Genomic DNA, 57,127 nt, shown 5'->3' with positions numbered 1-57,127 from the left:
GGCGTCGGCTTCTGGATCACCGGGTCGCCGAACGCGACGACCTGGCGCGCGCGCCGCAGGGCGGGCGCCGCCTCGGCGAGGCACACGGCCGCGGCATCGGCGATGATCACGACGTCGAACTCGGAGTCGTCCGGGATCATCGGCACGTCGTAGGGCGACGCGAGCCACACGGGCGCGAGCGTCCTCAGGAGCGTCGGCGCGACCGATGCCAGTTCGCGCGCGTCGCTCGTGCCGGCCTTCAGGGCGGACTTCAGCGCGGCGGCCTCGCCCGCTTCGTCCACGATCCCGATGCGCCACCACGTCGCCAGCTGGTTCGCCAGCAGCGGGCCGGACGCGGCCGCGTGGGCCTCGTCGACGAGACGGAAGTCGCGCTCGAGCCGGTCGACGACCGACGTGTTCGCACCCAGAAGCGCGCGGTCGCTGTGCAGCAGATGCTCCAGCACCGACTGCCACCACGCGAACTCGAGTTCGTCGCCCACGGCCTCTTCGGGCACATGGCGGACCGAGAGCTCGGTGAGCAGGTGTTCGAGGCCGAGTCCGGCGAGCTCTGTGCGCAGTGCCGCACGCTCGCGCAGGTTCGTGAACACCTCGGAGTCGGCCGCGAGCGCCGCGAGCGTGCGGACGAGCTCGGCGACGGGGAGAGCGGCGAGCCGATCGGGGCCGGAGCGACCCAGCGCGCGATCGAGCTCGGCGAGCTCCGCGTCCACGCGCTGCCACGCCACGTGCACGTCCGCGAGGCCGATCGGCACCTCGGGGGCGACGCCGGCGTCGACGAAGCGCTGCCATTCGGTGCGCTGATGCTGCACACGCAGGAGCGCCTCGTGCATGTCCGAGATGTGCACGCCCGGGCGGATGTACTCGCGCGTGAGCCGCCGCAGCCGGCGGCGATTGGCGCCCGTCATCGACGGCGCGTCGCGTCGCGGCCCGTGCGCCTGGATGAGCTCGGCGAGCGGCCGCTCGAAGACGGTGAGGCTGAAGCGGTCCAGCGAATCGCGCACACCCTGGAGGAGCGAGATGTACTCGCCCATCTCGGCGATCGTGCCGAAGGGACGCATGCGGGTCTGCGCGATGAGCTCGTACCCGCGCTCGAGCAGCGTCGGCACGGCGGAGCGGTGGAGCTTGCCGGCCAGCGCGTGGGTCGCACGGGCCTCTTCCGTCGTCGAGAAGGACACGCCGTACCACGGCGAATCGTCGGGGCCGAAGCGGAACTCGCCGAGTCGGGCCGCCTGACGCATCTTCTCGGCGGCCTCGGGCCGGCGCTCGGAGAGGGCCTGGAGCGCGGCGGCGTCGAAGCGGGCGGTCGTGGCGGGAGCGGGCGTGCGCGCGGCCAGGCGCGACAGCTCCGCCAGGACCTCCAGCATCGTGACGTCCAAGTCGGGATGGCGCGACGTGACGGCGCTGCGGTAGTCGCGCAGCACCGTGCGCAGGCGCACGAGCGCGTCGTCGATCTCGGCGACCTTCGGCGGCGTCGCCTTCTCGTTGCGCACGATCGCGCGGATCAGGTCGCGCTGCACGTGCCGCGGCGACACCGCCAGACCCGGCAGGCCGATCCCCGCCAGGCGGTGCCGGACGCCCTCGAGCGTGGACCGCCGGGCGCTGACGACCAGCACCCGCTTGCCGTCGCGCACGAGCGCCCCGACGGCGTTGATGATCGTCTGCGTGCCGCCGGTGCCGGGCAGCGTGTGCACGAGCAGGGACTGGCCGGCGGCGATGCGCGCGAGCACGTGCTCCTGCTCGGCGTCCGCATCCAGCAGCAGCGTGTCGGCGGCCGGGGGCCGGCTGTCGGCGTCGGGCGCCGCGGGCGTGTTGCGCCGGATCGCGAGGTTCTCGCGATCGCGGTGATGGCCGGCCAGCGCATTGAGCACGGGGTGGTCGAGATCGCGCGCATCGCGCGACATGGGCGCGGCGACGTCGGCGAAGCTCGACACCAGCAGCCGCGGCTTGACCGAATAGCTGTCGATGCCGGCCGTCACCGCGCGCAGCCGGTCGATCACCGGCTGCGGCTGGAAGACGCCCCGCGCGTGGGCGAGCGCGGCCAGGGCGGGAGCGTCGAGCTCGATCCCGAAGTGCACGCGGAGTGCCCGCACGAGTTCGGGGTTGACGGTGAAGGTCCCCTGCAGCATCAGCTCGAAGTCGGCGTGGTGGCGCCGGATCGCCAGCGGATGCAGCAGCACCGGCGCCGTGCACGTGGTGTCGCCGACCTGCCACGACGCCAGGCCGACGGCGAGGTGGATCGCCTCGAGCCCGCGCGTGGTGCGCAGCTCGACGTTCTTCGCGGTGATGCGCTCGGCCGCCAGTCGCGCATTCCGAAGCGCCACCTCGTCGCGGAAGAGGTTGGACAGCAGCGTCGACCGCCCCGTCAGGAAGGTCGGGAGGCTGCCGGGATGCGCGTTCGTGATCTCGATCGAGGCATCGTCGTGTTCCGAGAAGTGCAGCAGCGTCGAGCGTCCTCCGAGCATCGCCGTCTCGCGCCGGATCCGGTCGCGCTCGGCGTCGGCGACGTGCACGACGGTGGCGTCCCGCTCGGCGATGCCGAGGGTGCCGGGGGTCACCTCGGCGCCGTCCTGCACGCCGGCCACGACGCTGCCTTCTGCTCGCCACACACGTGTCAGGGTAAGCGCCGACGGGGCGCCGGGCGGGCAGGCGGGCCGAGTTTCGCACGATTGCGGACACGCCGGGTGATCAGCAGTTCCTCCCCAGGCCGTCGTCGACATCGGCTGTGCACAGTCCGGAGGCGCGGCACGCGCGACCCCGGACCGGCGTCCAGGATGGACGCATGGACCCCGCACCGCGCTTCATCACCGCCGACTCCCCCGTCGGCGACATCCTGATCGTCACCGTCGCGGACGCCGTCGTGTGGCTGCATCCGGCGCACGGGTCCCTCGAGCACGACCTCGAGCGCGTGGCCCTCCTGCTGCGCGCCAGTCCGCAGCCGGAGACGACGGATGCCGCGGCGCAGGCTGCCGAGCAGCTCGACGCCTACTTCGACGGCGCGCTGCGCATGTTCGACGTCGCGCTGGACTGGCGCTTCGTCCGAGGATTCAGCCGCGCTGCGCTCGAGGCGGTGTGCGACATCCCGTACGGGGAGACCGCCGGCTACGGCGAAGTCGCGATCCGGGCGGGAAGCCCTCGCGCCGCTCGCGCGGTCGGCACGGCGTGCGCCTCGACGCCGTTCTCGCTCGTGGTGCCGGTGCACCGGGTCGTCCGCGCCGACGGATCGCTGGGCGAGTACGGCGGGCGACCCGAGGTCAAGCAGTTCCTCATCGACCTCGAGCAGCGAGCGGATCCGGTCTTCGCGCGGTGACCCGCCGGACGCAGCCGCGGCCCGGGGACGTGTCGCCCCGGGCCGCGGCTGGACGGAGCCCCCTAGTGATGCGACGCCTTCTCGGCCCCGAAGCCGGTGAGCGAGCGCACCTCCATCTCCGCCGCCTTGCGCGGGTCCTCCCCGCGGTGGGAGATCACCGAGCCGAGCCAGCCGAGGAAGAATCCGAGCGGGATCGACACGATGCCCGGGTTGTTCAACGGCCAGATCGCGGTGCCGACGTCGCGGAACACGCTCGTGGGCGTGCCCCAGAACACCGGCGACAGCACGATGAGGATGATGGCGGAGGCGAGACCGCCGTACATGCTCCACACCGCGCCGCGCGTGGTGAACCGGCGCCAGAACAGCGAGTAGATGATCGTCGGCAGATTCGCCGAGGCCGCGACGGCGAAGGCGAGCGCGACGAGGAACGCCACGTTCTGACCTTGCACCCCGATGCCGCCGAGGATGGCGAGGACGCCGATCACGATCACGGTGCGACGGGCGACCTTGACCTCGCCGTCCGGCGGCACGTTGCCCTTCTTCCACACGTTGGCGTAGATGTCGTGGGCGAACGACGCCGCCGCCGTGATGGTGAGGCCCGCGACGACCGCGAGGATCGTGGCGAACGCGACCGCCGAGATGAAGCCCAGCAGCAGGGGTCCGCCGAGGGCGTTGGCCAGCAGCGGCGCAGCCGCGTTGACGCCGCCGGGCGCGGCGAGGATGGCATCCGCTCCCACGAGCGAACCCGCGCCGTAGCCGAGCACGAGCGTCAGCAGGTAGAACAGCCCGATGAGCCAGATCGCCCACACCACCGAGCGACGGGCCTCCTTGGCCGTCGGCACCGTGTAGAAGCGCATCAGCACGTGCGGCAGGCCCGCGGTGCCGAGCACCAGGGCGATGGCGAGCGAGATGAAGTCCCACGGGTTCGAGCCGTACTTGAGCCCGGGGGCCAGGATCGCGTCGGCGGGGTCGCTCGTCGACGCGGCCACCGCGCTCTCCAGCAGCGCGTTGAAGCTGAAGCCGTTGAGGGCCAGCACCCACACGGTCATGGCCAGCGCACCGCCGATGAGCAGGAACGCCTTGACGATCTGCACCCACGTGGTGCCCTTCATCCCGCCGATCAGCACGTAGACGATCATGAGGACGCCGACGACGGCCACGACGACCGACTGGCCGATCTGATCGTTGATGCCCAGCAGCAGGGCGACCAGGCCGCCCGCGCCGGCCATCTGCGCCAGCAGGTAGAACAGGCAGACCGCGAGGGTCGTCACGGCGGCGGCCATGCGCACCGGCCGCTCCTTGAGGCGGAACGACAGCACGTCGGCCATCGTGAACTTGCCGGTGTTGCGCATGAGCTCCGCGACCAGCAGCAGCGCGACGAGCCACGCCACCAGGAACCCGATCGAGTACAGGAACCCGTCGTACCCGTTGACCGCGATCGCGCCCACGATGCCGAGGAAGGACGCGGCCGACAGGTAGTCGCCCGAGATGGCGAACCCGTTCTGAGGCCCGGTGAAGCTGCGCCCGGCGGCGTAGTAGTCGGCGGCGGACTTGTTGTTCCGGCTGGCGCGCAGCACGATGAACAGGGTCACGGCGACGAACGCGGCGAAGATCGAGATGTTCAGGACGGGGTTGTTCTCGACCGTCTCCACGGCGGCGTCGACGGCGGCGAAGACGTCGTTCACTTCGATCCCTCCAACTGCTGCTCGAGCTCATCGCGGATCTCCTCGGCGAGCGGGTCGAGCTTCCGGTTCGCGTACGAGACGTAGCCCATCGTGATCGCGAACGTCGTCACGAACTGGCCGAGGCCCAGGAGCAGCCCGACGTTGACCAGACCCCACACGGGCTGCGCCATGAACTCCGGCGCGAACGACGAGAGCAGCACGTAGGCGAAGTACCAGACGAGGAATGCGATCGCCATGGGGAAGACGAAGCCTCGCTGCCGGCGCTTGAGTTCGATGAACCGCGGCGACGACTCCTCCGCGACGTAGTCGACCTCGCCCGGCGGGGCGGCATCGATGCGGGATTCGGACATGTGGCCTCCTTGCCAGCTGCCGGAGTGCACCCTCGCACTCTCGGGGGATTCCCGGGGCGGCACCGCCGCGCCCGATGGTATGGTCACGGTACGAAAGACGGCGACGGGGCCGTCACCCCCGGAAGTAGGTAGTGCGTGGAGACGCAGGCCGGCAACGACGAGGACGCGAAGGCGGTCGCCGACGCGGTGTCGGAGTTGGCCCGGCGCACCCGCTTCCCCCTCGCGTTCGGCGGCCTGGCCGATGGCGACGCGATCACCGTCTCGAGCGTCTACGGTGCGCGCACCCGCCATCTCGACGGACTCGTCGTGGAGGCGACCCGGGGTCTGGGCGGGCGCGCGTTCGTCGAGAAGCGACCGCGTCTGGCCGTGGACTACCGGACGTCCCGCTCCATCACACACGACTACGACCGACCTGTGCTGTCGGAGGGCATCGCCACTCTCTTCGCCGTGCCGATCGTGGTCGGGGGACGTTCGCGGGGTGTCCTCTACTGCGGCTCGTGGGGCCAGTCGACCGTGGGCGACGTCGTCGCCCGCCCTGCGTTCGCGGTCGCGCAGGAGCTCGGCACCGAGCTGCGGGTGCGCGACGAGGTCCGTCGGCGGATGGCCGCGATGCCGACGCTCGCGGCGGGAGCGCCGCTGGCGCCCGCGGTGCAGGAAGAGCTCCGCGAGAGTTTCGCCGAGCTGCGCAGCATCGCCTCCGCCGTCACCGACGCCACGGTGCGCGACCGCCTCGCCCACCTCGAGCAGCGCCTCGCGTCGCTGTCGCGCCCGCCCGGCGAAGCGCCGGCGCCCGACAGCCGCGTGAAGCTGTCGCCGCGCGAGACCGACGTCCTCGCATGCGCAGCGCTCGGGTCGACCAACGCCGAGATCGCCGCCGCGCTTCAGCTCAAAGAGGTGACGGTGAAGTCGTACCTGCAGTCGGCGATGTCGAAGCTCGACGCCTCGACCCGGCATGCCGCGGTGGCGAAGGCCCGCCGCGCCGGCATCCTTCCCTGAGGCCCGCGCCCGCTCCGCAGACCGCGGCGCAGGCGGGATCCCCAGGCCACCCATAGGCTCCGGCGACCGCACGGATAGGGGCGGTGCGTAGCCATGGATGCATGGACTCCTCGCCCCGCCCGCGCCGGCGCCGTCGTCGCGCCGTCATCCTGTCCTCGGCTCTCGCTCTGCTGCTGACCGCCGGCGGCACCGCCGCGTGGGCGGCCGACCGGTATCTCGTCGAACACGTCGAGATCTCAGACGTGTCGGCCTACGAGGCGGCGAACTCGAGCATCGAATCGGCCTCGACCGACGCGGATGCCGCGGACGACGCCGCGTCCGATGCGGGCGCGGACGCGACGGCGGATGTGGTCGTGACCGACACGAGCTACGACGACGTCTCGACATCGATCACGCTGTCGACGGTCACGTCGGGCTCGGGGGACTCCACCGTGACCTCCTACGTCGCCGACGTCGTGCTCTCTGACGCGACCGCCCTGCGCAGCGCCTTCGCGAAGGATCAGTTCGGCGAGAACATCACCGAGCTCACGAGCGAGATGGCCGAGGACAACGGCGCGATCCTGGCGATCAACGGCGACTACTACGGCTTCCGCGACACCGGGATCGTGATCCGCAACGGCGTGGTCTACCGCGACGAACCCGCGCGCGACGGGCTCGTCTTCTACGCCGACGGCACCGTGGCGGTGTACGACGAGACCGAGACCAGCGCCGACGAGCTGATCGCCGACGGCGCCTGGAACACCCTCAGCTTCGGCCCCGCGATCGTCGAGGACGGGGCCGTGATCTCCGGCATCGACGACGTCGAGATCGACACCAACTTCGGAAACCATTCGATCCAGGGCGATCAGCCCCGCACGGCCGTCGGCGTGATCGACGACAACCACCTCGTGTTCGTCGTGGTGGACGGACGCCAGACCGGGTACAGCGCGGGCGTGACGCTCCCCGAGCTCGCCGAGCTCATGGTCTCGCTGGGCGCCACGACCGCCTACAACCTCGACGGCGGAGGATCGTCGACCCTGTACTTCAACGGCGAGGTCGTCAACTCGCCCTCGAACGGCGGCGAGCGCGCCACCAGCGACATCCTGTACATCGCGGGGGCGGACTCGTGATCGTCGTCATCCCGTCCCTCGACCCGGGGGCGGCGCTGCCGCAGCTGGTGCGCGAGCTGGCGGCATCCGATCCGGACGTCGAGGTGCTCGTCGTCGACGACGGCAGCGGCCCCGCCTACGCCGACGTCTTCCGGTCGTGCCGCCACGCGGGCGCCCGCGTGCTGCGCCACGCGGCGAATCGCGGCAAGGGCGCAGCGCTGAAGACCGCCTTCGCCGACATCGTGCGAACCCGGCCCGGAGAGGACGTCGTGACCGCCGATGCCGACGGGCAGCACCGCGTGGCCGACATCCTGCGCGTCGCGGACGGGCTGCGCCAGGACGCGGCGGCCGAGACGCCGGCGATGATCCTCGGCTGCCGCGGATTCACCGGCTCCGTCCCGCTGCGCAGCCGCGTCGGCAACGCGGCGTCGCGGGGACTGTTCCGCCTGTCGGCCGGATGGCGTCTCAGCGACACGCAGACGGGACTGCGGGGGCTTCCGGCGTCCATCCTCCCGTGGCTGCTCGAGGTCCCGGGCGAGCGGTTCGAGTACGAGCAGAACGTGCTGCTGCGGGCGCACCGCGCCGGCATCGCGACGCGGGAGATGGCGGTCGAGACGGTCTACCTCGACGACAACGCGTCGAGCCATTTCCGGCCCGTCGCCGACTCGCTGCGCATCGTGCTGCCGCTCGTGCTCTTCGGCGGCTCGTCGCTGCTGGCCTTCGCCATCGACACGCTGGCGCTGCTGGCGCTCACGGCGCTCACCGGCTCGCTCGTGCTCTCGATCGTCGGGGCGCGCCTGGTCAGCGCCACCGTGAACTTCGTCGTCAACAGACGTGTGGTGTTCGGCCGGCGGGGTCGCGGACGATGGCGCCAGGCGGCGGCGTACGCCCTGCTGGCGGGGCTGCTGCTGGCCTCGAACATCGTGTGGATGCAGGCGCTCACGAGCTTCGGCGTGCCGCTGCTGGGCGCCAAGATCGCGACCGAGGCCGTGCTGTTCGTGACCAGCTACGGCGTGCAGCGCTCGCTCGTCTTCGGCCGGACGGAATTGGAATCGGCGTCAAAGACTCGTCATAGGAGCCCCATAGGCTCGCCAGCTCGAATGGAATCACACCCGCTCCAGACCGGAAGAAGCTCATGACCGCCAGCGCCCTGCTCCTCATCGCGATCGATCTGATCGCGGCCATCGTCCTCAGCCTCGGCCTCTACTACCGCCGGCACCAGCGCCGGGACCTCGTCGTCGCCTTCCTCGGCGTCAACGTCGGCGTCCTCGCCGTGGCGTCGGTGCTCGGCACGGCCGAGGTGGCGCTGGGTCTGGGCCTGGGTCTGTTCGGCGTGCTGTCGATCATCCGCCTGCGCTCGTCGGAGATCTCGCAGCGCGAGGTCGCCTACTACTTCTCCGCACTCGCGATGGGCCTGATCGCCGGCCTGCCCCAGACCGACCCGCTCCCGGCGATCGGGCTCATCGTGCTCATCCTCGCCGTCATGTGGGCCGCGGACCACCCGCGACTGCTGGCCCGGAGCCGGGACCAGCGCGTGCGCCTGGATCGCGCGATCACCGACGAGGTCGAGCTGCACGGCGAGCTCACCGCCCGCCTGGGGGCCCAGGTGACGCGCGTGACGGTCACCGACCTCGACCTGGTCAATGACACCACCACGGTCGACGTCCGCTACAAGGCCGCCGCAGGCGCCCCCGCCCGCCGGGCCACGACGGCGGGGGCGGGACGATGAGCCCCCTCGACCGCTTCTCACCGGTCACGCTCGACGACCTCGTCGCCGAAGCCGCCCTGCTGACGCGCATCGACCGCAAGTACGTGCTCAGCCGTGGCGAGCTCGAGGCACTCCTGGACGACATGGATGCCGCAACCCGCGTGCTCGACATCGACGGTTCCCGCGACTTCTCGTACGAGTCGGTCTACTTCGACACCCCCGATCTGCTGAGCTTCCACATGGCGGCCCAGCCCCGGCGTCGCCGCTTCAAGCTGCGCACGCGCAGCTACCTCGACACCGGCTCGGCGTTCCTCGAGATCAAGACGCGCGGCGCGCGCGGCGCGACCGTCAAGGAGCGCGAGGCATACGACCCCGAACGTGCCGATGAACTGACCGACCGCGCCCGCCACGAGATCGCCGAGGTCTTCCAGACGATCGGCGTCGCGTCCGAGCGCGCCGAGGAGCTCCACGCGACGCTCGTCACCCGCTATCGGCGCGCGACGCTCCTCGCGCCCGACGGCGTCGGCCGCGCCACCGTCGACACCGACCTGACGTGGCTCGACGCCGACGGCGACGGATTCTCGATCCCCGACCTCGTGATCGTCGAGACCAAGTCCGGCTCGGCACCGTCGCTGGTCGACCGGACGCTGTGGCGGCACGGCATCCGCCCCGCCACCGTCAGCAAGTACGCCACGGGGCTCGCCGCACTGAACCCCGACCTCCCCCACAACCGCTGGGCCCGGCTCCTCCGCGGCCCGTTCTCACCCGACCACCGAATCGAGGAGGCCTCATGCTCCGCCGCCGCCTGACACTGGCTGCCATCCCCTTCGCCCTTTCCGCCGTCGTCCTCGCCGGCTGCGCCGCCGTTGCGACCGACTCATCATCGGATGCCGCGTCGTCGACCACGCAGACCACGACCGAGACCACGACCGCCGCGGTGATCGACTCCGACCTCGACGCGGACGCCGTCATCGCCGCCAACGCCGACTACACCGTCGTGAACGACGACGAGTGGGCCGAGGCGGATGCCGAGGACATCACCCTCAGCGGCACGACGGCCTCGTCCTCGTCGGGCGGGGTGTCGATCGACGGCTCGACGGTCACGATCACCGCCGAGGGCGTGTACCGCCTCACCGGGTCGCTGGACGGCTCGGTCGTCGTCGACGCCGGGGACGACGCGCAGGTGGTGCTGATCCTCGACGACGCCGACATCGCCAACACCGACGGTGCCGCCATCACGGTGACCGCGGCAGACGACGTCGCGATCTCGCTCGCCGCCGGCAGCGACAACGCCGTGTCGGATGCATCCTCGTACGCCGATGACGCCGAGGCCAACGCCGCGATCTACAGCGACGCCGACCTGACGATCTCGGGCACGGGATCGCTGGAGGTGACCGCCAACGGCAACGACGGCATCACCTCGAAGGACGACCTGGTCATCCTCTCGGGCGACCTCACGGTGAACGCCGTCGACGACGGCCTGCGGGGCAAGGACTCCCTCGTGATCGAGGGCGGCACCGTCACGGTCGACGCCGGCGGCGACGCTCTCAAGAGCGATCAGGACTCGGACGCGACGCAGGGCTACATCCTGGTGCTCGACGGCGACCTGTCGCTCACCTCCGGCGACGACGGGTTCGCGGCCGAGACCGACGTCGTCGTCACCGGCGGCACCGTCGACGTCAGCGCCGGTGCCGGCACGGCGTCCGATGAGGGCGCGAAGGGCATCGTCGCGGGCGCGGTCGTCGCGCTCGACGGCGGCACGATCACGGTGGACGCCGCCGACGATGCGATCCACTCGGACGGCTCCGTCGGCATCGGCGGCGCTGCGCTGACCCTGACCACCGGCGACGACGGCGTGCACGCCGAGCAGACCCTCGAGATCCGGGACGGCGAGGTGACCGTCACCAGCTCGTACGAGGGACTCGAGGCCACCGATGTCGCGATCTCGGGCGGCACGATCGACGTCACCGCGAGCGACGACGGCATCAACGCCGCCGGCGCGAACGGCGGCGGCGAAGCCGACACGGGCGAGACGCTCGCCATCTCGGGCGGCAGCGTCACGGTCTCGTCGGGCGGCGACAGCCTCGACTCGAACGGGACCATCACGCTCAGCGGCGGCGAGGTGGCCTTCACGGGGCCGGCCGGCGGCGGCGAGACCACGATCGACTCGAACGGCGGCGTGACCGTCGAGGGCATGGCCCTCGTCACCGCGTCGCTCAGCGGCTCGGCAGGCTCGTCGATCCAGGTCACCGCGGCCGACGGCACCGTCGTGGCGGCATTCGACGCCGGCGTGTCGTTCGGCGGCGTCGTCTACGGCGGTTCGGGCCTGACCGACGGCCAGACCTACACCGTCACGGTCGACGGGACGTCGGCCGGCGCGACCGCCTCGACCACCGTGTCCACGGGCACGGGCGGACCCGGCGGCGGTGGAATGGGAGGCGGACCGGGCGGAAACCGCCCCTGACCTCGAGCACGAATTCGTCCGCAGAATGCCCGAATTGTCGCACGCCCCGGAATTTCGCCGCGGCGTGCGACAATTCCGCGTTTATGCGCGTAATGTGAATGCCATGGCCCGAAGAATCGTGCACCAGCTCGTCGACGACATCGACGGCACCGTCCTCGAAGTCGGAGAGGGCGAGACCGTGACGTTCTCGCTCGACGGCGTCGCCTACGAGATCGACGTCACCGACGCCCACGCCGGCGAGCTGCGGGACGCGCTCGCCCCCTTCATCGCCGCGGCGCGCACTGTCTCGTCCCGCGGCGCGACGCCCTCAGCCCCGCGCAAGCGGCGCCGCTCCGGACAGCAGGACTACAGCGCGATCCGCGAGTGGGCCAAGGCGAACGGCTACGATGTCTCCGAGCGCGGGCGCGTTCCGGCATCCGTCCTCGAGGCATACGAAGCCGCACACTGACATGGCGGGCGACGCGGTCATCGACATCGCGGGGCTCACCAAGAACTTCGGAAAAGTCCGCGCGCTCGACGGCTTCGATCTGACACTCGACGAGGGCGAAGTCCTCGGATTCCTCGGCCCCAATGGCGCGGGAAAATCGACGACCATCAGAATCGTGCTGGGTTTGATGCGGCGATCCGGCGGCACGGTGTCGCTTTTCGGCCGCGATCCGTTCGTGCATGCCGTCGCTCTCCATCGGCGACTCGCCTACGTCCCGGGCGATGTGGCTCTGTGGCCGCAGCTGACCGGCGGGCAGTGCATCGACCTGCTGGGGTCGTCGGGGGCACCGCTGGACGACCGGCGCCGCGCGGACCTCATCGAGCGCTTCGACCTGGATCCGACCAAGCGCATCCGCGACTACTCCAAGGGCAACCGCCAGAAGGTGGCGCTGGTGGCAGCGCTCGCGGCCGACGCGGACCTGCTGATCCTGGACGAGCCGACCTCGGGCCTGGATCCGCTGATGGAGGAGGTCTTCCGCGAGTGCGTGGGCGAGCGCGCGGCGGACGGCGCGTCGGTGCTGCTGTCCAGCCACATCCTCAGCGAGGTCGAGGCGCTGTGCGAGTCGGTGACGATCATCCGTCACGGCAAGGTCGTGCAGTCCGGGAGCGTCGCCGAACTGCGGCGGCTCTCACGCACGACGGTGCACGCCGTGACGCGCTCGCGCGTTCCCGCGCCGGAGGACGCCGCCGTCACGGACGTCCACGCCGTCGACGCCGGCGAGGGCACCGACCTGACCTTCACGGTCGAGCCCGATGCCCTCGATCGCGTGCTCCCGCCGATCCTCGCGGTCGGGGTGACGACGCTCACGGTGCGGCCGCCCAGCCTCGACGAGCTCTTCCTCAGCGCCTACGAAGGCGCCGCGTGAGCTCGCGCACACACCGCAGCGGTTTCGCAGCGGTGCTGCACGTGCAGCTGCGCACCGGGTGGAAGGCGGTCGTCATCTGGATCGTCGCCCTGCTGGGCGGGTACATCGCCACCGTCGGCGCGATCGACGGGCTCTACCCGACCGCCGAGCAGCTGGCGACGTACGACGCGACCGTCGCGAGCGACCCCGCAATGGCGGCGATCAACGGCACGCCGTACGGTGCCGACACCCTGGGCGGCGTCACGTCGAACGAGTTCGGCTTCATCTCGGCGATCGCGATCCCTCTCATGGGCCTGCTGCTGGTCGTGCGTCAGACGCGGGCTCAGGAAGAGAGCGGGATGCTCGAGCTGCTGCGCTCGCGCGGCGTGGGCGCCCGGGCACCCTGGGCGGCCGCCGCGACCGTGGCGGTCACCGCGCTCGTCGTCGTCGCCGCCGGCATGGCCCTCACCCTCATCGCATACGGCGAGGATGCCGGCGGTGCGCTGCTGTACGGCGCCTCGATCGCCGGGCTCGGCGTGGTGTTCGTCGGACTCGCGACATTCGTGGGGCAGCTGCTGCGACGTGCGGGGACCGTGACCGGGCTCGGCATCCTCGTCCTCGGCGCGGCGTACATCACGCGCGCGATCGGAGACGTGCGCGACAACGGCTGGAAGTGGCTGTCGCCGCTGGCGTGGCAGCAGGAGACCCGGCCGTTCACCGACGAGCCCCGCTTGTGGCCGCTCGCGCTCGCGGTGGCCGTGGCCGCCGTCCTCATCGCCGCAGGACTCGTGCTCGTGGGCCGACGGGACCTCGGGGCCGCCATGGTCTCGGCGCGCAGCGGCCCGGCGCGCGCGAGCGGCCTGCTGCGCACGACGCCGGGGCTCGTGCTGCGCATGCACGCACCGTCGGGTGCGGCCTGGGTCGCGGGATCGTTCGTGGTCGCCGCCGTGTTCGGCGCGTTCACCGATGACATCGCCGAGGCGATCAGCGCCAATCCCGCGATGGAGGCGTTCTTCGGCGGTGCATCGAGCGTGAACGACGCGTATGCGGCACTGACCCTGGTGCTGGTCGTCCTGATGGCGATCGGCGTCATCGGGCAGGGGCTCGGCCGCGTGCGATCCGAGGAGATCGACGGCAGGCTCGAACCGACGCTCGCGCGTTCGATCGCCCGCGCGTGGTGGCTCGCATCGCACGCGGCGGTGATGGCCGTGTTCGCCGCTGCCACGCTGCTCGCGGGGACCGCCGGACTGCAGGCGACCGCGGGCACCGAGGTCGACGGGGTCCTCGCCGCGGGCGCCGCCTACCTGCCGGCCCTGCTGGTCGTGCTCGGCCTCGCCGTGGCGCTGTTCGGCGCACTCCCCCGCTCGACCGCCGTCATCTGGATCGTGCTGGGCTACATCGCCTTCGTGGCCATCCTCGGCGACACGGTATCGCTCCCCGACTGGGCGATGACTCTTTCGCCCGTCCACGCCGTCGGCCGCGTGCCGTCCGAGGACGTCTCGGTCGCGGCGGAGTGGGTCCTCGGCGGCATCGGCGCGGCGCTGCTCGCGATCGGCTTCGTGGGATTCCGCGCGCGGAACATCCCCCGCTGACGCGCGCGCGACGCGCGAGGATGCCACACGCGGCGGCGCGAACCTCCGTATCCGGTGGGAATGGGCGCTCAGACGGCCGACGGGGTTGCGGATGCCGGCATTTCTCGGAATCGTGGCCGACTCAGTCCGAACCGGAAGGAGTATCAGCATGCTCACGCTGACCCAGACCGCCGCAGAGGCAGTGAAGAACATCGTCGCCAGCACGCCCGAGGCCGAGGACGGGGGCGTCCGCATCCGCGAGACCGACCCGGCATCCGGTTTCGAGCTCTCCATCGCGAAGGAACCGCAGCCCGAGGACACCGTCGTGGTGACCGAAGGTGCGCGCGTGTTCCTCGACGGCGGCGCCGCCCAGGCCCTCCAGGACCGTGTCCTGGATGCCGAGATGTCGCAGGACGGCTCGGTGCGCTTCGCACTCGCCGCCCAGGGCTGACGCCCGAACCAGAGTCTTCCGGGGCTCCCGCGCAATGCGCGGGAGCCCCGTGTCGTCTCTGTAGACTTGAGCGGCCAGCCTCTGTAGCTCAATGGAAGAGCAGTTCCGTCCTAAGGAAACGGTTGGGGGTTCGAGTCCCTCCAGGGGCGCCACGCGCTCGTCGTCCTGCTGTCACGGGTTCGACCCGAACCTCTTCGGCCGTGCTTCTCACCCGACGGCCCAGTAGGTTGGCGCCGTGACCTCTTCCGCCCGCGCCGCGGGCTCGCTCGCGCCCCTGTCGCTGGCAGCCGCTCTCGTGGCGTGCTCGCCGGACACCCTGGTTTGGGGCGTGGACAGGGCTCAGGTGATCGACCGGACCCGCGAGCTCATCACGGCCGCGGCATCGGGAGACGAGGACGCGTTCGCGTGCGCCGACGGCACCGCCGACTTCGGCGTCCCCGAGGACTGGCACGGCATGTCGCCCGGGGCGCCCGCGCGCATGGCTGCGCCGTCGCCGGACGGGGACGATGCGGCGTGGCGGATCGACCTCGACCTGGACGCGCACGCACGCTCCGGGCGGCTCTTCCCCGCGGCGGTGCTCTATCGTGAGACGCTGAACGGGCTGTGCGTCGCGGACATCGCGTGGTCGACGGCCGACGAGCGCTGATCACGGAGGATGCATGACGCTGGCCGAGCTGACGGCGCCGGTGCCGCTGACTCTCCCGAACGGACGCCTGAACCGCGCAGCCGTCGGCTGGGCCCGGCAGCCCGTGGTCGACACGTCGGGACTCGGGCGCGGACACGGCCGCAACAAGCGCTGGGAGTACTGGAACGTCTCGACGCCCACCCACATCCTCGCCCTGACGGTGTCGTCGATCGACTACGCCGCGGTGCACGAGGTGTGGATCTTCGACCGTGAGACCGAGCGGACGTGGAGCAAGGGGGTCACGGCCATTCCGGCGCGGGGTGTCGAGCTGCCGCCGACGCTCGGGGCCGGGTCGGCGCGCGCCCGCGCGCAAGGGCTCGAGATCGACATCGACGAGGTCGACGGCGGGACGCGGCTGCGCGCCCGCATCGACGGCGCGTCGTTCGATGTCGTCGCCGCGCTCCCCGTCGGGCACGAGCGCCTCGCGGTCGTGGTGCCGTGGAGCGACCGGCGCTTCCAGTACACCGTCAAGGACCTCGCCCGTCCGGCCTCGGGATCGGTGACCGTCGACGGTGTGACCCACGACATCCCCGCGGGTTCCTCGTGGGCGGTCCTCGACCACGGCCGAGGCCGGTGGCCGTACGACATCGCGTGGAACTGGGGCGCCGGCTCCGGTGTCGCGAACGGCCGCGTGATCGGCATCCAGGTCGGCGGGAAGTGGACCGACGGCACAGGGTCGACCGAGAACGCGATCGTCGTCGACGGGCGGCTCCACAAGATCCATGACGAACTGCGCTGGGAGTACGACCTGGCCGCGTGGCGCACGCCGTGGCGCATCAGCGGCGGCGGGCTCGACGCGACCTTCGCACCGTTCTACGACAAGGTCACACGCACGAACCTCGGGGTCGTCTCGTCGCGCACAGATCAGTGCTTCGGGCACTGGAGCGGGACGTTCCGGACCGCGGAGGGCGAGGTCGTCGCGTTCGGCGGGATCCTCGGCTGGGCCGAGGAGGTCCACAACCGCTGGTGACGCTCAGCCGATCTCGGCCAGCCGGGCCTCGGACACGCGACCGCCGACCTCGATCTGGCCACCGGGCAGGACGCGCGTGAAGATCTCGGACCCCTCGCTCTGCCGGATGCGGAGGTCGCGGCCGACGGCGGCGGTCAGGCGCATGGCACCCGAGCCGGTGGCCGCGTCCTCGCGGATCCCGAGCTCGGGGGCGAACATGCGTGCGCGGACGGAGCCGGCGTCCCGGTCGATCCACGCCCAGACGTAGTGCTTTCCGTACCCGTAGGCGTCGGGGTCGACCAGCTCGACGTCCCGCGGCGTGGCGAGCTCTTCGCACAGGAAGTCGGGCGCCCACTCGGGCCTGCCGGTGACGAACACCCGGTCCTCGTCCACGCGGACGCGGGCGATGCCCGCGGGGACCGTCACCGTGCGGATGTCGTCCCCCGACGCCCGCAGCCACGCGGCGACGCCGACGGTCGGGTGCCCCGCGAACGGAAGCTCGCGGGTCGGCGTGAAGATCCGCGCGCGGATGCCGGTGCCGGCGATCTGATCGATGAACACCGTCTCGCTGAACCCGAGATCGGCGGAGATCTCCTGCTCGCGGCCCTTGGTCGACGTCGACGCCCATACGATCCCGAGCGGATTGCCGTGCTCGCCGTCGGTGTCGACGAACACATTGACCACGTTGACCAGGACGCCCATGGGTCGATCTTGTCAGCGGGCACCCCGGCCGCCAACTCCACAAGCCGGATCCGCGATCCTTCCCGAGGCGTCGCGCACCCTCGTGGAGGCCATCGCCCGGCTACGACGGCCCGGCGATGAAGACGACGGCGAACGCGCAGTATCCGACCCACGACGCCGTCGTGAGGATCGTCGTGGCGACGATCAGCCGCCACGCGCCCACCCGCTGCGTCACGATGACGGCGACGACGAAGCTCGTCGGGCGATCGGTGCCGCTGGCGTCCGCGGTCGACTCGGACATGACCGCCCCCCTCCTCGATGCACGTGCGCATCGGCATCCGCATGGGCGAGAAGCTACTCGGTCCCGGCGGGCCCCGCCCGATTCATCCACAGGCGCCCGCTGAGAGGGATCGAGCTGCGCGCATCAGCGCAGATACGCATCGATCATGAGCGGCCCGCGGACCTCGCGGAGCACGTCCAGCAGGCGTGACAGCGCCGTGCCGTTCCAGGCGGCCAGCTGCAGGTCGTGCGGACCGAGCTTCTCGAGCCGGCCGGTGCGAAGCCGGACGACCTCCCAGTGCGCGGCGCGCAGCGCGCGGTCCTTGCGCCGGTCGGCGTCCTCGCGCTTGCCGACATGCTCGAGGCCGTGTCTCCCCGTGCTGTCGTACTCGATCGCGACGCGCAGCTCGGGCAGCAGGATGTCGGGCCACACCTCGACGTGGTCGAAGAACGGGCGTGCCACGCGCACCGCGTTCAGGCCCTCGGTCACCGCGAGCCGCGCGAACAGGTCGGCGCGCAGGCGCGCCTCGACGGCGGATGCCGGGACCGGCGCGCACGCGCTGAGGAACGGCTCCCCCACGGGCAGATCCGGGGTCTCGGCGCACACTCCGCGAGCGCGTCGTGAAGCCCGCGCGCGTCCGCTCGCCGACCGCTGCGCGGCCCGCGGCGCGGTCGTGCCGGCGGCGGGGGCGCCGACAGCGGCGGCAGCAGGGGCGGCACCGGCGGTCGAATCCTGCGGACCGAGGGCTCCGGCCGCCGGATCCTGCATGACGAACGCGCCGGTGTCCGGCATCCGCACGCGTGGCGGATTCGCGAGGGCAGCGCACTCCGGGCACCACACCGACCTCCGCCGCTCGCGCGTCGGGCGCGACCGCTGCTCGGTCGGCGTGGCGACGAACAGGTGGCCGGTGTCGCACTGCCACAGCAGCAGCACGTCGGCGGCCGGCGGGATCTGCGTGAGGGTGATGCCGGCGTTGAGGTCGGGATGGTACTGGCGGATCAGGACCGGATACGGTGCCCACGCGTCGCGGTAGGTGCCGACCTCGTACGGCACGGCGCGACCGCGCGAGAACTGGCGTCTCGCCCACCAGTCCTGCACCCGCTCCGGCATGCCGCGAACGCTACCCGGGGCCTCCCCCATCGGCTCCTGGGCAGCACCGCGGCGGGCTCGAGCACCGTTCACCGGAAATCGCGCGACTGATGCTGCACCCCCACCCGCAGATCGTCGAACCGGTCGGCGAGCAGGTTGGTGACGCCCTCGACCGAACGTTCCAGCATCCCGCGCACGATGAGCGCCGGCGCGTCCCGCACGACGCGGCGATAGCGATTCCAGACCCCGACCGAGCAGATGACGTTGACGAGCCCGTGCTCGTCCTCGAGGTTGAGGAACGTGACCCCGGATGCCGTCGCCGGCCGCTGCCGGTGCGTCACGAGCCCCGCGACCTCGACCCTGCGGCCGGTCTCGTGAGAGCGCAGCTCGCGCGAGGTGAGCACGCCCCGGGCGTCCAGGCCCGAGCGGTAGTGGGTCATGGGATGGTCGTCGGTGGAGATGCCCGTCGCCCACAGGTCGGATGCGAGCCGCTCGTAGGAGGTGGGGTCGGTGAACAGCGGCGGCTGCACCGACACGAGCGAGTCGGGCAGGAACTCCGGCCGGTCCTGCGCCGCGGCCCCCGCGAGCCAGATGCCCTCGCGCCGCGTGATGCCCAGGCACTCGAACGCCCCCGCCGTGGCGAGCGCCTCGACCTGGGCGGCCGTGACGCTCGTGCGGCGGACGAGGTCTCGCAGGTCGCGGAACTCCCCGTCCGCCTCGCGCGCGGCGACGATGCGCTGGGCCGCCACCTTCCCGACGCCCTTGACCCCCGCGAGCCCCAGCCGCACCGCGAACCGTCCGTCCCGGCGGTGCGCGGCGGACTCGTCCGGCGCGTTCACGTCGAAGGGCCCCACCGGCGGCTGGACGCGATGGGCGCAGGCTTCCATGCCCGTGGGATCGACGCCGGCGTCCGACGCGAGAACAGGAGAAACCGGCTCGAGCACCGCCTCCACTCCCGACGCGTGCAGATCCGGGCGGCGCACCTCGACGCCGTGCCGGCGCGCATCGCCGACGAGGGTCGCGGGCGAGTAGAAGCCCATGGGCTGCGCGCGCAGAAGCCCCGCGAGGAACGCGGCGGGATAGTGCAGCTTGATCCACGACGAGGCGTACACCAGCAGCGCGAACGACAGCGAGTGGGACTCGGCGAACCCGAAGTTCGCGAACGCCTGGATCTTGGCGTAGATGGCATCCGCCTCCTCGCCCACGAGGCCGTTCGAGGCCATCCCCTCGTACAGCTTCGCCTTGAGCGACTCGATGCGCTCGACACCCCGCTTGGACCCCATGGCGCGGCGCAGCAGGTCGGCGTCCTCGCCCGTGCACTCCCCCACGGCCATCGCCATCTGCATGAGCTGCTCCTGGAAGACCGGGATGCCGAGCGTGCGCTCGAGGACCGGCTTCAGCTTGGGATGCGCATAGGTCACCTTCTCGAGTCCGAGCTTGCGGCGGACGAACGGATGCACCGCACCGCCCTGGATGGGTCCTGGCCGGATGAGGGCGATCTCGATCACGAGGTCGTAGAACCGTCGCGGCTGCAGCCTCGGCAGCAGCCCCATCTGCGCGCGCGACTCGACCTGGAACACCCCGATGGAATCGGCCCGGCAGAGCATGTCGTAGACGGCCTGCTCCTCCTTCGGCAGCGTCGACAGCTCCCAGTCCTCGCCCGTCGAGGCGCGGATCATGTCGAAGCAGTACTGCAGCGCCGCCAGCATCCCGAGGCCCAGCAGGTCGAACTTCACCAGGCCCATCCACGCCGCGTCGTCCTTGTCCCACTGGATGACGGTGCGATCCTCCATGCGCGCGTGCTCGATGGGCACGACCTCGCCCACCGGCCGGTCGGTGAGCACCATGCCGCCGGAGTGGATGCCGAGGTGCCGCGGCGCCTTCAGCAGCTCGGTGGCGTACTGCAGCACGCGGTCCGGAATGTCGTGCTCCCCCGGGGTCTCGAGCTTCGCACCCCACCCCTCGACCTGCTTAGACCACGCGTCCTGCTGCCCCGGCGAGTGCCCGAGGGCCTTCGCCATGTCGCGGATGGCGTTCTTCGGCCGGTACTGGATGACGTTCGCGACCTGCGCCGCCCGCTCGCGCCCGTACGTGGCGTAGACCCACTGGATGATCTCCTCGCGGCGGTCGGAGTCGAAGTCGACGTCGATGTCGGGCTCCTCGTCTCGCAGGCTCGACAGGAACCGCTCGAACGGCAGATCGTACGCGATCGCGTCGACGGCGGTGATGTCGAGCAGATAGCAGATGGCGCTGTTCGCGGCCGACCCGCGCCCCTGGCACAGGATGCCGCGCCGGCGCGCCTCCTGCACGATGCCGTGGACGATGAGGAAGTAGCCCGGGAAGTCCTTCAGCTCGATGACCCCGAGTTCCTTCTCGATGCGCGCGCGATTCGCGGGCGTGAGGTCCGGGTACTTGCGGGGCACCGCCTCCCACACCAGGTGCCGCAGCCACGACATGGGCGTGTGGCCATCGGGCACCTCCTGCTTCGGCAGCGCGGGCTTGGCGCGGCGCAGCGGAAAGGCGAGCTCGTCGGCGAGGGTCACCGTGCGCGCAACGGCATCCGGATGCCGCGCGAACCGCTCGGCCATCTCGGCGCCCGAGCGCAGGTGGGCGCCGGCATGCGCGGGCAGCCACCCGTCGAGCTCGTCCATGCCGCGGTTCGCCCGCACGGCGGCGACGGCGGCGGCCAGCAGCTGCCGCTCGGGCACGGCGTAGTGGACGTTGTTGGTCGCCACGAGCGGCAGGCCCCGATCGCGCGCGAGGCCCGCGAGCATGTCGTTGTGGCGCGTGTCGAGCGGATCGCCGTGGTCGATGAGCTCGACGTGGACGGCATCACGACCGAACAGCGCGACGAGGCGGTCGAGCTCGCGCGCGGCGGCGCCCGCCCCCTCGGCGGCGAGCGCGCGCCGTACGGCGCCCTTGCGGCATCCGGTCGGCACCACCCAGTGATCGCGCCCCTGCGCGGCGAGCTCGTCGAGGTCGTAGACGGGCCTGCCCTTCTCGCGCCCGGCCAGCTGCGCATGCGTGAGGGCCGAGGCCAGCCGGTGGTAGCCCTCTTCGCCGCGGGCGAGCACGAGCAGGTGGGCGCCGACCGGGTCGGCCTCGCCGTTCTGCGGTGCGGGCAGCTCGAGCGACAGCTCGGCTCCGAACACGGTCTTGAGGGCCAGCGACTCTGCGGCCTCGGCGAAGCGCACGATGCCGTAGAACCCGTCGTGGTCGGTGATCGCGAGGGCGTGCAGGCCCAGTCGCTCGGCCTCTTCGGCGAGCTCCTCGGGAGAGGAGGCGCCGTCGAGGAACGAGAACGACGAATGCGCGTGCAGCTCGGCGTAGGGCACGGTGTCGGCGGGACGCTCGATCGGCGGCGGAACGTACGGACCGCGCTTGTGCGACCACGCCGGGCTGTCGCCGCCGTCGGCGCCGGCGGGCGGCCCTCCCGGTCGTCGGCGGTCGCTGAGGATCCGCTCCATCTCGGACCACGGCACTCCCGGGTTGTTGAAGCCCATCAGCCGCCCCCGCCCGTCAGGGACACTCCCTCAGTCATACGTCGCCTCCGCGGCCCATGCCCCGGCCTCGCACACCAGCAGCCACGCCGTGCCGTCGGCATCCACGACCTGGAACCGGTGGGCGCGCCGCGCCCGGGCGGGATCCCACCCGCGTTCGTTCACCGGCCACGGCCCCGCCCACGACGCGATCCCGAGGACGCGATCGCCGAGCCCCAGCTGCGCCGGCACCGCCGAGAGCGTCCCCCGCTCGTCGATGTCGACGGCGAATCCGCCCTGCGAGGTCACCTCGACGGGGCGCTGCGGCGTGAAGACCGTCGCCGGCAGCGGGTCGGGGAGGCTCCCCGGCCACGGCCTGGCACGCTCGGCGGCGAGCCCCGCGCGCCCCTTCTCGTGCCGGTCGCCCCACGGCACCAGCACCTGGCGCTCGGCGAGCCACCGGCCGCCGCCGACATCGGGGGTGAGCACGCCCCGATGCCCGAGCATCGCCTGCACGCGCGACAGCGCGTGGTGCACGCGCTCCTCGGGACCGGAGCCGAAGATCGCCGGAGCGTGGTGGGATGCGTCGTCCACCGCCTCGGGAGAGATCCGCACCAGCGCCACGGCGCTGCGCAGCCCTTCGGCCTCCTCGGCGAGCTGCCAGCGGACCCGGTCGACCACCGCCGATGCGTCGAAGGACGCCGGATGCAGCCACACGCGCTCGCTGCGCTCGCCCCGGTCGCCGGTGAGCTCGACGCGCAGCTCGGTGCACACGAGGTCGACCGCCCCCAGACCCGAGATGAACTCCTCGGCGGCGACGCGCATGCCGAACGCGACCTGGTCGGCGAGCTCGAGCGGCGGCTCGAACGCGATCTCGCGATGCAGCTCGGGCGGCGGAGTGCGCGGGCGGACCGGCTGCGAATCGCGGCCCGCGGCGAGAGCGTGCAGGCGCACGCCGCGCTCGCCGAAGCGCTCGCGCACGCGTTCCGGGTCCATGCCGGCGAACTGGCCCAGGGTCTGCACGCCCAGGCGGGCGAGCAGGCTCACGAGGTCGGCGGGCGGGACGTCCCGCGACGTCGCCACCACGCCGAGCAGGGACGACTGGCCGAGCGCCGCCACCGAGAGCGGCGCGAGGAATCCGGCGGACCCGCCGGCCGGAACCGTGAACACGGGCTCCGCCGCGCTCGTGGCGAGCATGGCAGCCTGCTCCGCCGTGAAGGGCCCGTCGGCCACCGCTGCGCGGGCGCCGGCGAGTCCGTCCTCGGCGAGCGCGGCGAGGATCGTGCGCGCGGCGCGATCCTCGCCGCCGTAGTAGCGGGCGGGTCCGCGTGCGCGCAGCGCGCACAGGCCGGGGTGGACCGGCTGCACGCCGGGTGCGAGCTGCTCGATGTGCGAGATCACGGGGGCGAACGCCCGGTGATCGCGCGCCGGGTCGGCCGGGATCACCGTCAGCAGCGGGCACCGCGCCTGCGCGTCGCGCCGTCGCTGGCCGGGACGCACCCCGTCGGCGAGCGCCGCGGGAGAGGACGCCACGACGACGTTGCGCTCGACGACGGCGAGGGGCGCGCGGGCGTCGGCCGCCGAGCCCTTCTCGCGCAGGTACGCCACGACCGGCCAGTCCGGCAGCCAGAGCACGAGACTCCGCTCGGGGGGCGCCACGGGATCGGGAGACATGTCAGCCCGCCGCCCGCGCCGCCAGCGGCACCAGGTGTGGGCGCTCGACCGGCATCACGGCGTCGGGCGCACGCGAGACGTCCCCCCGCGCGTCGGGCAGCATGACGCGCGCCCGACGGGGCGTCGGCCACCGACGGCTCGCCGAGGTCACCGTCACCGCCCGGCCCTCGAGGTAGCCGTGGCCCCGCCCGAGGCCGCGCCACTCGGGCTGGTCGACCGTCAGGACCGCCTCGGCCTGCGGCCACGGCCCGTCGACGAGGAGCACCGCACCCCGGTCCCGCAGACGCGCGGCCAGTCGCGACACCTCGCCGTCGGCCACGCGACCGCGCGGACGCACCGCGACCACGGGAAGCACGTCGGCGATCGTCGCGGTGACGGCGAGCCAGCGCCGGCCCGGCTCGGGGACGAGCACGAGCCGCGACAGGTCGACCCCCATCGCGTCGGCCGCCTCGACTCCCAGCTGGGGCATGCCCACGGCCCCGCACCATGCCCCCGATCGCGACGGCACGGCCAGCAGTCCCAGCAGCAGGGACGTCGATCCGGGCAGCGAGTATGCGGCTCCCGGCCGCAGCCCGCGTCCGGGCAGCAGCGGCGCGAGGGCGTCGTGGACCGGCAGCACGGGCTCGTCGAGTCGGCGCCCCTGGATGCGCGCGACCTGGTCGCGCAGCCGCTGCATGGTGTCACCGCGCGCACCGTCACCGCGCGCACCGCCTGCCGGCACCGTGTCATCGGACACCGCACCGGTCGAGAGCGCTTCACTCTGCACGACGACCACCACCCCGACATCGTAGAACGTATGTTCTAATGCTTCAATGTCGATTCGAACGGTACGCGTGGCCTCCGACATCGGAAACGACGGTTTCCGTGCAGGATGTTCGACAGTCTGCTAGATCAGGTCGCTCGTGGCCGAGATGCGGGCGAAGTCCCCCTCCTGCAGCTGAAGCGCCGTCGTCGCCATGAGGTCCTCGGCGGATCGCGACACCGTGCCGATGCCCGGGACCTCCGCCGACAGGTCGAACGTGCGCGTGGCGTCGATCGCCACCGTCACGTCGTAGCCGAGGTTGCCGGCCATGCGTGCGGTCGTCTCCACGCACATGTCGGTCTGGATGCCGCACAGCACGAGCTCTCGGATGCCGCGATCGCGCAGCCAGGCGTGCAGGTCCGGGTCGCCGTAGAAGGCCGAGTTGACGTGCTTGGTCACCAGCACGGCCGGCTCGATCTCGGCGACCGTGTCGACCAGGGCGTTTCCCGGCTCGCCGGGGCTCAGCCCGAAGCCGGGCTCGAGGGAATCGTGCCGGACGACGACGATCGGCTCGCCCGCTCCCGAGAACGACTCGAGAAGAGCCCGGACGTTCTGCTCGCACGCGGGGTTGGACAACCGGCCCCAGACGGACTCGTCGTCGAAGCCGCGTTGCATGTCGATCACGATGAGGGCGCGCTGCATGCCCCCATCAGATCACGCGGAGACGGTCGTCGGAGCTCACCGGGGGAAACCGTCCCCGAGACGCACCGGACCCTCAGGCGGCGAGCGCCAGATACGGCTCCCAGCGCGGATCCGCACGCTCGGTGCCCCGCACCGTCCACTGCCCGCCGCGGGGAGGCGCGGGAAGGTGGCGCAGCTCCCATCCCATCTCCTGCGGCGTGCGGTCGCCCTTGACGTTGTTGCACCGAAGACAGCACGCGACGAGGTTCTCCCACGAGTCCGCGCCGCCGCGGGAGCGTGGCAGCACATGGTCGATCGTGGCCGCCGACTTGCCGCAGTACCCGCATCGGTGGGCGTCGCGACGCAGCACGCCGCGTCGGGTCACCGGGACGTGGCGGACGCCCGGCACGCGGACGTAGCGGGTGAGGATGATGACCGCGGGGCGATCGTAGGTTCTTCTCGTCCCCCATACCGGCTCGGCCTCGACATGCTCGATGACCGTCGCCTTCTCGTTCATCACCAGCACGAGCGCGCGCTTGAACGACACGACCGCGAGTGGCTCATACCCCGCATTCAGCACCAGAGTGCGCATTCCTCATCCTCTCGAACGGCCGGGACGGCTTCCCGGTGATTCGACTCTTCGGCGCGATCGAGGAACGAGAGGGCACGAAAAAAGGCGCTGTCTACAGACAGCGCCTTGGCGCGACGGAATGACCGCAGCATCCGCTCATGCGATGCCGAAGGACGTGGCGTCCGAGCGCAACCGTGGTTCGGATGCGTGGGATGCTGCCCATTCGACGACCTCCGCTTCTCTCAAGCGTCCGTCTCAGGCTAGTGCACACAGCGACATGCGGGCGCACACGGCGGTTAACGCCGTGTTGCGTGTCGGAGAACGAAAGCGCCGGTCAGGGCGCTCAGCCGGCGTTGGTGGTCAGCCAGGCCCAGGGGTCCACCACCTGGTCGTTGATGTGGACCTCGAAGTGCAGGTGGCACGCCGTGGAGCTTCCGGTCGAGCCGACGACACCGATCTGCTGGCCGGCCGAGACGCTCTGCCCGGCCGAGACCATACGGCTGCCGTAGGTCATGTGACCGTACAGCGTCCACACCGACTGACCGTTGAGGACGTGGTCGATCACGACGGCCACGCCGTAGCCGCCGAAGCTCTCCTGCGACACGCGCACGACGCCCGACGCGGCCGCGTACAGCGGCGTGCCGCACGAGGCGAGCAGGTCGACGCCCTGGTGGTAGCCGGAGTCCCACAGACCGCGGCCCTTGGTGAAGTTGAGGATCGGCCAGCGCACGTTCCCGCTGCCGGCGCTGATGCTGACGTTGACGGGGACCGACGCGGCGGCGGCGGCCGCGGCGCGGGCGCGCTCGGCGGCGGCGGCCGCAGCGGCCTCCTTCGCCTTCTTCTCGTCGATCTCCTTCTGCGTCGTCGCGGAATAGCTCTCGCGCGACAGGTCGACCGACTCGGCGTCCGAGGCGACGACGAGCGACTGGGCATCGTCGAGCGCGATCTGCTGCAGTGTCACCGTCTCGTCGCCGGACGTGCGGAAGGCGCCGTAGGCGGGGAGGGCGACGGTGGCGATGAGGCCGCCGACCATGGTGAGGATCGCGGCGGTCCTGAGGGGATTGACCTTGCGCTTGCGCGCGGCCTTCGCCGGACGGCGCGGTGCCGTCGTGGTCGCCGGACGGGTCACCGCGGTACGCCGCGAGCGGTCACGTCGCGTCAGACCCGCCGTGTTCGCCGAGTCACCGCCCTGGGGCGTATCTCTGTCTTCAGCCAATCGATCCTCCGGCGCCTCGACGCCGGAGCGCCGGCTCGTCAGCACTCGATGTCGGGGCACGTTGTGCATTCACCGTGCAGAGGACGAGCCGGGAGGCGTTCTGCGCGGTGTCCGTACGGCAGGCTTCGCGCCATCCGGACTGTTCGAGGCTACCGGAAGGTAACGAACATGTCACGTTTCAACGCTGGCAACCCGCTGGACATCCGCTGAACGGGGTTGCCGGAGGTCAGGCGACACCCTCCACGAGGAAGATGTGGCCGGCCACCTCGACGGGCAGCTCGAGGGCGTCTTCGCGCCCGTCCATCTGCACCAGCACGTATCCCTCGCTGTAGCGGTAGTCGCCGTGCGCTCCCGGGACGACGCCCGCCGACGCGAGCTGCTGGAGCAGCTCGGGGTCGACCTGCGCGGGCTCGGCGAGCCGTCGCACGGTTCCCGTGATGGGCCCGCCGGCGTCGTTGAGCTTCTTCACCAGACCGACCACGCCCTGCTCGAACTGGTTCGCCGGGATGTCGCCGAGCTGGTCGAGGCCGGGGATGGGGTTGCCGTACGGGGACTCGGTGGGGTGACCGAGCAGCTCGACCAGCCGCCGCTCGACCTTCTCGCTCATGACGTGCTCCCAGCGGCAGGCCTCGTCGTGGACGTAGGCCCAGTCCAGGCCGATGACATCCGAGAGCAGACGCTCCGCGAGCCGGTGCTTGCGCATCACGTCGACGGCCTTCTGCCGTCCGGCGCCGGTGAGCTCCAGACGCCGGTCGTCGGTGACGACGACGAGCCCGTCGCGCTCCATGCGCCCCACCGTCTGCGACACCGTGGGGCCCGAGTGCCCGAGCCGCTCCGAGATGCGTGCACGCAGCGGAACGATGTTCTCCTCCTCGAGCTCGAGGATCGTGCGCAGGTACATCTCGGTCGTGTCGATCAGGTCGGTCATCGGGTCGTCCTCGCTTCGGAATCGAGCAAAGGACAGCCTAACCGTCCCCGGTCGCCGTGTGCCGCGCATCCGTGTCGTCACAAGGGGACCTTCGTCCGGTCGCGGCGGGCCGTTCTCCCTAGAATCGAGCCATGTCACACGTCTCGCTGCCCCGTGAACTGCTGCCCGTCGACGGACGCTTCGGCTGCGGCCCCTCGAAGGTCCGCGCCGCCCAGCTGGAGGCTCTCGTCGGGCCGGGCGCCACGATCCTGGGGACCTCGCACCGGCAGGCGCCGGTGAAGAACCTCGTGGGCCACGTCCGCTCGCGCCTGGCTGAGCTGTTCCGCCTGCCCCACGGCTACGAGATCGTCCTCGGCAACGGCGGGTCCACCGCGTTCTGGGATGCCGCGGCGTTCGGGCTCATCGAGAGGCGCAGCCAGAACCTGGTCTTCGGAGAGTTCGGCGGCAAGTTCGCCAAGGCTGCCGCCGCCCCGTGGCTCGACGCGCCCGATGTGCGCAAGGCCGAACCCGGCACGCGCGCCGTGCCCGAAGCCGTCGAGGGCGTGGATGTGTACGCCTATCCGCACAACGAGACCTCCACGGGCGTCGCCGCGCCGATCGCGCGCGTCGCCGGCGACGACGGGGCCCTGACCGTCATCGACGCCACCAGCGCTGCGGGCGGCATCGACTTCTCGGTCCACGAGACGGACGTGTACTACTTCGCGCCGCAGAAGAACCTGGGCTCGGACGGCGGCCTGTGGTTCGCGGCGGTGTCGCCGGCGGCGATCGAGCGCATCGAGCGCATCGCGGCATCCGGGCGCTACATCCCCGATTTCCTGAGCCTGAAGAACGCGCTGGACAACTCGCGCCTGAACCAGACGCTCAACACGCCCGCGATCACGACCCTGCACCTGCTGGGCTCGCAGCTGGACTGGATGATCGAGAACGGCGGACTGCAGTGGGCGGATGCCCGCACCCACGAGTCTTCGGACGCGCTGTATTCGTGGGCCACCGCGTCCGCCGCGGCGACGCCTTTCGTGGCCGACCCCGCGGACCGCTCCCCCGTGGTCGTCACGATCGACTTCGATGACAGCATCGATGCCTCGGCGATCGCGAAGAGCCTGCGCGCCAACGGCATCGTCGACACCGAGCCCTACCGCAAGCTCGGGCGCAACCAGCTGCGCATCGCGACGTTCGTCTCGATCGAGCCGGACGACGTGCGCCAGCTCATCCGCTGCATCGACTACACGCTCGAGAACATGTGAGCCCGGCGGCGCGGCGCCCCGTCAGTGCGCCGCGCCGGCCTGCACGTCGCGGATGTAGGCGCGGATCGTCGGCACCGACTCCAGCTTGTCCTTGAAGAACCCGTTGACGACGTTGACCACCCGGGTTCGGGCGCCCTCGACCTCGGACGAGCGCAGCACGGCATCCGAGGAGGACTCCAGCGTGCGCCGCAGGGCCAGCAGCGCATCGACGATCTCGATCTCGACGTCGCCCTCGAGGGCGCGGGTCACCTCGATGACCAGGTCGTCCGCCTGCGCGCGCACCTGCTCGACCGGGATCGCCGAATCCGGCCGCGTCGCGTTGTCGAGGGTCGAGATGAGCGACCACACCTGATACAGCATCGTCGCCGGCTCGTCGAACAGCTCGCGCACGAACGCCGCATCGAGGTGCCGGCCCGACAGCCGGAACAGGTTGTACATCCGCTTGGCCGCCTTGCCGTAGTTCACGTTCTTCGTGAGGTACTTGCGGACCTCGCCCTCCAGCGCTTCGACGTAGTCGTCGAGCGCGTCGTCGGAGACATGGGCGACCACCTTCACGAACGTGGGCACGGCGTCGGCGTCGAGGTAGACCTCCTGGAAGTAGGCGTCGAGGTAGCCGTCCAGCGGCACGATCTCGCCGTCGGGGCCCTCCCACGTGACGTCGATGACGTTGCTGGCGTTCGCGAGGCGCACGCGATCGGGGTCGGCGACGACCCAGTCGAGCTTGCACCATCCGGGATCCTGCGCGGCGTCCTCCCAGCGGATGACGGCGTCTGCGCCGTCGGCGGTCGTCCAGTGCAGCTCGCCGGCGGCGATCTCCTCCGGCGTCCACGAGATCGGCGTCCCCCGCTGCACCGGAGCGCCGGCGTGGCGGCCGTCACCCGGGTAGCTGCCGAGCTTTCCCTCGATGAACTGGAAGCCGTCGCCGCGGTCGAAGTCCTTCGCCTTCTCGCGCATCAGCTCACCGAGGATCCGGCACGCCTCGGCACGCGTGCCGGCGCGGATGTTCAGCCGCTCGAAGTAGTCGCAGTCCCCCGGGTACGTCTGGATCTTCGACTGCGCGGCCGATCCCGACAGCGCCAGGGCGCTCTCGGCGACGCCGTCGGGCCCGGTGACCTCGACGATGCGCCCGATCCGGCGGAAGCGCTCGAGCTCGTGCGGGCTGAAGTCGAGCATCGAGATGCGGTGGCCGAATGTGCCGGACTCGGCGTCGACGACGAGATCCTCGCCGCCGGCGGCCATCGCCGCCAGCCATCTGAGGGTCTCGCTCTCGTCGAGCTCGATGCCGCGCGCGCGGGCCGCGGCCGCCATCTCGCGCACCGCCACGATGGGGTCGAAATCGTCGGCCGGGCGCGGCACCTCAGCGTCCCGCGGCTCCTCCGGGCTCGTCATGGGTCCCCTCTCCCGCTCGTGCGCGCAGCGCCTGGAACAGCTCCGCCTGATCACGTGCGTCCTCGAGGGCATTGTGGCTGAGTTCACGTCCGCTCAGGAAGAGGGGGGCGAGACGGCGCATGCTCGTGTCGCGCCACGAGCACCCCAGCAGGCCCATCGCGTACGACTTGATGTCGAGCGGCGCGTGGCCGAACGGGTTGCGTCCGAGGTAGCGCTGGAAGTAGTCGGCGACGAACATCCAGTCGAATCCGGCGTTGAACCCGACGAACACCGCGGTCGCGCCGGCGGGCGTCACCGCATCGACCCAGTCCGCGAATCGCGCCATCGCGGCGGCCGGGTCCGTGCCCGACCGCGAGAGCTCCGCCGTGGACAGACCGCTCACCGCGAGCGCCTCGGGAACCGACCCCTCGCGGTCCGGTCGCAGCTCGATGTAGAGCCCCGATGACGGATCGTCCACCACGCACGCGCCGATCGACAGCAGCGCGTGGGCTGTCGGGCTCGGACCCGCCGTCTCGACGTCCACCGAGATGAACGTCTCGCGCGGCGCGCCGTCAGCGAGCGGGGTCACTCGCCGTCGCGGTCCTCGTCGGACGCGTCGGCGCCGAACTCACCGGACCCATCGTCGGAGTCGTCGTGATCGTCATCGGGCTGATCGTCGTCGTCGGACTCGTCGTCGTCGTCGTCGGACTCGTCGTCGTCGTCGGACTCGTCGTCATCCTCGGACTCGTCGTCATCCTCGGACCCGTCGTCATCCTCGGAGTCACCGTCGTCCTCGGAGTCATCGTCGTCCGGCTGCTGTTCGTCGAGTTCGTCGATGTCGACGCCGTCGACGTCACCCGCGTGGAGGATGGGCGAGCCGTCGGGATCGAAGTCCGACTCGTCGAGGTCGTCGACGTCCTCGAGCTCCTCGGAGTCCTCGTCCTCGTCGGCCTCCTCCTCCGCGGCCGCGGCCTCGGCGGCGGCGGCCTGCGCGGCCTGGTAGTCGGCGAGGCGCTCGGCCCACGGAACCCAGTCGGGCGCCAGCAGCGCGCCGTCGCCGGGAAGCAGCTCGGCCTCGAGCACCGTCGGCTCGGCGTCGCCGACGCGGGCCACGCTCACGGTCCAGTACCAGCCGGGGTAGCCCCCCAGCCGGTTCTCGAAGCGCAGCGAGACGATCCCTTCGTCCTCGACGCGGTAGCCGGCGGCGGGGCCGACGGATGCGGGCGTGGTGATCTCGTGCAGGGCGGCGAGGGCGAGGTCGCGCGCGTCCAGGAGCGCCGGGTCCGGCTCAGGCGTCGAGTTCATCGGCGACCTTGCGCAGCACCGCTGCGACCTTCTTCGCGTGGCCGCCGCTCGGGTACCGACCGCGGCGGAGATCGGCGCCGATGCCGTCGAGAAGCCCCACGAGGTCCTCCACGATGATGGCCATGTCATCGGCGGGCTTGCGAGCGCGCTTGGCGAGGCTGACGGGCGCCTCGAGGAAACGGACCGACAGGGCCTGCGGTCCCTTGCGGCCGTCGGCGACGCCGAACTCGACGCGGGTCCCCTGCTTGGGCGCAGCGGATCCGGCGGGGAGGGCGCTGGCGTGCAGGAACACGTCCTGGCCGTCATCGGTGGCGATGAAGCCGAAACCCTTGTCCTCGTCGTAGAACCTGACCTTGCCGGTGGGCATTGCGCGAACCTCGCATGAGAAGAGCCCGCGAACGCGGGCATGACGGTACCCGGGACCACGGCGGCCCCGACCTCCAAGACTACGGCACGCGCGGCACCGGGTACGCTGGAGCGAATGAGCACCCGAACCCCGGGCGACGACGTCCCCGTCCGCCCGATCGATCGCCTCCTGGCCTTCATGTCGCTGGGACTGCTGCTGCTGTCGATCCTGGCGTTCTTCGCGATCATGATCGGCTCCAGCACCGGCGCCGACATGTCCACCGGCATCTGGCCGGTCCTGGGCGTCCTGGTCTACATCGCGCCGGTCGTCGCGTTCATCATGCTGCTGACGGTGCTCATCATGAGCCTCGTCCGGCGGTCGCGGGCGAACCGAGGCGACTGAGTGCCCTCCGACGAGCGCGCACTCGCGACGTGGCTGGCCGCTCGCGAGGACGACGCGCTCGCCGAGATCCTCGCCGCGCGGGGCGTTTCACCCACGGCGGCGTGGCAGGACTTCTTCGATGCGGCGGACGGCCTGCTGGATGCCGCATCGCTGGACCGGGCGCTCACCGCGCAGGACCGCCAGACGCTGATCGCTGTGGCAGCGGATGAGCCTCCGGGCGACGTGACGACCCGTGATCGCCTGACCGGACTCGCGCTCCTCGGCGAGGACGGGCGGCCTCTGGGCGCCGTGCGGGAACGCGCGGATGCGCTGAGGGCATCCGCCCCCGAGGCCTTCGCCGCGCAGGCTCCTCCCCCGCCGCCCACGGCGTCGGAGCCCCGGCAGGCGGCCGCCGCCGCCGAGCGCCTCTTCACGACCTCGGGCGCGCTCGCCGATGTGCTGCTGACCGCCCACGCGACGCCGCTGACGCGGACGGGAGCCGGCGCCGTCAGCGCCGTCGACCGCAAGCGGCTGATCGAATCGGGAGCGGTGGATACGGTCGACGAGCTCGACGACCTCGTGCTGCTCGCCGAGAGCGCGGGGCTCGCGGTCGCGGTCGACCGCGAATGGACCGTCACCGACGCCGCGCGCACATGGCTCGAGGCCCCGACGCCGCAGCGCTGGCAGCGCGTCGCAGAGGGCTTCCGAGACTCCCTCCCGGCGGGCCTGCGGACATCGGACGGCGGCTGGATCGCCGTGGAGCTCTGGTCGGGCGCGTATCCGCTGAACCCCGACTGGCCGGTCCGCGCCGAGCGCCTCATGCGCGCCGCGGCGCGATGGGGGCTCATCGCCGCCGACGGCAGCGAGCCCGCATGGACGACGCCCCTGCGCGAGGGACGCGTCGCCGACCCTGCGCCCCTCGCGGCGATGCTCCCCGCGGAGATCGACCGCGTATATCTGCAGGCCGATCTCAGCGCGATCGCGCCGGGGCCCCTCGCCCCCGCGCTGGACCTCCGGCTGCGGACGCTGGCGCGACGGGAGTCCCGCGCCCAGGCCTCGACCTACCGCTTCACCGCCGATTCGCTCACGGCGGCCCTCACCGAGGGCGAGACGGCGGAGTCCATCCGCGCCTTCCTCGGCGAGCTCTCGCTCACCGGCATCCCGCAGCCGCTGGAGTATCTGATCGAATCGACGTCCTCGCGACACGGGCTGGTCCAGGTGAGCGCCGACGCCGCCTCGGGTCGCACGCGCGTGGACAGCGACGATCTCGGCGTCCTCGATGCGCTGTCGGTCGACCAGGCCCTGAGACCCCTCGGGCTGGTGCCGGACGGCGCGGGGCTCGCGACCCGCGTTGGACGGGATGCCGTCTACTGGTCCCTGGCCGACGCCCGCTACCCCGTGGTCGCGGTCGACGCCGACGGACGCGCCGAGGCGATGCACCGGCGCACCGCCAGCGGCACGGCCGTCTCATCCGCCGAGCCGGCCGAGACATACGCCGCACTCGTGGCGAACCTGCGGCAGGGCCACGGCGACTCCGGCGAGGACGCGTGGCTCCAGCGCGAGCTGGAGCAGTGGGTCCGCGCCCGGGCCGAGATCATCGTGACGGTGCGCATGCCCGACGGCAGCGAGCGCACGCTGAGGATGGAGGCCACGGGCCTCGGCGGCGGGCGCCTGCGCGGCCGCGACCGCGCCGCCGACATCGAGCGCACACTCCCGGTGACGAGCATCGTGAGCGTGCGGCCGGTCTGAGCCGGACGCGACTAGACTGGTCCGTTATGGCTGACGGCCCCCTCATCGTCCAGAGCGACCGCACCGTGCTGCTCGAAGTGGCGCACCCCGACGCGGAGAACGCCCGCCACGAGCTGGCGATCTTCGCCGAGCTCGAGCGCGCCCCCGAGCACATCCACACGTACCGCATCACGCGGCTCGGCCTGTGGAACGCCCGCGCGGCCGGGCACGACGCCCAGGACATGCTGGCCACGCTCGATCGATGGTCGCGCTTCCCGGTGCCGCCGTCGGTGTCGATCGACATCGCCGAGACCGTGAACCGCTACGGACGCCTCGTCATCGAGCGCACCCCCGCCGCCGAGGACGGCACGGGCGGCGAGCTCGTGCTCCGGTCGACGGATGCCGCGGTGCTCGCCGAGGTGTCGAAGAACAAGCGCATCCAGCCCCTGCTGATCGGGCATCCGTCCCCCGACACGTACGTCGTCGACCCGTGGGCGCGCGGCCACATCAAGCAGGAGCTGCTGAAGATCGGGTGGCCCGCCGAGGATCTCGCCGGCTACACGCCCGGCACTCCGCATCAGATCGACCTCCACGAGGACACCGGGCCGGAGGGCTGGCATCTGCGCCCCTACCAGCGCAAGGCCGTCGACATCTTCCACGACGGCGGCTCGGGCGTCGTGGTGCTCCCGTGCGGCGCCGGGAAGACGCTCGTGGGCGCCGGGGCGATGGCCGCCACCAAGACCACGACGCTGATCCTCGTCACCAACACCGTCAGCGCCCGGCAGTGGCGCGATGAGCTGCTCAAGCGCACGAGCCTGACGCCCGAGGAGATCGGCGAGTACTCCGGCCAGTCCAAGGAGATCAAGCCCGTCACGATCGCCACGTACCAGATCCTCACCGCCAAGCGGAAGGGCCAGTACGCGCACCTGGCGCTGCTCGACGCGCTCGATTGGGGCCTGGTCGTCTACGACGAGGTGCACCTGCTGCCCGCTCCCGTCTTCAAGCTCACCGCCGATCTGCAGGCCCGCCGGCGCCTCGGCCTGACTGCGACCCTCGTGCGCGAGGACGGCCGCGAGGGCGACGTGTTCAGCCTCATCGGCCCCAAGCGCTTCGACGCGCCGTGGAAGGAGATCGAGGCGCAGGGCTTCATCTCGCCCGCCGTCTGCTATGAGGTGCGCGTGGACCTCCCCGCCGGCGAGCGCCTCGAGTACGCCGCGGCCGCCGACGAGGAGCGCTACCGCCTGGCCGCGACCGCCCCGGCGAAGATCGGCGTGGTGAAGGACCTCGTCGCGCGGCACCAGGGCGAGCGCATCCTCATCATCGGCCAGTACCTCGACCAGATCGACACGCTCGCCGAGGCGCTGGGCGCACCCAAGATCACGGGGCAGACCCCGGTGGACGAGCGCGAGGAGCTCTACCAGGCGTTCCGCGAGGGCGAGATATCGGTGCTGGTCGTCTCGAAGGTCGCGAACTTCTCGATCGACCTGCCGGAGGCGTCCGTCGCCATCCAGGTGTCCGGCTCGTTCGGCTCGCGGCAGGAGGAGGCCCAGCGCCTGGGCCGACTGCTGCGCCCGAAGAAGTCGGCCGACACCGCGAGCTTCTACACCCTCATCGCCCGCGACACCGTCGACCAGGACTTCGCGCAGAACCGCCAGCGGTTCCTCGCCGAGCAGGGCTACAGCTACACGATCCTGGACGCCGACGAGGTGGCCGCCGCATAGCGGAGGAAGACGAACCCGTCGTCGTCCGCGATCGCGTGCAGCAGCCGCAGCGGACGCGACGCCGCCGGCGCTCCCCGGAGGATGCGCCCGGCGTCGCCGCCGGCGAGCGTCGGCGACAGCGTCAGGCACAGCTCATCGACGAGCCCGACGGCGACGAGCGCTCCGAACAGCCCCGGCCCGCCCTCGCACAGGATGCCGGGAAGACCCCGCTCGGCGAGCGAGGACCGCATCAGGGCCAGGTCGACGCCGCGCTCGCCGCACACCAGCACATCGGCGACCGCGTCGAGCGCGTGGCGGCGCTCGAGCGGTGCATGCGCCGACGTGACGACGATCGGCGTGGTCACCGCATCGGCGAAGACTCCGAGCGCAGGATCGAGGTCGGCGCTGCCGGTGACGATCGCCAGACGCGGCTGGGGCGGCATGCCGTGCCTCACGCGCCACGCGGCCAGCTCGTCGTCGACGCGCATGCCGCCGTACCCCTCGGAGCGGATCGTTCCCGCACCGACCAGGACGACGTCCGACAGCGCCCGCAGGACACCCATGAGCGTGCGATCGGTGTCGCCTCCGAGCGCACCGCTGCGTCCGTCCAGGGTCACCGCGCCGTCCGCGCTGGCGACGAAGTTCATGCGCACGGCCGGTGCGGTGCGATCACCGACGGCGTACGCGTCGAGGAGCTCCGTCACGGTGGGCATCACGCGTTCCCCTCCGGCCGCATGTTGTGCACGAGCGCGTCGTCGGGCGGCACGCGCCAGCCGAGGATCGCCTCGAGCATGCGCATGGCGTCGACGGTCTCGGCGACGTTGTGGACGCGCACGATCCGCGCGCCCTGCTGAACGCAGTAGACCGCCGCCGCCAGCGACCCGGCCAGCCGGGCGGAGCGGTCACGGCCGAGCGTCTCACCGATGAAGTCCTTGTTCGACAACGCCACCAGCAGCGGCGATCCCAGGGCCGCGACATCGCCGATGCGCCGCGTCAGCTCGAGGGAGTGCAGGGTGTTCTTGTTCAGATCGTGGCCGGGGTCGAGGATGATCCGGTCGGCGGGCACACCCGCCTCCAGCGCGCGCTCGCGCCGGTCCCGGAGCCAGGCCGAGACGTCGGCGACGACGTCGTCGTACCGCGGCACCGGCAGCTTTGTGCGGGGAGCGGCGAGGCTGTGCGCGATCACGACCGCCGCGTCGCTGTCGGCGACCACGCGCGCCATGTCGGGGTCGGCCAGACCCGTGGTGTCGTTGATGACGGCCGCGCCCGCCTCGATCGCCGCACGCGCGACGGCCGGCTGGAAGGTGTCGACGCTGACGGCGACGTCGCCCGCGAGCTCGCGCACCACGGGGACCACCCGAGCGACCTCCTCCTCGACCGGCACCGGCGGCCCGGGGGCGAACTTCACCCCGCCGACGTCGACGATGTCGGCTCCGGCGTCGACGGCCCGGCGTCCGGCCGCGATGGCGGCCTCGAGGGCGAACGTGGCTCCCCGGTCGTAGAACGAGTCCGGCGTGCGGTTGACGATGGCCATGACCGCGACGCGCTGCGAGAGCTCGAGCGTCCGATCGCCCGCGCGCAGCAGCGCGGTCGTGCCGGGCGCGGTCATGCGGCCAGACCCGCGAGCTCGACGCCGGGGTCGCGCAGGCGGTCGGCATCGACACGCGCGCCCGAGCGGATGAGGGCCTGGATGTCGTCGTGCACGTCCCACACGTTGACGTTCATGCCGCCGACCACGCGTCCGTCGTCGTGCCAGAAGGCGATGAACTCCCGCGCGTCCACGTCACCGCGGACGACGACATCGGCGTCGTGCATGAGTGTCGGGAACCCCGAGAGCTCCATCCCGAGGTCGAACTGATCGGTGTAGAAGTACGGGATGCCGTCGTGGCGCGCGTCACCTCCGAGCATCGAGCGGGCCGCCACCTCGCCGCCGGCGCGGGCGTTGTCCCAGTGCTCGCTGCGGAGGTGACGCTGGACGAACGGGTGGTAGGCGCTGGCGACGTCGCCCGCCGCGAAGACATCGGGGGCGCTCGTGCGCAGATGCTCGTCGACGACGATTCCGTCCAGGACGCGGATGCCCGCCCGCTCGGCGAGCGACGTTCGCGGCGTCGCGCCCACTCCCGTGACCACGACGTCCGCGGGCACGGTCTCGCCGCCGGCGACGACCGCGGACACCGCACCGTCGCCGACGATCGCCTCGACCGGAGCCGATGTCCTCACCGTCACGCCGTTCTCGCGGTGGAGGCCCGCGAAGACCTCACCCATCTCGGCGCCGAGTGCGCCCGCCAGCGGAACGGGACCGCGGCCGAGGACCGTGACGTCGTTGCCGAAGCCGCGCGCGGTGGCGGCGACCTCCATCCCGATCCAGCCGGTTCCCACGACGACGACACGCCGATCGCCGCCGCGCAGATCCGCGGCGATCGCGTCGGCGTCCTCGATCGTGCGCAGCGCGTGGACGCCGCGCACGTGCGCGCCCGGGAGTCTGAGCCTGCGCGGCGACGCGCCGGTCGCGATGAGGAGCGTGTCGTAGGCGAGGTCCGCGCCGTCCGCCAGCGTGAGGCGGTGACCCGACGTGTCGATGCCCGTCGCACGCGTGTCCGCCCGCAGGTCCACCTCGCGCTCGCGGTACCAGTCCGCCGCGTGCAGCACGACGGCGTCCAGGCCTTCCACGCCGGCGAGATACCCCTTCGACAGCGGCGGACGCTGATACGGCGGATGCGGCTCGGCCGCGAGAACGGTGATCTCCGCGTCGGGCGACTCCTCCCGCAGGGTGGCGGCCGCGGATCCCGCCGCCTGCCCGCCGCCGATGATCACGTGATGAACCATCCCGCGCTCCTCGCCTCGTGGTCTCCGAGCCCCCTTCCGACCCTATGCCCGAACGGTGCGATCGGGGCCCGCGATCCCGGCCCGCCGCACGGATATCCAGCGCGCGCATGGAATGGGTGGCAATAATGGCCATATGACCGCACCGCGCATCCTCGTCGTGGACGACGAGCCGAACATCCGCGACCTGCTCATCACGAGCCTGAGGTTCGCGGGTTTCCAGGTTCGAGCTGTCTCCAACGGAGCCCAGACGATCTCGGCCGTCCTCGAGGAGGAGCCCGACCTGATCGTGCTGGACGTCATGCTCCCCGACATGAACGGCTTCAGCGTCACCAAGAGGCTCCGGGGCGCCGGCTACACAGCGCCGATCCTCTTCCTCACGGCCAAGGACGAGACCGAGGACAAGATCGCCGGTCTGAACGCCGGCGGCGACGACTACGTGACGAAGCCGTTCAGCCTCGACGAGATCGTCGCCCGGATCCAGGCGATCCTGCGGCGCACGATGCAGGCGGATGAGGAGTCGGTGATCCGCGCCGGCGAGCTCACGATGGACCAGGACACGCACGACGTGCAGGTCGGCGACGCCTCGATCGACCTGAGCCCCACCGAGTTCAAGCTGCTGCGCTACCTCATGCTCAACCCGAACCGCGTGCTGTCGAAGGCTCAGATCCTCGACCACGTGTGGGAGTACGACTTCAACGGGGACGCCGGCATCGTCGAGAGCTACATCTCGTACCTGCGCCGCAAGATCGACCCGCATTCGTCCGAGCCGCTGATCCAGACCAAGCGCGGCTTCGGGTACATGCTCAAGGCCGGGAAGTCGGCCTAGCCGGCCCGAAGGAGAGCCGCCCTGGCACACACGAACGACGCCGTCACCTCCTGGTGGCGCGGAACCAGCCTGCGTGCGAAGGTCACGGGCGTCGCGGTCGCGGTGCTCGCCATGGGGCTGCTCGGCGCCGGGATCCTGACGACGACCTTCCTGCGCGGGGCCCTGGCCACGACCGTCGAGGACAACGTCCGCGAGGTCGCGCGCACGGATGTGGCGGCCCAGCAGTTCGACCTCGCCATCCAGAACGGCGTCCTGACGGTCGAGCCCTCCGACGCGGCGCGCGACACGGATCTCTTCGTCGCGGTCTACAGCCCCACCGGCGACGGCGAGCTGCTGGGGGTCGCCGGCGGTCGCGGCGCCACTCCCCCGGATCTGCCGGAGACGTTCCCGCTGGATCGTGCGCTTCCTCGCGAGAACGGCGTGTACACGCTGTGGAGCGAGGACGGCGAGGCCGAGTACCGCTACGCGGTCACGGTCCAGGAGACGCGCAACGGCGGCGTCGCCTTCTACACGCAGCTGGTCGCGGCGCCGCTGGCGGGCGTGAACCGCACGGTCGCGACCTACCTCGGCATCTACAGCATCATCGCGGTCATCACGATCGTCGTGGGCGCGATCATGACGCGGCTGCTGGTCACCCTCGCCTTCCGCAGCCTCGGACAGGTCGAGACGACGGCGATGTCGATCTCGGCGGGCGACCTCTCGAGCCGCATGACCGACATCGAGCCGGGGACCGAGGTGGGGCGGCTCAAGATGGCCATCAACGCCATGCTCGACCGCGTCGACGGCGCCATCTCGCAGCGCGACGCGACGGTGCAGCAGATGCGGCGGTTCGTCGGCGACGCCAGCCACGAGCTGCGCACGCCGCTGGTGACGGTGCGCGGCTACGCCGAGCTGTACCGCATGGGTGCCATCCACGGCGACGAGCAGATCGCGCAGTCGATGGACCGCATCGAGAAGGAGGCGATCCGCATGGGCGGCATGGTCGAGGACCTGCTCGCCCTCGCGCGCCTCGACGAGCGGCGCGACGTCGTGATCACCGAGGTGGATCTGCGCCCCATCGCCCGCGACGCCGGACTCGATGTGCGGGCGACCTCGCCGCGGCGGGAGGTGACCGTCATCGACACGACCGCCGAAGCGGAGGCGCGGCCGGCGCCGTCGAGCACGCCCGCAGAGCCCGCCGCCAAGAAGCGCCAGGCACCCGCGATCACGCGGGCCGGCGCGACCCTGGCGATGCTGCGCCGACGCGCCCGCACCGCCGAGTCCGAAGGGGCCGAGACCGCCGAGACCGAGCCGGCGACCTCGCCGGCGGGCCGTCGCGAGCCGATCGTGCTGGGCGATGAGAACCGCATCCGCCAGGTCGTGACCAACCTGCTCGGCAATGCGCGCCGCTTCACGTCCGAGGACTCCCCCATCGAGCTTCGCATCGGGGTCGATCCGACCGAGGAGACCGGGTGGATCGAAGTGAGCGACCACGGCGAGGGCGTGCCCGACCAGATCAAGGAGAAGATCTTCCAGCGCTTCTGGCGGGCCGACACCTCGCGCACGCGCGAGACCGGCGGATCGGGCCTGGGGCTTTCGATCGTCCAGTCCATCATGGAGGCGCTCCACGGCACGGTGCGCGTGATGGACACTCCGGGTGGCGGCGCCACGTTCCGCGTGGCCTTCCCGCTCGCGAGCAGACGGGATGCCGAGGAGCACCGAGACCTCGAGACCCAGCCCATCCAGCCGCCGCCGGCTTGAGTTCTCCTCCCCAGCCGCCGGCGCATTGCGCGTCCTCCCCAGGCCGGGCCGTGGACCGCGGCCGGCGCGAGCGCGCGCTTAGCGTGGCGGGACGGGGATCGGCATCCGGCCCTCCCCGAAGCGAGGAGGTTCCATGGCCGTCTTCTCCGTCGACAGCGACGCCGTCATCGCCGCGACCGGCTCGGTGCGCAGCACGATCGACCGCATCGAAGGCGAGACGCACGCGATGATGTCGCAGCTGACGCAGCTGCAGAGCACGTGGACCGGCGGGGCGTCGAGCGCCTTCCACGCGGCGGTCGAGCAGTGGCGCGTCACGCAGCGGCAGGTCGAGGAGTCGCTGGCGGGCATCAACGCGGCGCTCGCCTCGGCGGGCCGCCAGTACGCCGAAGCGGAACAGGCGACGATGAGCCTGTTCCGCTGACGCAGAAGAGCCCCGGCCGAAGCCGGGGCTCTTCTGTCACAGGCGCTGGATCAGAAGTCCATGCCGCCGGTCGGGTCGGCCGGAACCGGCGCGGCCTTCTCGGGCTTGTCGGCGACGACGGCCTCGGTCGTCAGGAACAGGCCCGCGATCGACGCGGCGTTCTGCAGAGCCGAACGGGTCACCTTGGCGGGGTCGATGATGCCCTGCGCGAACAGGTCGCCGTACTCGCCGGTGGCGGCGTTCAGGCCGTGGCCGGCCGGCAACTCGGACACCTTGTTGGCGACGACGCCGGGCTCCAGGCCCGCGTTGAGGGCGATCTGCTTGAGCGGAGCCTCGATGGCGACCTTCACGATGTTCGCGCCGGTCGCCTCGTCGCCGACGAGCTCGAGACCGTCGAACGCCGTGGTGCCCGCCTGGATGAGGGCCACGCCACCACCGGGGACGATGCCCTCCTCGACGGCCGCCTTCGCGTTGCGGACGGCGTCCTCGATGCGGTGCTTGCGCTCCTTGAGCTCGACCTCGGTGGCCGCGCCCGCCTTGATGACGGCGACGCCGCCGGCGAGCTTGGCCAGGCGCTCCTGGAGCTTCTCGCGGTCGTAGTCGCTGTCGGTGTTGTCGATCTCGCGACGGATCTGCGTCACGCGGCCTTCGATGAGCTCCTGCTCACCGGCGCCCTCGACGATCGTGGTCTCGTCCTTGGTGATGATGACCTTGCGTGCACGGCCGAGCAGGTCGAGGGTGGCGTTCTCGAGCTTGAGACCGACTTCCTCGGTGATGACCTGGCCGCCGGTGAGGATCGCGATGTCCTGCAGCTGGGCCTTGCGACGGTCGCCGAAGCCGGGTGCCTTGACGGCGGCCGACTTGAAGATGCCGCGGATCTTGTTCAGCACCAGGGTCGCCAGAGCCTCGCCCTCGACGTCCTCGGCGATGATCAGGAGCTCCTTGCCGTCCTGGATCACCTTGTCGACGATCGGCAGAAGGTCCTTGATGTTCGAGATCTTCTGGTTCGCGATCAGGATGTAGGGGTCCTCGAAGACCGCCTCCTGGCGCTCCGGGTCGGTGACGAAGTAGGGGTTCAGGTAGCCCTTGTCGAAGCGCATGCCCTCGGTGAGCTCGAGCTCGGTGCCGAAGGTCTGCGACTCCTCGACCGTGACCACGCCCTCCTTGCCCACCTTGTCGATGGCCTCGGCGATGAGAGCGCCGATCTCGGTGTCGGCCGCCGAGATCGAAGCGGTCGCAGCGATCTGCTCCTTCGACTCGACCTCCTTGGCGTTCGCCAGCAGCTCATCGGTGATGGCCTTGACGGCCTTCTCGATGCCCTTCTTCAGCGAGATGGGGTCGGCGCCGGCCGCGACGTTGCGCAGGCCCTCGCGGACGAGCGCCTGGGCCAGGACGGTGGCCGTCGTGGTGCCGTCACCGGCGACGTCGTCGGTCTTCTTGGCGACCTCCTTGACGAGCTCCGCGCCGATCTTCTCGTACGCGTCCTCGAGCTCGATCTCCTTGGCGATCGACACGCCGTCGTTCGTGATGGTGGGGGCGCCCCACTTCTTCTCGAGCACGACGTTGCGACCGCGCGGGCCGAGGGTCACCTTGACGGCGTCGGCGAGGATGTTCAGGCCGCGCTCGAGACCGCGACGGGCCTCCTCGTCAAAAGCGATGATCTTTGCCATAAGTGTGTCGTCCCTCCCGGACGGTGGCTTTCGGACTTAGCACTCAACAAGATGGAGTGCTAACACATTCTGGCACTCGCCCCTATCGAGTGCAAGCCGCGGGGAAGGATGCCGCAACACGACGGCAGCGGGGCACCCCGAAGGGCGCCCCGCTGCCGGTGAGAAGCGGTGTCAGGCGACGATGCGGACGGATTCGGCCTGCGGACCCTTCTGTCCGGTCCCGACGGTGAACTCCACCGTCTGGCCTTCCTCGAGGACGCGGAAGCCGGTCATCTCGATGTTCGAGTAGTGGACGAAGACGTCGCGGCCATCAGAGACCGTGATGAAGCCGTACCCCTTCTCGGCGTTGAACCACTTGACGGTTCCCTGGGTCATGCGAATCTCCTGTTGCTGTGGGACTGGGGCCCATCGTATTCATCGGAGAATTCACAGATTCGCCCGCGGGCGAAGTGTTGACACGCATGCCGCGAAGTGTTTACGGGCACGAAACACGCGCGGTGCGGCTCAGGGCTCGGGCGTCGCGCTCGCGGAGTCCTCGATGCGATCCAGACCCAGCACGACCGTCAGCTGCGAGGCGCCCTCGACGGCGACCTGGTAGACGTCGCTCTGCTCGGTGCGCGCTCCGCCGATCACATCGGCGAGCCCGAGTGCCGCGGCCTCGTCCTCGTCGGAGAGGTAGTACACGGTCGTCTCGGCGAAGTCCTGGCTGCCGGCCTCGCCGGCGGTCACGTCGGAGGCTGCCCAGCCGGCGCCGAGCACGACGTCCCTCGTCTGCGTCGCCAGTCCCTCCTGGGGCGTCGCGTTGAGGATCAGCACCTGGTAGGACGTGTCCACGACCGGCTCCACGGCCTCTACGGGGGTCGCGGCGACCGTCGGCTCGGGCTCGGGCACGAGCTGGATGCGACCGGACGCGATCATCGTGGCGAACACTCCGACGAGCGTCAGGACGACGGTTGCAGCGACGGCCCAGAAGAAGAGGGTCCAGCCGTGCAGGTGCGGCTGCTCGGCGCGATGCGCGCCGACACGGCCACCGTCCTCGGGCAGGTCGTCGAAGCGATCCCTGGGGAAGGAGGTCTGTGGCACCCCACGATGTTACCCGGCGCGCGCGGTGGTCCTCGGCCCGCGCTCGTCGCGCAGCCGTCGCAGCCGCCCCACGAGCATCGGATCGTGCGCCTGGGCGTCGGCCGAGTCGATCAGCCGGCCCAGCAGCTGGTAGTACCGCGCCGGCGACATGCCGAGGTCGGCGCGGATCGCCTCCTCCTTCGCGCCGGCGTGACGCATCCACGCGTTCTCGAAGTCGAGCAGGGCGCGGTCGCGGTCGCTGAGGGGCACATCCCCACGCTAACCGCGTGCCGGCGGAGATCCCGCGCGCCACTCCACGGATGCGCCGAGCGGATCGACGGCGGCCAGCGCTCGCGCATCCAGCCCCAGCACGAAGCCGCCCCAGCCGGCGGCGTCGAGGCGCGGGCGCCACGCGTCGTGGAGGCCGGCGGGATCGATCGTCACCCATCGCCACGGTCCTCGGGCGAGCATGTCGATCAGCCGCTCGCGCGCCTGGCGCGGGATGTGCGGCAGCACGCCCGGGGTCGCCACGACGAGCGTGGCGCCCCGGGGTGCCGCCGAGACGGCGGCGTGCAGCACGTCCGGGTACGAGGCGTCACCCGCGGCGATCGGCGCGGGATGGGCCGCGGCGATGTCGAGGGCGCGCCGGATGCGCTCGGCGCGCCCGGCCTCCCCCGGCCACACGAGCGCCTGGAGGAACGCCCGGTCGTCGCGGTCGCGCGGGTCCAGCGGGGCGAGATCGATCCCGCCGCGCCACACGATCTCGGGCATCCGCACGGCGGCGGGCCCCGTCAGCCGCGACGACAGCACGACGGGCGAGGGCCCGGTGGGCGGATCGAGGTCGGGTCCGCCGTCGTACCGGTACGAGTAGCGGTCCGGATGCAGGCACAGCCCGGCGCTCGCGCCGAGCTCCAGGAGCGCGATGGGCCCGGGGATCATCGACAGAGCGGGCAGGAGCGCCGCGCAGCGCAGCGGCTCGTTCGTCTGCAGCGACCGGCGCGATGCCTCGCCGACGACCGCGTCGATGTGCACGCCGAGCCATGCCGCCCACTCCGGATACGCCGCCTCGGGAGCGCCCAGCATGCGGGCGATCGCGAACACGAGCGGCGGCTGCCGGCGTACGGCGGGGATGCGCGCGAGGAGCCCGGCCGTCACGGGGTCCGCCGCCACGCCGGCGGCCCATTCGGCGTACAGCGCGCTGCGGCCGGGGGCCTCGTCGCGGGCGAAGCGCCGGTACCGTTCGACGACCTCGTGCTCATCGGTGCTCATCGGCTCCCATTCTCCCGGCAGACGCCCAGCGGGCGCGGAACAGCGGCGCGCGGGCTGCTGTTGAATGGAGACGACCGAGGAGGATCAATGACGTACGACGTCGAGTACAGCGACGACCAGTGGCGGGAGCGCCTCTCCGCCGACCAGTACGCGGTGCTGCGTCAGGCGGGCACCGAGCGCGCCTGGACGGGCGAGCTGCTCGATGAGCAGCGGGCCGGCCTCTACACGTGCGCCGCGTGCGACGCCGAGCTGTTCATGAGCGGCACCAAGTTCGACTCGCACTGCGGGTGGCCGAGCTTCTACGAGTCCGTCCGCCCCGAGGCCGTGGAGCTCATCGAGGACCGCAGCCACGGGATGGTGCGCACCGAGGTCCGGTGCGCCTCGTGCGGCTCGCACCTGGGGCACGTCTTCCCCGACGGCTTCGGCACGCCGACCGGCGACCGCTACTGCATGAATTCGATCTCGCTGTCGTTCACGCCCGACGGCGCGTAGGCGCCTCGGGATCAGACGCGCCGGAGGCGGCGCGTCCAGGGCGAGGCCGCGACGACGACCGACACGAGGGCCACAGCAGTCATGAGCGACTCCCGGACGAGCCCGGGGCTCGCCGGGGCGGGCCACAGCGCGTCCAGCAGCAGGGACGTCACCAGCTGGCCGACGACCGAGCCGAGGCCGAACAGCAGCACGCCGGTGTACTGCACCAGCGCGGCCGACAGGAAGATGTACACCACACCGATGGCCCCGCCGGTGTAGATCCACGCGTCGGTCGGGAGCGATTCGGGCGGGCCGGCGACGGCGATGCGGATCGCAGCGGCGACCGCGAGCACGAGCGAGCCGCCGGCGAAGTTCACGGCGGTCGCCGTCAGCGGCGTCCCGACCCGCTGCCGCAGCCGTCCGTTCGTCGCCTGCTGCCAGGAGATCCCCGCGCCCGCCAGGAACGGCAGCACGAGCATCCACCACGGGATGCCGCCCAGACCGTCGCCGGTGAGCGAGAGCGCCACGGCGACGAGCGCGAGCCCGCCGCCGACCACGCGCGGGATCGTGACGGCGACGACGCCGGCGGGTCCGTATCCGATCCGGTCCAGCACGAGTCCCGCCAGTGTCTGCCCTGCGACGACGCCGACCGTGAACAGCGAGACGCCGATGAGCCCCACCGCGAGGCCTTGCGTGGCGACGGTGAGGGCTCCGGCGGCGCCGCCGGCGAGCATCCACCAGGGGATGCCGCCCCGGCGCACACCCCGCAGCAGCCGCGCGGTGCCGCGGCGGCCGGCCGGGATCGCCGCCGAGAGGACCACGAGGATCGCCAGGCCCGATCCGAACGAGATGAACGCCGCGGTGAAGCCGTCGTCGATGGCCACGCCCAGCTGACCGTTGACGCGCGCCTGCAGGGCCGTCAGGGCTCCCACCACCACGGCGCCCGAGATCGCCAGCCACGCGGGCAGGGGGGTGCTCTGGCCCGTCACGAGCCGACTACGGGACTCGAACCCGCACCGCGCGATGACAAGTCGGGGTCGATGCAGAACACGAGCCGACTACGGGACTCGAACCCGTAACCGCCCGATTACAAGTCGGGTGCGCTACCAATTGCGCCAAGTCGGCAGAGCGCCCAGTCTACCGGGGCGATGCCGCCGGGCCGTCCCGGCCGGTCGGCCGCGCACTCTACGGCTCGGCCGTCGGCGTGGGGGTGGGCGTCGCCTGGTAGTAGGCGTCGCTCGCGAGCGTCAGGACGAACTGCGAGAACTCCTTGGGGTCGGTCAGCGACCCGACGTAGGGCGAGCCGTTCACCAGCACGGTCGGCGTCCCGGTGAGGGCGATGTCGGTGTCCGGCAGGCCCTCGAGCGCGCGCTCGGTGGCGGCCTGCGCCCACGCGCGGTACTCGCCCTCTTCGATGCACTCGCGCACCGTCTTGGGGTTCTGCGCACCGGACGCGATCGCCATCGACGCCAGCTCGCTGTCGTCGTAACCTCCCGTGCCGACCTCCGGCTGCTGTGCCAGCAGGGCGTTGTTGAAGGCGAAGAAGGTCTCGGGCGAGTGCGCGCCGACGCACGCGGCCGCGCCGGCGGCGCGCAGCGAGTACTTCGTCCCGTTGGACTTCGCCGTGAGCATCGACACCGGGTAGTAGGTCAGCGTCGCGGCGTCCTCGCTGACCCACTTGGCCAGCTGCTGGACGTTCGCCACCTGGAAGTCGCGCGACGCCGTCGAGAGGTAGTCGACGTAGACGCGGATCTCGATGACGGGGTGGTCGGTCGGCGTGGGCTCGGGCTCGTCGCTCGGCGAGGGGCTCGGCGTGGCGTCCTGCTGGACGTCGCTGCTGAGCGCGACGCCGGCGACCGAGGTCACCGCGAAGCCGTCGTCGGTCATGTTCGACGGCGACAGCATCGGCTGCGAGGCGTCCGAGGATACGACCCACGTGACGACCGACGCGGTCACGGCGACGACGACGACCGCGACCAGCGAGATCACCGCTGCGCGGATGCGACGGGCGCGGCGCTGCCGGGCGTGCACCTGCTGCGCCTTCTCGCGAACGGCGTCCCGACGCTCGCTCGGGCTCGGCGCATTCGAAGGATCGTCGCTCGACATGGAACCTCTCGGGGGCTGACTGTGGGGACCGGCACGCTGCAGAGACCGCACGGGCGCGGCCGGAGTCGATGCTAGCCAGGGTGTCTGGGAAATGCCCAGACAGGCGCTCCACAGGAGCCGAAACCGATGGAGACCCGCCGTCATGGCATACTGATGGGTACGCCCGATGGCGGGCGTACGGGCTAGCCCCCGTTCATCCTCACTACGGATCGTCCGGCACGTACCTGCCGGTGAAGGAGAAGAATCAATGGCGACCGTCACTTTCGACAACGCGACGCGTCTGTACCCCGGGGGCACGCGCCCCGCCGTCGACAAGCTCAACCTCGAGATCGAGGACGGCGAGTTCCTCGTTCTCGTCGGCCCGTCCGGTTGCGGCAAGTCCACGTCCCTGCGCATGCTGGCCGGCCTCGAAGAGGTCAACTCGGGCCGCATCCTCATCGGCGACCGCGACGTCACCGATGTCGCTCCCAAGGACCGCGACATCGCGATGGTGTTCCAGAACTACGCGCTGTACCCGCACATGACCGTCGCCGAGAACATGGGCTTCGCCCTGAAGATCGCCGGTGTCGGCAAGGACGAGCGCGCGCAGCGCGTCCTCGAGGCCGCGAAGCTGCTCGACCTCGAGCAGTACCTGACCCGCAAGCCGAAGGCCCTGTCCGGCGGTCAGCGCCAGCGCGTCGCGATGGGCCGCGCGATCGTCCGCCAGCCCCAGGTGTTCCTCATGGACGAGCCGCTGTCGAACCTCGACGCCAAGCTCCGCGTCCAGACGCGCACGCAGATCGCGTCGCTCCAGCGCCGCCTCGGCGTCACCACGGTCTACGTGACCCACGACCAGACCGAGGCCCTGACGATGGGCGACCGCATCGCGGTCCTCAAGGACGGACTGCTGCAGCAGGTCGGCACCCCGCGCGACCTGTACGAGAAGCCGCAGAACGTCTTCGTGGCCGGCTTCATCGGCTCGCCGGCGATGAACCTGTTCCCGGTTCCGCTCGCCGAGGGCGGCATCCAGTTCGGCACCCGACTGGTCGGCATCGACGACGCCACCGACAAGGCCCACGGCAGCGAGGTCACCGCCGGCGTCCGCCCCGAGGACATCATCGTCAACCCCGAGGACGGCAAGGGCCTCTCGGTCGTCGTCGACCTCGTCGAGGAGCTCGGCGCCGACGGCTACCTGTACGGGCACACCGACATCCACGGCAAGCGCACCGACATCGTCGCGCGCGTCGACGGCCGCAACCACGCGAACGCGGGCGAGACCGTCATCCTGGCCCCGGTGCCGCACCACGTGCACGTGTTCGACGCCGAGACGGGCGAGCGCCTGACGTCCGCTCCGATCGCATCGGCCTGACACCACCTCATCGCGACGGCGCGGGCGGATTCGGTTCCCCCGCGCCGTCGCGCCGTCTTTCGGGAGGGCCCGTGCCGGATGCCCTGAGCATCACCGCCAGCAGGATCGACCCGGCGCTGCTCGATCTTCCGTGGCAGACGCCCCTGGGCGCGTGGCCGTCGCACACGATCGTCTACCTTCCCAAGGGCATCTCCCGCCATCTCGTGCGGTTCGCGAACCTGTCGGGGCGCGTCGTGGCGATCAAGGAGACCACGGGCGCCATGGCGCGGCGCGAATACGACATGCTGGGCAACCTCGCCCGCCTGGACGCCCCGCGCGTGGAGCGCGTCGCCGTCATCGACGGGCGCCGTGACGCCGACGGCGAGCCGCTCCCCGCCGCGCTCGTGACCGCGCACCTGAAGTTCTCGCTCCCGTATCGAGCCCTGTTCACGCAGGTGCTGCGCCCCGACACGGCCACACGGCTGGTCGACGCCCTCGCGGCGCTGCTGGTGCGCCTGCACAACGTCGGGTTCTTCTGGGGCGACGTCTCGCTGTCGAACACGCTGTTCCGCCGAGACGCGGGGGCGTTCGCGGCCTATCTGGTCGACGCCGAGACGGGCGAGCTGCACGAGAGCGGGCTCACGCCGGGACAGCGCGAGCACGATCTCGAGATCGCCCGCACGAACATCGCCGGCGAGATCATGGATCTCGAAGCCGGCGGCCGTCTCGAGGGAGGCGTCGACGCGCTCGCCATCGCCGACGGGATCGTGTCCTCCTACCGGTCGCTGTGGGCCGCGCTGACCGACATCGAGAGCTTCGGCGTCGGCGAGTCGTGGCGCATCACCGAGCGCGTGCAGCGGCTGAACACGCTCGGCTTCGACATCGGCGAGATGTCCATCCAGTCCACCACCGACGGCACGCGCGTGTCGATCGAGCCGAAGGTCGTCGACGCCGGCCATCACCAGCGGCGCCTGCTGCGCCTGACGGGCCTGGACGTCGAGGAGAACCAGGCGCGGCGCCTCCTGAACGACCTCGACGAGTTCCGGGCGCGCGTCTCGCGGCTCGGCGACGACGAGGAGATGGTCGCCCACGAGTGGCTCACGCGGGTCTTCGAACCGGTCGTCAAGGCCATCCCGTTCGACCTGCGCGCCAAGCTCGAGCCCGCAGAGGTCTTCCACCAGGTGCTCGAGCACCGGTGGTACATGTCGCAGGCGCGCGGCCGTTCGGCGCCGCTGGCGGAGGTCCTCACGAGCTACATCGACGAGGTCCTGCGCCACCGGCGCGACGAGGCCACGCTCATGGGCCCGCCCACCGACACCGTGTCGATGCCGGTGATCACCTCCGCCCTCGAGGTCATCGACGAGGATGAGGACGACGAGGTCGACTGGCGGGACCTGGTCTGAAGCGTCCCGGCGTCAGTACCCGACCGTGAAGCGCTCGCGCGAGTGCCGCGGGTTCTCGATCTCGTCGACGATCGCGACGCCCAGGTCCGCACCCGAGATGAACGACTCGCCGTCGGCATCCGTCACGAGGACGTCGCCGCCGTCGCGGTACGCACCGGTGCGCTCGCCCGGGTTCCACGCGCCGAAGCCACCCGCCGGGTGCACGTAGAACCAGTCGCGCGCGGCGGGACCCGCCTGCAGGTCCTCGAGTACGCCGTAGGCCTCGAGGGCCTCGGGCTTGTACTCCTCGGTGAACGAGGGCTGGTCGACCAGCCGCTCGCCTCCCGGAGCGATGAGGCTGCCGCCGGCGCCGCCGATGACACCGACACGCACGTCGGCGGGCAGCGCCGCGACGAGCTCGGCCATCGCGGGGCGGTACTTGCCGAGCATGTCACCGCGCGGGGCGACCGCCGAGACCACCACGTCGACGCCTTCGAGCTCCGCGACGAGGCTCGGGACGTCGAGCACGGTGCCTTCGACGTACGTGGCTCCGTCGACGCGGTCGGCGGGAAGCGTGCGGGCCACCGACACGACGGTGTGCCCCCGGCTCACCGCCTCGGCGACGATGTTGCGTCCGGCGTAGCCGGTTCCTCCGATGACGGCGATGCGGGGCATGGTGTTCCTCTCGTGGGCTTGACCGGGTTCAATGCTCGCGCACCCGGTTCCATTCCCGGGTATGGACTTCCGCCTGTCAGATGAGCGGCGGCGTGTTCCAGATGCGACTGATGTAGTCGCGCATCGAACGGTCCGAGGAGAAGAACCCGCAGCGCGCCACGTTGAGGATCGCCGAGCGGGTCCACGCGTCGGAGTCGGCATAGGCGGCATCCACGCGCTTCTGGGCCGCGATGTACGCCGCGTAGTCGGCGAGCACCATGAAGCGGTCCTCGTAGAGCAGGTTCGACACGACCGGTTCGAAGACCGTCCGGTCGCCGCCCGAGAACGCGCCCGAGGCGATCAGGTCGATCGCACTGCGCAGGTCGGGGTCGGCCCGATAGACGTCGGCGGGGACGTAGCCCCGGGCGCTCAGCGCCTCGACCTCGGGCTCGCTCATGCCGAACAGGAAGAAGTTGTCGTCGCCGACGAGCTGGCGGATCTCGACGTTCGCCCCGTCGTCCGTGCCGATCGTGAGGGCGCCGTTGAGCGCGAACTTCATGTTGCCCGTACCCGACGCCTCCTTGCCCGCCAGCGAGATCTGCTCCGACAGATCCGCCGCGGGGATGACGCGCTCGGCGAGCGTGACGTTGTAGTTCGGCGGGAAGAGCACCTTGAGCCGGCCCTGCACCGCCGGGTCCGCGTTGACGACGCTGCCCACCTTGTTGATGAGGTGGATGATGTCCTTCGCGATGCGGTAGCCCGGCGCGGCCTTGGCCCCGAAGATGAACGTGCGCGGCGTGACGTCCTCGATCGGCACACGGCCCGACACGACGCCGTCGTAGAGCGTGACGATGTGCAGCAGCTTCAGCATCTGCCGCTTGTACTCGTGGAGGCGCTTGACCATGACGTCGAGCATGTGGGTGTCGTCGACGCCGAGACCGTCGCGCTCGAGCAGTACGCGGTTCAGGCGCCGCTTGTTCGAGGCCTTGACCTCGGCGAACCGCTCGCGGAAGTCGGGATCCTCGGCGTAGGTCTCGAGTTCGCGCAGCCGATCGAGGTCGGTGACCCATCCGGGGCCGAGCGCCTCGGTGATCAGCCCGCTCAGCGACTTGTTCGCCAGCCGCAGGAACCGCCGCGGCGTGATGCCGTTGGTGACGTTGGTGAACTTGCCCGGGTAGAAGTCGGCGAAGTCTGCCAGGACCTTGTCGCGCAGCAGCTGCGAATGCAGCTCCGCGACGCCGTTGACCTTCGCCGCGGCGACGGTCGCCAGGTGCGCCATGCGGATCGAGCGCTCGGGGTGCTCGCCGATGATCGACATGTTCCGGATGCGCAGCTCGTCGTCGCCGTACCGCTCGCGCACCGAGGCGAGGAACTCCTCGTTGATGCGGTAGATGATCTCGAGGTGGCGCGGCAGGAGGCGGCCGACCAGCTCGACCGGCCACACCTCGAGGGCTTCGGGCAGCAGCGTGTGGCACGTATATGCGAAGCACTGCTGCGTGATCTCCCACGCGGCGTCCCACTCCATGCCGCGCACATCGACCAGCTGGCGCATGAACTCCGGCACCGCGATGACGGGGTGGGTGTCGTTGAGCTGGAAGATCGCACGGGTGGGGAGCTTCGTGAGGTCGTAGTCCTCGGGCAGCACGACGTCGAAGAAGTCGCCGATCGAGGCGGCGGAGAAGAAGTACTGCTGCTGGAGACGCAGCTCCTTGCCCTGGGGAGTCGAGTCCTCGGGGTAGAGCACCTTCGAGATGTTCTCGGCGAAGGTCTGCGCGCGCACCGCCTCGGCGTAGTCGCCGGCGTTGAAGATGCGCAGATCGAACGCCTGCGTCGCCTGCGCGCTCCACAGCCGCAGCGTGTTGACGCATCCGTTCAGGTAGCCCGGCACCATGTAGTTGTACGGCAGCGCCTGCACGCTCCAGTCGGGGATCCAGCGGCTGCGCAGGACCCCGTCGTCGTCGTACTGCTCGGTGCGCCCGCCGAACGAGATGGTCTGCGCCGCCTCGGGGTGCGGGAACTCCCACGGGGAGCCCATAGTCAGCCACGCATCCGGCTTCTCGACCTGGCGCCCGTCCTCGAACGTCTGGCGGAAGATGCCGTACTCGTAGCGGATGCCGTAGCCGATCGCCGGGACGCTCATCGTCGCGAGCGAGTCGATGAAGCACGCGGCGAGGCGTCCGAGGCCGCCGTTGCCGAGCCCGGGCTCGACTTCCTGAGCCCGCAGGTCGGCGATGTCGATGCCGCATTCGGCGAGCGCTTCGGTCGCGATGTCCTCCAGGCCCGTCGCCAGCAGGCTGTTGCCGAGCTGGCGGCCCAACAGGTACTCGGCCGACAGGTAGCACACGCCCTTGGCCTGCGTCTCGAGCTGCCGGCGGACCGTCTCGAGCCAGCGCGCCATCAGGTAGTCGCGCACCGTGCGCGCCAGAGCCAGGTACTGGTCGTTGACCGAGGAGGCCGACAGCGCGACGCCCTGACCGAAGTTCAGATTGTCGAGGAACTCCTTGACGAAGCCGTCGACGGTGCTGGGCGGCGGGGTGACCGGGGCCTGGGCGAGGGGGTGCCGCTCACTGCGGGAGCGGGCGATGCGGGGTCCGGCGACGTTCTCTGACACAGTACGAAACTACCCCGCCCCCGACACGCATCGACAGACGTAGCGAGCGCGACGCGCAGAATTTACACGCCTCGCGCCGTCACGATGCCGCGCCGATGGGCGACCTCAGCGCTGCGTGCGCAGCGTCGCGATCTGGTACAGGGCGACGGATGCCGCGATGCCGGCGTTCAGCGATTCGGTGGACGCCGAGATCGGGATCGACACGATCTGGTCGCACGTCTCGGTGACCAGGCGCGACAGACCCTTGCCCTCGGAGCCCACGACCACCACGACGGGGCGGTCGGCCAGCTCGAGCGCCGGGAGCGACACGTCGCCGCCGCCGTCGAGACCGAGGACGAACACGCCCTGCTTCTTGAACTCCTTGAGCGTCGTGGTGAGGTTCGGCGCGAGGGCGACCGGCACACGCGCCGCCGCGCCGGCGCTGGTCTTCCACGCGGCGGAGTTGACGCTCGCCGAGCGGCGCTGGGGGAGGATGACGCCCTGTCCGCCGAACGCCGCGGTGGAGCGGATGATCGCGCCGAGGTTGCGGGGATCGGTGACGCCGTCCAGCGCCACGAGCAGCGGTGTGGCTCCGGCGTCGATGACCTGCTCGAGCAGATCCTGCGGGTGGGCGTACTCGTAGGGCGGGACCTTGAGCGCGACGCCCTGGTGCACACCGTCGAAGCCCGCCATGCGGTCGAGCTCCTGGCGGGTGACCTCGAGGATCGCGATGTCCCGGTGCGTCGCGATCGAGAGCATCTCCTTGACCCGGTCGTCCATCTCGACGCGCTGGGCGATGTAGAGCGTCGTCGCGGGGATCCTGGCGCGCAGGGCCTCGAGGACCGAATTGCGCCCGGTGACCGTCTCGGTGTCGTCGCTCTGCCGCGCGCGCGAGGTCCGGTTCGGCGTGGAGGCCTGCGGCTTCTGTCCGGCCCGACCCTTCCCGCCCGCGGCGGCGTAGCGCTCCTGGGCGGCCTTGCGCTTGCCGGCAGGGTGCCAGGCGCGGTCCTCCGCCTTGGGCGTCGGCCCCTTGCCCTCGAGCGACTTGCGGCCGTGGCCGCCGGTGCCCTTGGTGGAGCCCTTCTTCTTGCTGTTGCCCGATCCCGGGCGAGGTGGCTTGGCCATCACAGACTCCAATGCGTTCCGTCGGCGCCGTCTTCCAGCGCGATTCCCGCCGCGGCGATCGCATCGCGGATGCGATCGGCCGCGGCCCAGTCCTTGGCGGCCCGCGCCTGCGCGCGCTGGCCGATCATCGTGGTCAGCAGCGCGTCCAGCGCCGCCGCCTCGGGTCCTGCTCCCTGCGCGGCCCACGCGGGGTCCAGCGGGTCGATGCCGAGCAGGCCCGTCATCACCGCGACATCGGCGAACGCCGCGAGTGTGGCGTCGCGGTCGCCGGCGTCCAGAGCGGTGTTGCCCTCGCGGACGCGCTCGTGGATCACGGCGAGCGCCTGCGGCACGCCCAGGTCGTCGTCCATCGCCGCGGCGAACCGCTCCGGCATCCGCGCGTCCACCCGCACGTCGGCCTCGTCGTCGCGCAGCGTGCGCAGCGCGCGCTCGAGGAAGGTGCGGATGCGTTCGAGCGCCGCCTCGGCCTCGTCGAAGCTCGACGCGGTGATGTCCAGGCTCGAGCGGTAGTGAGCCGCGGCGAGCGCGTAGCGCACCACCAGCGGATCGCGTTCGCCCAGCAGGTCGTCGGCGAGGATGAAGTTGCCCAGCGACTTCGACATCTTCTGGTCGCCGACGGTCACGAGGCCGTTGTGCACCCAGAACCGCGCGAAGCCGTCGCCGGCGGCCGCCGACTGCGCGAGTTCGTTCTCGTGGTGCGGGAAGCGCAGGTCGAGCCCGCCGCCGTGGATGTCGAACTCGGCTCCGAGGTAGCGGCGCGACATCGCCGAGCACTCGATGTGCCAGCCGGGGCGTCCGGCGCCCCACGGCGATTCCCAGCGCGCCGAGGCGGGCTCGTCGTCCTTGCCGCCCTTCCACAGGGCGAAGTCGCGCGGGTCGCGCTTGCCGCGCGGATCGGCGTCGGCCGCCGGCTCCATGGCGTCCAGCGACTGGCGGGTGAGCTCCCCGTAGGCGGGCCACGAGCGCACGTCGAAGTACACGTCGCCGGCGGCGGCGTACGCATGACCGGCGTCGATGAGGCGCCGGATGAGCTCCTGCATCTGCGGGATCGACGCCGTCGCGCGCGGCTCGTAGGTCGGAGGGAGGATGCCGATGGCGCCGTAGGCGCGCGTGAAGGCCAGTTCCATGCGGTAGGCCAGCGCCCACCACGGCTCGGCATCGGTGGCGCCCGCGAGCACCTTGTCATCGATGTCGGTGACGTTGCGCACGAACGTGACCCGTGCGAAGCGATGCGCGAGCCAGCGACGCAGGATGTCGAAGCTCAGCGCGCCCCGCAGATGCCCGATGTGGGGGCCCGACTGAACGGTCGGACCGCACACGTAGATGGTGACGTTTCCGGGGTCGAGCGGGGCGAAGTCGCGCAGCGACTGCGTCTTGGTGTCGTAGAGCCGGAGAGTCACCGCACCAGCCTACCGGCGGGGCCTGCGCGCCGACCGGGAGCCACCAGGCGGTAGAACTGTGTGCGTGCACGTGATCGCCGTCCTCGCCGCAGCGCTCCTGTTCGGCACGACCGGCACATCTCAGGCGCTCGGCCCCGAGGGAACGACCCCGCTCTCGGTCGGGGTGATGCGGATGGTGATCGGCGGCACAGGGCTCGCTCTCCTCGCCTTCGCGCTCGCGGGGCGTCATCGGCGGCGGCGGCCGCGCGGGGCGACACCGCGGC

The 57,127-nt window shown here is 71.3% G+C and carries 55 protein-coding genes and 2 tRNA genes (2 of these 57 running past the window's edge); 25 read left to right on the top strand and 32 right to left on the bottom strand.

The genetic code is table 11. From position 1 onward, the window contains the following. On the bottom strand, positions 1 to 2,603 hold the 5' portion of the coding sequence (locus P0L94_01865) for a hypothetical protein (GenBank protein WES64828.1). Its footprint begins 1,120 nt before the window's first position; only the first 2,603 of its 3,723 coding nucleotides appear in the window; the start codon lies at positions 2,601 to 2,603; its stop codon lies beyond the left edge, outside the window. Positions 2,604 to 2,776: 173 nt separating this feature from the next. On the opposite strand from P0L94_01865, the gene P0L94_01860 reads away from it, so the two are divergent. Further along, positions 2,777 to 3,304, top strand: coding sequence for a methylated-DNA--[protein]-cysteine S-methyltransferase (locus P0L94_01860; protein WES64827.1), 528 nt, complete (start codon positions 2,777 to 2,779; stop codon positions 3,302 to 3,304). Between the two features lie 62 nt (positions 3,305 to 3,366). Here P0L94_01860 and P0L94_01855 read toward each other — a convergent pair whose 3' ends face one another. After that, on the bottom strand, positions 3,367 to 4,989 hold the full coding sequence (locus P0L94_01855) for a hypothetical protein (GenBank protein ID WES64826.1): 1,623 nt from the start codon (positions 4,987 to 4,989) through the stop codon (positions 3,367 to 3,369). Next, the gene (locus P0L94_01850; GenBank protein WES64825.1) at positions 4,986 to 5,339 is read right to left on the bottom strand and encodes a DUF485 domain-containing protein; all 354 of its coding nucleotides are present in this window, start codon (positions 5,337 to 5,339) and stop codon (positions 4,986 to 4,988) included. The genes P0L94_01855 and P0L94_01850 overlap by 4 nt, the downstream gene beginning before the upstream one ends. Positions 5,340 to 5,474: 135 nt before the next feature. Here P0L94_01850 and P0L94_01845 point away from each other — a divergent pair, with 135 nt between their 5' ends. From P0L94_01845 to P0L94_01785, 13 genes are all read left to right on the top strand, one after another. Then, on the top strand, positions 5,475 to 6,335 hold the full coding sequence (locus tag P0L94_01845; protein WES64824.1) for a LuxR C-terminal-related transcriptional regulator: 861 nt from the start codon (positions 5,475 to 5,477) through the stop codon (positions 6,333 to 6,335). A 101-nt stretch (positions 6,336 to 6,436) separates the two neighbouring features. Continuing rightward, positions 6,437 to 7,444: a phosphodiester glycosidase family protein gene (locus P0L94_01840; protein ID WES64823.1), complete on the top strand. Its 1,008-nt coding sequence runs from the start codon at positions 6,437 to 6,439 to the stop codon at positions 7,442 to 7,444. Next, entirely contained in the window at positions 7,441 to 8,562 is a 1,122-nt protein-coding gene (locus P0L94_01835) for a glycosyltransferase family 2 protein (protein WES64822.1), read from the top strand. Before P0L94_01840 ends, P0L94_01835 begins: the two co-directional genes overlap by 4 nt. After that, positions 8,559 to 9,152, top strand: a complete 594-nt coding sequence (locus P0L94_01830; GenBank protein WES64821.1) for a DUF4956 domain-containing protein — start codon at positions 8,559 to 8,561, stop codon at positions 9,150 to 9,152. The genes P0L94_01835 and P0L94_01830 overlap by 4 nt, the downstream gene beginning before the upstream one ends. After that, the gene (locus tag P0L94_01825; GenBank protein ID WES64820.1) at positions 9,149 to 9,940 is read left to right on the top strand and encodes a polyphosphate polymerase domain-containing protein; all 792 of its coding nucleotides are present in this window, start codon (positions 9,149 to 9,151) and stop codon (positions 9,938 to 9,940) included. The genes P0L94_01830 and P0L94_01825 overlap by 4 nt, the downstream gene beginning before the upstream one ends. Continuing rightward, entirely contained in the window at positions 9,922 to 11,595 is a 1,674-nt protein-coding gene (locus P0L94_01820; GenBank protein WES64819.1) for a carbohydrate-binding domain-containing protein, read from the top strand. Before P0L94_01825 ends, P0L94_01820 begins: the two co-directional genes overlap by 19 nt. Positions 11,596 to 11,698: 103 nt before the next feature. Beyond that, positions 11,699 to 12,043: an Lsr2 family protein gene (locus tag P0L94_01815; protein ID WES64818.1), complete on the top strand. Its 345-nt coding sequence runs from the start codon at positions 11,699 to 11,701 to the stop codon at positions 12,041 to 12,043. A 1-nt stretch (position 12,044) separates the two neighbouring features. Beyond that, positions 12,045 to 12,947 (top strand): ABC transporter ATP-binding protein, encoded by a 903-nt coding sequence (locus P0L94_01810; protein WES64817.1) that lies wholly within the window; start codon positions 12,045 to 12,047, stop codon positions 12,945 to 12,947. Then, a complete protein-coding gene (locus tag P0L94_01805) occupies positions 12,944 to 14,518 on the top strand; it encodes a hypothetical protein (protein ID WES64816.1) in 1,575 nt (524 codons plus the stop codon). The genes P0L94_01810 and P0L94_01805 overlap by 4 nt, the downstream gene beginning before the upstream one ends. 148 nt (positions 14,519 to 14,666) lie before the next feature. Next, positions 14,667 to 14,948, top strand: a complete 282-nt coding sequence (locus P0L94_01800; GenBank protein ID WES64815.1) for a hypothetical protein — start codon at positions 14,667 to 14,669, stop codon at positions 14,946 to 14,948. Positions 14,949 to 15,025: 77 nt separating this feature from the next. Then, positions 15,026 to 15,100 (top strand) — tRNA-Arg (locus P0L94_01795). An 83-nt stretch (positions 15,101 to 15,183) separates the two neighbouring features. Then, positions 15,184 to 15,594 (top strand): hypothetical protein, encoded by a 411-nt coding sequence (locus P0L94_01790; GenBank protein ID WES64814.1) that lies wholly within the window; start codon positions 15,184 to 15,186, stop codon positions 15,592 to 15,594. Between the two features lie 13 nt (positions 15,595 to 15,607). After that, positions 15,608 to 16,603 (top strand): DUF2804 domain-containing protein, encoded by a 996-nt coding sequence (locus P0L94_01785; protein ID WES64813.1) that lies wholly within the window; start codon positions 15,608 to 15,610, stop codon positions 16,601 to 16,603. 3 nt (positions 16,604 to 16,606) lie between these two features. On the opposite strand, the gene P0L94_01780 is transcribed toward P0L94_01785, so the two are convergent. From P0L94_01780 to P0L94_01735, 10 genes are all read right to left on the bottom strand, one after another. Next, complete coding sequence (locus P0L94_01780) at positions 16,607 to 17,284, bottom strand: PhzF family phenazine biosynthesis protein (GenBank protein WES64812.1); 678 nt, start codon at positions 17,282 to 17,284, stop codon at positions 16,607 to 16,609. A 100-nt stretch (positions 17,285 to 17,384) separates the two neighbouring features. Then, positions 17,385 to 17,564, bottom strand: coding sequence for a hypothetical protein (locus tag P0L94_01775; protein ID WES64811.1), 180 nt, complete (start codon positions 17,562 to 17,564; stop codon positions 17,385 to 17,387). Between the two features lie 123 nt (positions 17,565 to 17,687). Next, a complete protein-coding gene (locus P0L94_01770) occupies positions 17,688 to 18,653 on the bottom strand; it encodes a zinc-ribbon domain-containing protein (protein WES64810.1) in 966 nt (321 codons plus the stop codon). 68 nt (positions 18,654 to 18,721) lie between these two features. Next, a complete protein-coding gene (locus tag P0L94_01765; GenBank protein ID WES64809.1) occupies positions 18,722 to 22,135 on the bottom strand; it encodes an error-prone DNA polymerase in 3,414 nt (1,137 codons plus the stop codon). Positions 22,136 to 22,165: 30 nt separating this feature from the next. Continuing rightward, the gene (locus P0L94_01760) at positions 22,166 to 23,785 is read right to left on the bottom strand and encodes a DNA polymerase Y family protein (GenBank protein WES64808.1); all 1,620 of its coding nucleotides are present in this window, start codon (positions 23,783 to 23,785) and stop codon (positions 22,166 to 22,168) included. Position 23,786: 1 nt separating this feature from the next. Then, entirely contained in the window at positions 23,787 to 24,563 is a 777-nt protein-coding gene (locus P0L94_01755) for a hypothetical protein (GenBank protein WES64807.1), read from the bottom strand. Between the two features lie 108 nt (positions 24,564 to 24,671). Further along, the gene (locus tag P0L94_01750; protein WES64806.1) at positions 24,672 to 25,229 is read right to left on the bottom strand and encodes a cysteine hydrolase family protein; all 558 of its coding nucleotides are present in this window, start codon (positions 25,227 to 25,229) and stop codon (positions 24,672 to 24,674) included. A gap of 73 nt (positions 25,230 to 25,302) precedes the next feature. Continuing rightward, positions 25,303 to 25,800: an HNH endonuclease gene (locus P0L94_01745; protein ID WES64805.1), complete on the bottom strand. Its 498-nt coding sequence runs from the start codon at positions 25,798 to 25,800 to the stop codon at positions 25,303 to 25,305. 322 nt (positions 25,801 to 26,122) lie between these two features. Further along, positions 26,123 to 26,908 carry a M23 family metallopeptidase gene (locus tag P0L94_01740; GenBank protein WES64804.1) on the bottom strand — a complete coding sequence of 262 codons (786 nt, stop codon included), beginning with the start codon at positions 26,906 to 26,908 and terminating at the stop codon, positions 26,123 to 26,125. Between the two features lie 313 nt (positions 26,909 to 27,221). Next, positions 27,222 to 27,923, bottom strand: coding sequence for a metal-dependent transcriptional regulator (locus tag P0L94_01735; protein ID WES64803.1), 702 nt, complete (start codon positions 27,921 to 27,923; stop codon positions 27,222 to 27,224). A gap of 131 nt (positions 27,924 to 28,054) precedes the next feature. Here P0L94_01735 and serC point away from each other — a divergent pair, with 131 nt between their 5' ends. After that, on the top strand, positions 28,055 to 29,167 hold the full coding sequence (gene serC / locus P0L94_01730; protein ID WES64802.1) for a phosphoserine transaminase: 1,113 nt from the start codon (positions 28,055 to 28,057) through the stop codon (positions 29,165 to 29,167). Between the two features lie 21 nt (positions 29,168 to 29,188). Here serC and P0L94_01725 read toward each other — a convergent pair whose 3' ends face one another. Genes P0L94_01725 through P0L94_01710 form a run of 4 tightly spaced genes read right to left on the bottom strand, consistent with a single transcriptional unit; the run spans position 29,189 to position 32,207 of the window. Continuing rightward, positions 29,189 to 30,556 carry a hypothetical protein gene (locus tag P0L94_01725; GenBank protein WES64801.1) on the bottom strand — a complete coding sequence of 456 codons (1,368 nt, stop codon included), beginning with the start codon at positions 30,554 to 30,556 and terminating at the stop codon, positions 29,189 to 29,191. Beyond that, positions 30,525 to 31,124, bottom strand: coding sequence for a 3'-5' exonuclease (locus P0L94_01720; GenBank protein WES64800.1), 600 nt, complete (start codon positions 31,122 to 31,124; stop codon positions 30,525 to 30,527). The genes P0L94_01725 and P0L94_01720 overlap by 32 nt, the downstream gene beginning before the upstream one ends. Next, positions 31,121 to 31,840: a DUF3027 domain-containing protein gene (locus P0L94_01715; protein ID WES64799.1), complete on the bottom strand. Its 720-nt coding sequence runs from the start codon at positions 31,838 to 31,840 to the stop codon at positions 31,121 to 31,123. The genes P0L94_01720 and P0L94_01715 overlap by 4 nt, the downstream gene beginning before the upstream one ends. Next, a complete protein-coding gene (locus P0L94_01710) occupies positions 31,824 to 32,207 on the bottom strand; it encodes a cold shock domain-containing protein (GenBank protein ID WES64798.1) in 384 nt (127 codons plus the stop codon). Before P0L94_01710 ends, P0L94_01715 begins: the two co-directional genes overlap by 17 nt. Before the next feature lie 114 nt (positions 32,208 to 32,321). On the opposite strand from P0L94_01710, the gene P0L94_01705 reads away from it, so the two are divergent. The 3 genes from P0L94_01705 to P0L94_01695 are packed head-to-tail and all read left to right on the top strand — an operon-like array spanning position 32,322 to position 36,016. Continuing rightward, positions 32,322 to 32,588: a hypothetical protein gene (locus tag P0L94_01705; protein ID WES64797.1), complete on the top strand. Its 267-nt coding sequence runs from the start codon at positions 32,322 to 32,324 to the stop codon at positions 32,586 to 32,588. Beyond that, positions 32,589 to 34,316 (top strand): helicase-associated domain-containing protein, encoded by a 1,728-nt coding sequence (locus tag P0L94_01700; protein WES64796.1) that lies wholly within the window; start codon positions 32,589 to 32,591, stop codon positions 34,314 to 34,316. A 26-nt stretch (positions 34,317 to 34,342) separates the two neighbouring features. Then, positions 34,343 to 36,016, top strand: coding sequence for a DEAD/DEAH box helicase (locus P0L94_01695; GenBank protein WES64795.1), 1,674 nt, complete (start codon positions 34,343 to 34,345; stop codon positions 36,014 to 36,016). Here the strand turns inward: P0L94_01695 and P0L94_01690 are convergent. From P0L94_01690 to P0L94_01680, 3 genes are read right to left on the bottom strand one after another with little or no spacing between them, the layout of a single operon-like run. After that, positions 35,977 to 36,708, bottom strand: a complete 732-nt coding sequence (locus tag P0L94_01690) for a pyrimidine reductase family protein (protein WES64794.1) — start codon at positions 36,706 to 36,708, stop codon at positions 35,977 to 35,979. The two genes, P0L94_01695 and P0L94_01690, sit on opposite strands and share 40 nt — an antisense overlap. Beyond that, positions 36,708 to 37,604, bottom strand: coding sequence for a dihydropteroate synthase (gene folP, locus P0L94_01685; protein ID WES64793.1), 897 nt, complete (start codon positions 37,602 to 37,604; stop codon positions 36,708 to 36,710). The genes P0L94_01690 and folP overlap by 1 nt, the downstream gene beginning before the upstream one ends. Continuing rightward, positions 37,601 to 38,821 (bottom strand): FAD-dependent oxidoreductase, encoded by a 1,221-nt coding sequence (locus P0L94_01680; protein ID WES64792.1) that lies wholly within the window; start codon positions 38,819 to 38,821, stop codon positions 37,601 to 37,603. The genes folP and P0L94_01680 overlap by 4 nt, the downstream gene beginning before the upstream one ends. A 133-nt stretch (positions 38,822 to 38,954) precedes the next feature. On the opposite strand from P0L94_01680, the gene P0L94_01675 reads away from it, so the two are divergent. From P0L94_01675 to P0L94_01665, 3 genes are all read left to right on the top strand, one after another. Further along, complete coding sequence (locus P0L94_01675; protein ID WES64791.1) at positions 38,955 to 39,647, top strand: response regulator transcription factor; 693 nt, start codon at positions 38,955 to 38,957, stop codon at positions 39,645 to 39,647. Positions 39,648 to 39,758: 111 nt separating this feature from the next. Next, on the top strand, positions 39,759 to 41,387 hold the full coding sequence (locus P0L94_01670; protein ID WES64790.1) for a HAMP domain-containing sensor histidine kinase: 1,629 nt from the start codon (positions 39,759 to 39,761) through the stop codon (positions 41,385 to 41,387). Positions 41,388 to 41,520: 133 nt separating this feature from the next. Continuing rightward, a complete protein-coding gene (locus P0L94_01665; GenBank protein WES64789.1) occupies positions 41,521 to 41,808 on the top strand; it encodes a WXG100 family type VII secretion target in 288 nt (95 codons plus the stop codon). Between the two features lie 50 nt (positions 41,809 to 41,858). Here P0L94_01665 and groL read toward each other — a convergent pair whose 3' ends face one another. From groL to P0L94_01640, 5 genes are all read right to left on the bottom strand, one after another. Next, entirely contained in the window at positions 41,859 to 43,478 is a 1,620-nt protein-coding gene (groL, locus tag P0L94_01660; GenBank protein ID WES64788.1) for a chaperonin GroEL, read from the bottom strand. Between the two features lie 171 nt (positions 43,479 to 43,649). Further along, the gene (locus P0L94_01655; protein WES64787.1) at positions 43,650 to 43,853 is read right to left on the bottom strand and encodes a cold-shock protein; all 204 of its coding nucleotides are present in this window, start codon (positions 43,851 to 43,853) and stop codon (positions 43,650 to 43,652) included. A 129-nt stretch (positions 43,854 to 43,982) separates the two neighbouring features. Further along, positions 43,983 to 44,561, bottom strand: coding sequence for a LytR C-terminal domain-containing protein (locus tag P0L94_01650; GenBank protein ID WES64786.1), 579 nt, complete (start codon positions 44,559 to 44,561; stop codon positions 43,983 to 43,985). Positions 44,562 to 44,570: 9 nt separating this feature from the next. After that, positions 44,571 to 44,810 (bottom strand): DUF3263 domain-containing protein, encoded by a 240-nt coding sequence (locus P0L94_01645; protein WES64785.1) that lies wholly within the window; start codon positions 44,808 to 44,810, stop codon positions 44,571 to 44,573. 9 nt (positions 44,811 to 44,819) lie between these two features. Further along, entirely contained in the window at positions 44,820 to 45,809 is a 990-nt protein-coding gene (locus P0L94_01640) for a DUF2332 domain-containing protein (protein ID WES64784.1), read from the bottom strand. 87 nt (positions 45,810 to 45,896) lie between these two features. Between P0L94_01640 and msrB the strand changes: the two genes are divergently transcribed. Continuing rightward, positions 45,897 to 46,301, top strand: a complete 405-nt coding sequence (gene msrB, locus P0L94_01635) for a peptide-methionine (R)-S-oxide reductase MsrB (protein WES64783.1) — start codon at positions 45,897 to 45,899, stop codon at positions 46,299 to 46,301. An 11-nt stretch (positions 46,302 to 46,312) separates the two neighbouring features. Here the strand turns inward: msrB and P0L94_01630 are convergent, their stop codons facing one another. The 3 genes from P0L94_01630 to P0L94_01620 form a co-directional block, all read right to left on the bottom strand. Beyond that, on the bottom strand, positions 46,313 to 47,269 hold the full coding sequence (locus P0L94_01630; GenBank protein WES64782.1) for a DMT family transporter: 957 nt from the start codon (positions 47,267 to 47,269) through the stop codon (positions 46,313 to 46,315). A gap of 63 nt (positions 47,270 to 47,332) precedes the next feature. Further along, positions 47,333 to 47,405, bottom strand: a tRNA-Thr gene (locus P0L94_01625). A gap of 60 nt (positions 47,406 to 47,465) precedes the next feature. Then, positions 47,466 to 48,386 (bottom strand): thioredoxin domain-containing protein, encoded by a 921-nt coding sequence (locus P0L94_01620; protein WES64781.1) that lies wholly within the window; start codon positions 48,384 to 48,386, stop codon positions 47,466 to 47,468. Positions 48,387 to 48,633: 247 nt separating this feature from the next. Between P0L94_01620 and ugpC the strand changes: the two genes are divergently transcribed. Beyond that, positions 48,634 to 49,734: a sn-glycerol-3-phosphate ABC transporter ATP-binding protein UgpC gene (ugpC, locus tag P0L94_01615; protein WES64780.1), complete on the top strand. Its 1,101-nt coding sequence runs from the start codon at positions 48,634 to 48,636 to the stop codon at positions 49,732 to 49,734. Positions 49,735 to 49,805: 71 nt separating this feature from the next. Beyond that, entirely contained in the window at positions 49,806 to 51,116 is a 1,311-nt protein-coding gene (locus P0L94_01610; protein WES64779.1) for a DUF4032 domain-containing protein, read from the top strand. 12 nt (positions 51,117 to 51,128) lie between these two features. Here the strand turns inward: P0L94_01610 and P0L94_01605 are convergent, their stop codons facing one another. The 4 genes from P0L94_01605 to cysS all read right to left on the bottom strand — a co-directional run bounded on the left by P0L94_01605 (position 51,129) and on the right by cysS (position 56,864). After that, positions 51,129 to 51,770, bottom strand: a complete 642-nt coding sequence (locus P0L94_01605; GenBank protein WES64778.1) for an NAD(P)H-binding protein — start codon at positions 51,768 to 51,770, stop codon at positions 51,129 to 51,131. Positions 51,771 to 51,846: 76 nt separating this feature from the next. Then, complete coding sequence (locus tag P0L94_01600; GenBank protein ID WES64777.1) at positions 51,847 to 54,360, bottom strand: glycogen/starch/alpha-glucan phosphorylase; 2,514 nt, start codon at positions 54,358 to 54,360, stop codon at positions 51,847 to 51,849. 105 nt (positions 54,361 to 54,465) lie between these two features. Next, the gene (gene rlmB, locus P0L94_01595) at positions 54,466 to 55,464 is read right to left on the bottom strand and encodes a 23S rRNA (guanosine(2251)-2'-O)-methyltransferase RlmB (GenBank protein WES64776.1); all 999 of its coding nucleotides are present in this window, start codon (positions 55,462 to 55,464) and stop codon (positions 54,466 to 54,468) included. Continuing rightward, complete coding sequence (cysS, locus tag P0L94_01590; protein WES64775.1) at positions 55,464 to 56,864, bottom strand: cysteine--tRNA ligase; 1,401 nt, start codon at positions 56,862 to 56,864, stop codon at positions 55,464 to 55,466. The genes rlmB and cysS overlap by 1 nt, the downstream gene beginning before the upstream one ends. A gap of 64 nt (positions 56,865 to 56,928) precedes the next feature. Here cysS and P0L94_01585 point away from each other — a divergent pair, with 64 nt between their 5' ends. After that, on the top strand, positions 56,929 to 57,127 hold the start of the coding sequence (locus P0L94_01585; GenBank protein ID WES64774.1) for an EamA family transporter. Its footprint extends 725 nt past the window's final position; the window shows 199 of its 924 coding nt (coding positions 1–199); it begins with the start codon at positions 56,929 to 56,931; its stop codon lies off the right edge, out of view.

Source organism: Microbacter sp. GSS18 (assembly GCA_029319145.1).
In the GTDB taxonomy this organism is placed as follows: Bacteria; Actinomycetota; Actinomycetes; order Actinomycetales; family Microbacteriaceae; genus Microbacterium.
Note: the sequence above shows the minus strand (reverse complement) of the source record. Positions and strands in the feature narration are given on the sequence as shown.

Coding starts and splice junctions, on each gene's coding strand:
- P0L94_01860 (WES64827.1), top strand. CDS start 2,777: ATGGACCCCGCACCGCGCTTCATCACCGCCGACTCCCCCGTCGGCGAC.
- P0L94_01850 (WES64825.1), bottom strand. CDS start 5,339: ATGTCCGAATCCCGCATCGATGCCGCCCCGCCGGGCGAGGTCGACTAC.
- P0L94_01840 (WES64823.1), top strand. CDS start 6,437: ATGGACTCCTCGCCCCGCCCGCGCCGGCGCCGTCGTCGCGCCGTCATC.
- P0L94_01830 (WES64821.1), top strand. CDS start 8,559: ATGACCGCCAGCGCCCTGCTCCTCATCGCGATCGATCTGATCGCGGCC.
- P0L94_01825 (WES64820.1), top strand. CDS start 9,149: ATGAGCCCCCTCGACCGCTTCTCACCGGTCACGCTCGACGACCTCGTC.
- P0L94_01820 (WES64819.1), top strand. CDS start 9,922: ATGCTCCGCCGCCGCCTGACACTGGCTGCCATCCCCTTCGCCCTTTCC.
- P0L94_01815 (WES64818.1), top strand. CDS start 11,699: ATGGCCCGAAGAATCGTGCACCAGCTCGTCGACGACATCGACGGCACC.
- P0L94_01810 (WES64817.1), top strand. CDS start 12,045: ATGGCGGGCGACGCGGTCATCGACATCGCGGGGCTCACCAAGAACTTC.
- P0L94_01800 (WES64815.1), top strand. CDS start 14,667: ATGCTCACGCTGACCCAGACCGCCGCAGAGGCAGTGAAGAACATCGTC.
- P0L94_01785 (WES64813.1), top strand. CDS start 15,608: ATGACGCTGGCCGAGCTGACGGCGCCGGTGCCGCTGACTCTCCCGAAC.
- P0L94_01780 (WES64812.1), bottom strand. CDS start 17,284: ATGGGCGTCCTGGTCAACGTGGTCAATGTGTTCGTCGACACCGACGGC.
- P0L94_01775 (WES64811.1), bottom strand. CDS start 17,564: ATGTCCGAGTCGACCGCGGACGCCAGCGGCACCGATCGCCCGACGAGC.
- P0L94_01770 (WES64810.1), bottom strand. CDS start 18,653: ATGCCGGAGCGGGTGCAGGACTGGTGGGCGAGACGCCAGTTCTCGCGC.
- P0L94_01765 (WES64809.1), bottom strand. CDS start 22,135: ATGGGCTTCAACAACCCGGGAGTGCCGTGGTCCGAGATGGAGCGGATC.
- P0L94_01760 (WES64808.1), bottom strand. CDS start 23,785: ATGTCTCCCGATCCCGTGGCGCCCCCCGAGCGGAGTCTCGTGCTCTGG.
- P0L94_01750 (WES64806.1), bottom strand. CDS start 25,229: ATGCAGCGCGCCCTCATCGTGATCGACATGCAACGCGGCTTCGACGAC.
- P0L94_01745 (WES64805.1), bottom strand. CDS start 25,800: ATGCGCACTCTGGTGCTGAATGCGGGGTATGAGCCACTCGCGGTCGTG.
- P0L94_01735 (WES64803.1), bottom strand. CDS start 27,923: ATGACCGACCTGATCGACACGACCGAGATGTACCTGCGCACGATCCTC.
- serC (WES64802.1), top strand. CDS start 28,055: ATGTCACACGTCTCGCTGCCCCGTGAACTGCTGCCCGTCGACGGACGC.
- P0L94_01725 (WES64801.1), bottom strand. CDS start 30,556: ATGACGAGCCCGGAGGAGCCGCGGGACGCTGAGGTGCCGCGCCCGGCC.
- P0L94_01715 (WES64799.1), bottom strand. CDS start 31,840: ATGAACTCGACGCCTGAGCCGGACCCGGCGCTCCTGGACGCGCGCGAC.
- P0L94_01710 (WES64798.1), bottom strand. CDS start 32,207: ATGCCCACCGGCAAGGTCAGGTTCTACGACGAGGACAAGGGTTTCGGC.
- P0L94_01705 (WES64797.1), top strand. CDS start 32,322: ATGAGCACCCGAACCCCGGGCGACGACGTCCCCGTCCGCCCGATCGAT.
- P0L94_01695 (WES64795.1), top strand. CDS start 34,343: ATGGCTGACGGCCCCCTCATCGTCCAGAGCGACCGCACCGTGCTGCTC.
- P0L94_01690 (WES64794.1), bottom strand. CDS start 36,708: ATGCCCACCGTGACGGAGCTCCTCGACGCGTACGCCGTCGGTGATCGC.
- folP (WES64793.1), bottom strand. CDS start 37,604: ATGACCGCGCCCGGCACGACCGCGCTGCTGCGCGCGGGCGATCGGACG.
- P0L94_01680 (WES64792.1), bottom strand. CDS start 38,821: ATGGTTCATCACGTGATCATCGGCGGCGGGCAGGCGGCGGGATCCGCG.
- P0L94_01675 (WES64791.1), top strand. CDS start 38,955: ATGACCGCACCGCGCATCCTCGTCGTGGACGACGAGCCGAACATCCGC.
- P0L94_01670 (WES64790.1), top strand. CDS start 39,759: ATGGGGCTGCTCGGCGCCGGGATCCTGACGACGACCTTCCTGCGCGGG.
- P0L94_01665 (WES64789.1), top strand. CDS start 41,521: ATGGCCGTCTTCTCCGTCGACAGCGACGCCGTCATCGCCGCGACCGGC.
- groL (WES64788.1), bottom strand. CDS start 43,478: ATGGCAAAGATCATCGCTTTTGACGAGGAGGCCCGTCGCGGTCTCGAG.
- P0L94_01655 (WES64787.1), bottom strand. CDS start 43,853: ATGACCCAGGGAACCGTCAAGTGGTTCAACGCCGAGAAGGGGTACGGC.
- P0L94_01640 (WES64784.1), bottom strand. CDS start 45,809: ATGAGCACCGATGAGCACGAGGTCGTCGAACGGTACCGGCGCTTCGCC.
- msrB (WES64783.1), top strand. CDS start 45,897: ATGACGTACGACGTCGAGTACAGCGACGACCAGTGGCGGGAGCGCCTC.
- P0L94_01620 (WES64781.1), bottom strand. CDS start 48,386: ATGTCGAGCGACGATCCTTCGAATGCGCCGAGCCCGAGCGAGCGTCGG.
- ugpC (WES64780.1), top strand. CDS start 48,634: ATGGCGACCGTCACTTTCGACAACGCGACGCGTCTGTACCCCGGGGGC.
- P0L94_01605 (WES64778.1), bottom strand. CDS start 51,770: ATGCCCCGCATCGCCGTCATCGGAGGAACCGGCTACGCCGGACGCAAC.
- rlmB (WES64776.1), bottom strand. CDS start 55,464: ATGGCCAAGCCACCTCGCCCGGGATCGGGCAACAGCAAGAAGAAGGGC.